The organism is Solwaraspora sp. WMMB762, assembly GCF_049179115.1.
GTDB lineage: Bacteria > Actinomycetota > Actinomycetes > Mycobacteriales > Micromonosporaceae > Micromonospora_E.
In genome coordinates this window covers 2,356,697-2,412,804 of record NZ_JBMHMD010000001.1, presented here as the reverse complement: position 1 = coordinate 2,412,804, position 56,108 = coordinate 2,356,697, and the positions used below count along the sequence as shown (strand labels likewise).

The following is a 56,108-nucleotide window of genomic DNA, read 5'->3' as shown; positions in this document are numbered from 1 at the left end:
GCCCCGGCCGTACCAGGCACGGATCGGGCTGCGGCGCTACGGCGACGCGGTGTGGCGGCGGATCGAAGGCACCCTGGCCGGCCAGGCGCTGTACAGTGCCCGGCTGCTCGCCGGCGACCTGCCGCCGGAGCTGGAGCAGGTGTTCGTCGCCGCCGGGGCACCCCTGTTCCCGGCCGGGGTCGACGAGCTGGCGATGAGCTGCAGCTGTCCCGACACGGCGGTGCCGTGCAAGCATCTGGCCGCCACCTGCTATCTGCTCGCCGAGGAGTTCGACACCGACCCGTTCCAGATCTTGCACTGGCGGGGGCGGGACCGGGCCACCCTACTGCGTCAGCTGCGGCTCGCCCGTGGTGGCGACGGGCCGTCTGCCCGTGGTGACGGTGACGGGCCATCCGCCCGTGGTGACGGCGGTGCGCCGTCCGCCGACGCTGTCCCGCCGTCCACCGACTCCGGTGCGCTGCCGGTGAGGTCCCCGGTCGGTGCCGGCCCCGCGCTGGCCGGCCTGTCCGAACCCGTCGCCACGTCGGACGCCGGATTCTGGCGTGCGCCGGTACCGCTGCCGGACCGCGAGCCGGTCCTGCCAGCCCGCGCCGACCTGCTGCTGCGCCAGCTCGGCGCGCCGTCACCGGCGATCGGCGGACCGGGCCTGGCGACGGTGCTGGGCCGGGCCTACCGGCGGTTCGCCGAACCCGCGCCGGCCGACGACTGACCCGGCTACCAGCGGCGTGCCCTGGCTACTAGCGGCGTGCCCTGGCTACTAGCGGCGTGCCCTGGCTACTAGCGGCGTGCCCTGGCTACCAGCGGCGGGCCCTGGCTACCAGCGGCGGGCTCGCAGCGCGAGCAGACCGGCGGCGGTGAGTGCCACCGTGCAGATCGACGCGGCGATCCAGCCGCCGAACAGGGCGAGCAGCGGCACCACCGCCCAGAGCAGCACACTGGCGATGATCGCCGCCCGGTTCCGCCGGTCGGCGGCCTGATCACCCAGGCGGGCGACGAAGTCCGGATCGGTCGTCCGCAGATGGCGGGCGATCTGGTCGAACCGGCGTTGATCCTCCCTGCTGAGCATGGCGTGCCTTCCCTCCGAACGTCCCGACGGCCGTGGCGTGGTGGCTTCGGTGGCGTGGTGCGGTAGCGCGCTGTGCCTACCGAACGATGCGTACCGAACGGCCATCGGGGCATTACCCAATCGCCCGCCGCTCACGCAGCCCGGTCCTGCAGCTTGCGCCTCAACCGGCAAACAGGACGGCCGCCGGCCCGGGACCGTCAGGTCTCGGGCCGGCGGCCGCCGGGAAGATCCGCCTACCCGGGTGAGCACCCGGGCCGGTGGAGTCACCCGCAGGTGACCACTGGGCAGGTCACAACGCCCGGCGCAGGGTGGACGTCTGCCGGGGGACGAAAACCGCGGCCGCCGGGACGACCGGGACGGTGAGCGGCACGGCGCCCGGCAGCGGCCCGACCGGCGCGCTGCGGGGCTGCGGCAGCCGCGGTGGCGCGGCGGCGGATTCCCGGGAGTCGACGATGATCCGCTGTACGGCGTACGAGTCAGGTAGCCGCCAGCCGACCTCGTCCGGATCGACCGCCCAGCGGACCGGCCCCTGCGGCAGTACCGTCGGTGGGGCGGGGATCCAGGAACCCGGCCCGTGCTGGATGACGTCCAGCGAATCGGCCAGCTCCGGGCGCAGCGCGTCACCCGGGCGTACCAGGAACATCCACCGCCCGGTCGGGGTGACCGCGACCGGCCCGCGCAGCTGGCCCCGGCCCGGTGCTGCGGCACCGCCACGCAGCCGCAGCGTGCACAGCGTCCGCAGGCCGAGCCGGGCCGGCACGTCGAGTACGTCGAACGCCTGTCCGGTGGTCAGCAGGACGGTGTGCGGCTGCTGGCGCCACCACGAGCCAACCTGGTAGCGCTGGTCGCTGGCGTCCCGTTCCCAGTGCTGCAACGCCGGATGGCAGCCGGTGGTGGGACAGCCGGGGCGGTCGCACCGGAAGCGCCCCTGGTGCAGGTATGCCCCTGGCGTCACCGGCCAGCCGTGCCTGGCGTAGCGCAGCGCGCCGCGGCGTAGCCGCAGGCGGACGAAAGGCGGTTGGACCGTCCACCGCATGATCGAGATTCCTCCAAGACATCTGGGTGCCGGCCGGACCACTCGTCGGGTCCGGCCGGTCGGATCAGGGCAGCCGGATCCGGCGTGGCCGGGGCGGGTACGCCCCGGCGACACGCCGGAACTTTTCGACTGCCAACCCTTTGCAAGTTGCATCGAAAACTACGACCATCTGTGATGGACCTAACGCACTGCCTGTGCGATGAGCACGGTCAGTGGTCCCGGTGTCCGGGGGGATGCCGCATCGACCAGCACGTTTGCCGGCTCCGAAGTGCCCGGCACCGCGAGGGGGAACATGAGCGTGGAAGAGTTACCCATCGGTCGACGGGTCGCCTACTGGCGTGGCCGGCGCAAAATGTCCCAACAGGTGTTCGCCGACCGGCTCGGCAAATCCAAGAGTTGGGTGGACAAGGTCGAACGGGGGGTGCGCCGACTGGACAAGTTTTCGGTGATCCACGAGATCGCCGACGTGCTACAGCTCGACGCGCAACTGCTGCTCGGCAAGGACCCGGAGCGGCGGCCGGAGAGCGTCACCTGCATAGACCAGGTGGAGGTGGAGGAGATTCGGGCCGCACTGGAACGCTACGACTCGATCAGTACGTTCTTCCGACCCACGAACAGCCTGCCGCCGCTCGCCGAGATGCACAAGGCCACCAACCACGCCTGGCTGACCTTCCAGCACGCCAAGTACGGGGTGCTGGCCCGGGCACTGCCCCGGCTGCTGCGTGACGCGCAGGCCGCCGACGCCCACTACACCGGTGACGACGACGACGCGCAGCAGGCGGCGAGTCTGCTCGGCCAGCTCTACCAGATTGCCTCGTCCACGCTGCGCAAGCTCGGTGAGCACGATCTCGCCTGGCTGGCCGCCGACCGCTCGATCGCGGTGTCGCACCGGGCCGGCGACCGGCTGCTGACCGGGGTGGCGACCTGCCGGGTCGGCAACGCGCTACTGGCCCTCGGCCGGTCCCGTGCGGCCCTTGAGGTGAACGTGAACATCGCCAACCGACTCGCCCCGGCGGACAGCCGCAGCAGCACCCCGGAGCAGCTGTCCGTCTACGGCCTGCTGCTGCTGCAGGGCGCGATGGCCGCTGCCCGGCTCGGCGACAGCGCAACCGTCCGGGACCTGGTCAACGGTGCCGACGATGCGGCCCGAGGGCTCGGCGAGAACCGCAACCACTACTGGACCTGCTTCGGCCCGACCAACGTGCAACTGCACCGGGCGGCGGCCGCCGTGGAGCTCGGCGAGGGACGGGCGGCGGTCGAGACCCACCGGGTGATCATGGAGGATCCGGGCTTCAGCGCCCTGCTGCCGGAACGGCGGGCGCACCACCTGCTCGACATCGCCCGCGGCTACGCCCAGTTCGGCGAGCTGGAGAAGGCCACCGAGATGCTGCTGGAGGGCGACCGGCTCGCCCCGGCGGAGATCCGCTGCCGACCGGTGGCCCACGCCGTCATGTCCGACGTGCTGCGCCGCACCCGGGGTACGCCGTCGGCGCCGGTCGCCGAACTCGCCGAACAGATGGGGGTCGGCGTGTGACCCGACACCCCCGCGACAGCCACGTACCCATCGACGGAGAGGTGACGGTGTGACCCCGGCCGGTGCCCGGATTCTCTACGTGATCGCTTGCGGCAGTCCAGCCTCCCGTCACGTCGGGAGGCTGGTCACGCTGGCCCGACAACGCGGCTGGTCAGTCTGCGTGGTGGTCACCCCGGATGGACGCAAGTTCGTCGACCTGCCGGCGCTGGCCGCACAGACCGGCCACCCGGTGCGGGTCGACTACAAGAACCCCGGCGACCCGGATGTGCTACCCCCCGCCGACGCGATGATCATCGCTCCGGCCACCGCCAACACGATCAACAAGTGGGCCGCCGGGATCACCGACACCCTCGCCCTCGGACTGGTCGTCGAAGCACAGGGCAAGGGCCTGCCGATCGTCACACTGCCGTTCACCAACACCGCGCTCGCCCGGCATCCGGCGTTCCAGGCAAGCGTCGCACGGCTGCGCGGCTGGGGGGTGCGGGTGCTGCTCGGTGACGACGTGCTGCCGTTACAGCCGCCCGGTGAGGGGGAGCAGATCATCGACCGGATCCCCTGGCACCTCACCCTCGAGGCCCTCGACGAGCAGTTGCCCGCCGGCACCACCCACGGCTGACCGGGACGCCGCAGCGCCCGACGGGCGCGACGCCCCACGACGTAATGGAAGCCGCCGCCCCACGACGTAATGGACGCCGCCGCGCCTGAACGTCCGGAGCGCGGCGGGCGGATGGGTAAGCTGGGCCGCCGTGGACACAACTGCAGCATCACCGGTACGGGTCGCCGACGTGACCGCCGCCGTCGAGCGGCGCTACCCGACGGCCTGGGCTGAGCAGTGGGACCGCGTCGGCCTGGTCCTCGGCGAACCGGATGCCCCGGTACGGCACGTGTGGTGCGTCGTCGACTGCGTACCGGAAACCGTCGCCGAGGCGGTCGACGCCGGCGCCGACATGATCATCGCCCACCACCCGCTGCTGCTGCGCGGCGTCTCCTCGGTCGCCCCCACCACGTACAAGGGGCGGATCGTCCACGACCTGATCCGGGCCGGCGTCGCGCTGTACGCCGCGCACACCAACGCCGACGTGGCCCGGCCCGGCGTCTCCGACGCGCTCGCCGACCGGCTCGGCCTGACCGACCTGCGGCCCCTGGTGCCGGCAGCACCCGGCAGCCCGGCCGCCGCCGTCGCCGGCCAGGGCGCCGGCCGGATCGGCACGCTGCGTCAGCCGCTCAGCCTCGCCGCGCTCACCCGGCACGCCGCGGAGGTGCTGCCGGCCACCGCCTGGGGGGTGCGGGCCGCCGGCGACCCGGGACGCCTCGTCACCACGGTGGCGGTCTGCGGCGGCGCCGGTGACGCCTACCTGGCCGCCGCGAGCGCCGCCGGAGTCGACGCCTACCTGACCGCCGACCTGCGCCACCACCCGGTCAGCGAGCAGATCGCCAGCGGCGGCCCGGCGCTGCTCGACGCCGCCCACTGGGCCACCGAACGCCCCTGGCTGGACGACCTCGCCGCGTACCTCACCGGCGAACTCGGGGTCGCCGCCACCGTCTCCGACCTCGACACCGACCCGTGGACGCTGCACACGCCGTCCGCCGGCCGCGCTCGGGTGGCGACCAGCGCCACCCCCACCCGCGCGGTACCCACCGGCCCCACGCCTCCGGTACCCACCGGCCCCACGCCTCCGGCACCCACCGGCCCCACGCCTCCGGCACCCACCCGTTCCGCGCCCGCCGTATCCACCCATGAGGAGCCCCATCCGTGAAGGCAGACCCGCAAGCCCAGCGCCGCCTGCTCGACCTGCAGGCGATCGACACCGCGCTCGCCCAGCTCGCCCACCGGCGACGGACCCTGCCCGAGCACGCTGAGCTGGACGCCCTGGCGCGGGAACTGTCGGCGTTGGAAGACGAGCGGGTCCGCGCCCAGGTCGCCGTCGACGACCTGGACCGCGACATCGCCCGGCTGGAACGCGACGTCGACCAGGTCCGCGCCCGCAAGGACAAGGACCAGGCCCGGCTCACCGCCGGCTCCGGCCCGGCCCGGGAGTTGGAGGCGCTGCAGCACGAACTCGCGTCACTGACCCGCCGGCAGACCGAGCTGGAAGACGCCGAACTGGAGCTGATGGAACAGCGGGAGACCGCCCAGGCCGCGCTCGACCAGGTCACCGGACGCATCGACAGCACCCGGCAACGGCGTGCCGAGGTCGAACAGACCCGGGAACGCACCCTCGCCGAGATCGCCAGCGAGGAACAGTTCAAGACCTCCGCCCGCGCCCCGCTGGCCGGCGACCTCCCAGCCGACCTGGTCGCCCTCTACGACAAGATCCGGGAGAACTCCGGCGGGCTGGCCGCCGCGCTGCTGCGCGCCGGCCGCTGCGGCGGCTGCCGCCTCGAACTGTCCGCCACCGAACGGGGCCGGATCAAGGCGGCCGACCCGGCCGAGGTCCTCCGCTGCGAGGACTGCCGTCGGATCATGGTGCGGACTGCCGAGTCGGGCCTGTGAGCGCCGCGATGAGGGTCGTCGTCGAAGCCGATGGGGGTGCCCGGGGCAACCCCGGGCCCGCCGGGTACGGGGCGGTGGTGCTCGACGCCGACACCGGCACGGTGCTCGCCGAACGGGGCGAGGCGCTCGGCGTCGCCACCAACAACGTCGCCGAGTACCAGGGGCTGATCGCCGGGCTGCGGGCCGCCGCCGAGATCGGCGCCACCTCGGTCGACGTACGGATGGACTCGAAGCTGGTCGTCGAGCAGATGTGCGGCCGGTGGCAGATCAAGAATCCGGGCCTGCGGCCGCTCGCCGCGCAGGCCGCCACACTGGTCCGCGAGTTCGACTTGGTCAGGTTCAGCTGGATCCCCCGGGAGCAGAACAAGCGTGCCGACACCCTGGCCAACCAGGCGATGGACCAGGCCGCCGGCAAACCGGCCAAGGCCGCCAAGGCTCCGCCGGCACCTGCTGCGCCGGCTACGTCTGCGGCTTCGGCCGCGTCGGCTGCCGCTGCGGCCCCGGCGGCCTCCGTCGGATCGGTCGTCGAGGCCCAGCCGTCGATGTTCGCCGTCGCCGGGGCCGGCGACGCCCCGGCCGCCTCCTGGGAGCCGCCGACCACCGCCACCGCCACCCGGCTCATCCTGGTCCGGCACGGCGAGACCGGGCTGAACAAGCAGAGCCGCTACTCCGGGCGCGGCGACGTACCGCTGTCCGAGCAGGGCGCGGCGCAGGCCACCGCCGCCGCCGCGCGGATCGCGGTGATCCGGGCCAAGGTCGACGTCATCGTCTGCTCGCCGCTGTCGCGCTGCGTCGACACGGCGCGGGCGATCGCCGCCGAGGTCGGCGACCCGCCGGTACGCACCGAGGCCGACCTGATCGAGTGCGACTTCGGCGAATGGGAGGGCCGCACCTTCGCTGAGGTGCGGGAACGCTGGCCGGCTGAGCTGACCGCCTGGCTTGCCTCCACCGAGTTGTCCCCGCCCGGCGGGGAGTCGTTCGCCCAGGTCGCCGGCCGGGTCCGCCGGGTGGTGCGGGAGCTGCTCACCGCGTACCGGGGAAAGACCGTGGTGGTGGTCTCGCACGTCTCCCCGCTGAAGATCATGCTGCGGGACGCGCTGGGTGCCGGGGACGCGCTGCTGCACCGGCTCTACCTCGACCCGACCGGCATCTCGGTGATCGACACCTGGCCGGACGGCGGCGTGGCGGTGCGCACCGTCAACGACACCGCCCACCTCGCCGGCATCGCCACCCCCTGACTGAGGCCGGGCTCGCCGCTGCTGGCGTTGGCCTGGCCACACCGTGACCTGGTGCGGCCGGTGCGCCGCTAGCCTCGCAGGATGGATCTTCCCGCGTTCGCGTTGCTGGTCGGGGCCGGGTTGGCGGCCGGCACCGTCAACGCGGCGGCCGGCGGCGGCTCGTTGATCACCTTCCCGGCGTTGATCGCCGTCGGCCTGCCGCCGGTGTCGGCGAACGTCACCAACGCGATCGCGGTCTGCCCCGGCTATGTGGCCAGCACCGTCGGCAGCCGCGACGACCTGCCGCGCCGACGCGGACTGTGGCGCCTCGTGCCGACCGCCGTCGCCGGGGCGGTCCTCGGCTGCGTCCTGCTGCTGATCACCCCGCCCCGGGCCTTCGAGCTGATCGTGCCGTTCCTGGTGATCAGCGCGGCGGCGGTGCTCGGCTTCCAGAACCAGCTGCGGCGCCTCGTCGGCGAACCCCACGACCTGCCAGCCGGGCGCGAACAGGTGTCCTTGCAGGCGATGACCTTCTTCTGCGCCGCGTACGGCGGATATTTCGGTGCCGCGCTCGGGGTGATGCTGGTCGCCGGCCTGGCCCTGGTGCTCGACGAGGCGCTCAACGGCGTCGTCGCGTTGAAGAACCTGCTCTCGGCGGCGGTCGGGGTGACCACCGTCGCCGTGTTCGCCATCTTCGGCCCGGTCGACTGGGTCGCGGCGCTGGCGGTCGCCCCGGCCACCATTGTCGGCGGCTACGTGGGCGCGCGGGTGGTACGCAAGCTGCCGCCGACCGTGCTGCGCTTCGGCATCGTCGTCTTCGGTGTCGGTATCGGCGTCCTGCTGCTGACTCGCGCGCTACGCTGACCCGCTCTCGGCGCGCTCACCGCCGAGCCTGCTTTCTCCTGCCCGCGCTGGCCGCCACTCCGCAGGGTCCGCGCTCGAGTTGAAGGCCAGATACCCTATCTGCCGCCGGTAAGGTCGCTGACCTTCAACTCGAGCGCCCGGGCCCACTGACGGCGACGGTTGGCCGGGATACCGTCCACCACGACCCGGCGGCGCGGGCCGTGCAGACCGCCGAGGAGATCGTCGCCCTCCTGCTCGGGGTCGCGGCGCAGCGATGCTCCGCCGACCCTGGTGAGCTTCAACGAGATCGGCCATCTGCCGCCGGGCGAGCGAGGCCAGCCGCCGGTGGAGTTGCTGACCTGAGCCGCCTGGCTGTTGCCTGGCTGTGGGCGTAGGTCATGCGGTGGATCTAGAAGGATTCGGCCGGTATATCGACCATAATCCTTCTAGATCACTGTTCTGGGCTGGTCGTGGTGGCCTGCCGGGCCTGCGGGCGGGGAATGATTGTGGGCTGCGTACGATTGATCCTCGGACGGACGAGTCGACCGGGCGGCCGCGTCAGCGGGGGGATATGTCCCCTGTTGCCGAGGAACGTCCGGACTCCACAGGGCAGGGTGGTTGCTAACGGCAACCCGGGGCGACCCGCGGGACAGTGCCACAGAAAACAGACCGCCGGGCGGTGAAACGCCCGGTAAGGGTGAAACGGTGGGGTAAGAGCCCACCAGCATCCCGGGTGACCGGGATGGCTCGGTAAACCCCACCCGGAGCAAGGCCAAGAGGGCCGGTGTCGCGAGACGCCGACCTGCGCAGGCGTTCGAGGGCTGCCCGCCCGAGTCTGCGGGTAGGCCGCTGGAGCCTGCCGGCGACGGTAGGCCTAGATGGATGGCCGCCACCGCTGCGCGATCCGGGCAACCGGCGCGTACGGGACAGAATCCGGCGTACAGGTCGACTCGTCCGTCCCACCCCAGTTCAGAGCCACGCGCGTACCTGCGGCTGCGTCAACAGGGCGGGCATCGACGTTCGCGCCTAGGTCCTATCGTCGGTGCCGTGTCCGACATCCTGCAGATCGGCTCCCTCGCCGTCCCCGTTGGTGCCCTCGTCGTCTACGCGGTCGGGTTCGTGGTCCTCTACTGGGTCATCCGCCTTGCTGGCCGGCACGCCATCCGAGACGCCGACCGGCGTCGGTCAGGCGAGCGGCGGTAGCGTCGGGACGCCTCTGGTAGGTGACAAAGGTCTGGCCAGGCAACCACACAGCCTGTCCGCCCTTTGACGGTGTCGCATGGTCAGACTCTCTGACTGGGCATCGTCCCGTCGCCAATGCCAGCGGCAATGTCCCGATGTCTCTTACATAGGGACAGCGGGCTCGCCGTGGTAGAATGTCCTTAACTTAAAGACATTGGGACATGGGTTGATCTACGAAACGCCTGAGTTGGGCGCCGACGACGCGGCCGTGCTCGCCGAGATTCACGAGATGCGCCGAGAGTTGGCCGCTGCGCTCCGTGCCCCTCGACGGTGGCAGGGCGGGCTGCGTCGGACCATGCTCGCCCGTGCCATTCAGGGCTCCAACAGCATCGAAGGCTACGTGGTCGAGGAGGACGACGCCGCCGCCGCGCTCGACGACGAGACGCCGTTGAGCGCCGACGAGCGCACCTTCGCCGAGATCCGCGGCTACCGGCACGCGCTCGGCTACGTCCTGCAGATGGCGTCCGACCCGCACTTCGTGTTCGACGCCTCCGGCCTGCGCGGCATGCACTACATGATGCTCGCCCACGATCTCGGAAAAAGCCCGGGACAATATCGGACCGGCCAAATCTTTGTCTACGACGAGCGTTCCGAGCGCCGGGTGTACCAAGGGCCGGACGCGGGCCTGGTGCCAGGACTGATGGGCGAGCTTGCCGACCGGCTCCGGAACGAGCCGGATGTCGATCCGATGGTCCGGGGTGCCATGGCGCACCTCAACCTGGTGATGATCCATCCGTTCCGGGACGGCAACGGTCGCATGGCGCGTGCCCTGCAAACGCTGGTGCTGTCGCGGGAGGCCATCGTCGAGCCTGCGTTTTCCAGCATCGAAGAGTGGCTCGGCAGCAACACCGACGACTACTACCGCGTCCTCCTCGCAACGGGTCGGGGGGCGTGGAGCCCGGAGAACGACGCTCGGCTCTGGGTCTCCTTCAACCTGCGAGCCCATCATATGCAGGGACAGACCGTTGCCCGACGGCTCGATGAGGCATCGGCGGTCTGGAAGGAACTGGACCAACTCACTGTCGAGCACCGACTGCCCGACCGGGTCACCGACCTGTTGTACGAGGCCGTACTCGGATACCGGCTCCGCCGGGGTGGCTACGTGAAACTGGCCGGGATCGAGGAACGCACCGCGTCCCGCGATTTCGCGCAACTGGTCGAGGCAGGGCTGCTTCGGGCGATCGGGGAACGGCGGGGCCGCTACTACGTCGCAGGTGAGGAACTGATCGACACGCGGCATCGCAGCCGCGAAAGCAGACGGCCGCTGTCGGACCCGTACCCCTGGTTGCCAGCACACCTCGTCTCGGCGGTGGCGGAGATCGCGCAGCCGGTGCCGAAACGAGCCGAAGGCGACGGCGGATGACTGAAAACCGCCGTGAGCGGCTGCCTGCCCTGGTGACTCCATCGGCGGACGACTACACCGCGAGGTTGCCTCGCAAGCGGATGGGTTCGGGGGTGCTCTTCCGGGACCACGTCGGACGGATCCTGATCGTCGAGCCTACGTACAAGGATTACTGGGAGCTGCCGGGTGGGGTGGTGGAGGCCGACGAGTCGCCGTACGACGCGTCGGTCCGTGAGCTGACGGAAGAACTCGGCCTGACCGTCGCTCCCGGCCGGTTGCTGGTCGTGGACTGGGTGCCGCCGCGTACCGGTCGCACCGAGGGGGTCATGTTTGTCTACGACGGCGGGGTCCTGGACACCGCGCGGACCGACGCGATCCGGCTGCCGCCGCAGGAGTTACGCAGCTGGGCGTGGTCGACCCTGGCCCAGGCGCAGCAGCGGTTGTCACCGCTGCTGGCCCGGCGGGCCACCGCCGCCGTCGAGGCAGCCGACGACGGCGGGACCCGCTATCTCGAGGACGGCAACCGGGTCTGCTGAGCCCGAGCCGATCCGGACGGATGCCAGCTTCGATCAGTGCTGGTCAGTGCGGCAGGAGGTGCCGGGTGAAGAACCGTACTGTGCTGTCCAGCTCATGATTCGGGAGCCGGTCGGCGTGCCGGCCGGGGTTGGCGTGCAGCGTCTTCTCGGTCGAGCCGAACGCGTCGAACAGGGCCAGGCCCTGCTCCCGGGGCACCCGTTCGTCGTCCCACTGGATCAGAAACTCGACCGGCACGGTGATGCTGGCCGCAGCGTCCAGCGTGGATGCGGCGGCTGCTCCGCCCAGGCCGAGGACCGCCGCGCGCACGCGCGGCTCGGCGGCGACGAACGGTACGCCGAGCCCGCAGCCCAGCGAGACTCCCCAGTAGCCGACCGGCCCGGCGTCGAGATGGTCGATGACGGCCCGCCACTCCGGGACGGTCTGCTGGGCGACCAGGGCGTGGAAGTCGGCGAGCAGCGCGGCCAGGTCGCCACCGGAGCTGGCAGCGGCCTGGATCTCGGTGGCGATGCTCTGGTAACGCTCGTCGGTTGGGCGCTCGCCGTGGTTCGGCACATCGACGCAGACGGCCGCGAATCCGCTGGACACGAAGCGGTGGGCGCGGTGCAGGACGCCGGGGGCGGTCTTGTGCTGGCCGCCGCCGTGGCCGATGACGATCAGCGGCGGTCGGTCGGCGCCGCTGCCGGCTGAGGTCCAGAGCACAGCGGGTACGCCATCGACGGCGAAGTGTTCTTCCTGGATGTTGTGCATGCGCGTACGCGCCTTTCGAGAGTGCCTTGTGCGGGCGCTCCCTAGACCATGCGGGGGAGGGAGTCCCGGCCTGTCGCAGCGTTGATTGGACTCACCTCCTCGGGCAGCAGTCATGCACGGCGCAGCGATCGTAGCGCAACCCACCCGCTATCGGCTCTCAGCTTTCGGGCGACGGCCTACTGGCACGTCAGCTCACGGCCTTCTTGACAAGGGCGGCGATGGTCTCGGCGGCCTGCCCGCTGAGCTGGGTGACGGCGAAGGACGTCGGCCACAGGCCGCTGTCGTCGGCGAGGTTGGCCGCAGCGGTGAAGCCGAAGGTGGAGTAGGGCTCCTTGTCCGCGTGTCCGCTGCGGAAGAAGCACACGACCTTGCCTTTTCTCGCGTACGCCGGCTGGCCGTACCAGAGCTTCGGGGACAGGTCGGGGACGTTGGCGGTGACGATGGCGTGTATGCGTTCGGCCAGTGCGCGGTCCGACGGTTTCCATCTGGGCGATCTTCGACAGAACGTCGAGCTCCTCGGCGGCTGCCTTGCCACCACGACCGCGGGTCGTCTCCTTCTTGAGCTCTGCGGCGCGTTCCTTCAGTGCGGCGCGCTCGCCCTCGGAGAATCCGTCTGTGCCTGCCTTGCTCACCATGTCGCTCCTGGTCGTTGTCGGGTGTGACCGAGGGTCACGCTAGCCGTGCTGCGGCGGCTGGTGCTTCTCGATTCCTGATCGGTCGAGGCGGCCCGGCGCCACGAGCCCTGACCAGCGGAAGTTGCCGTCAACTGGACATCCAGGCGGTTAACCTCCCGTGGTGAGCTCCCCGCCTGACGATTACACAGCGACGTTGCCGCGCAAGCGGATGGGTTCGGCCGTGCTGCTGCGCGACCGGGACGGACGAATCCTGCTCGTCGAGCCGACGTACAAGGACTACTGGGAGCTGCCCGGCGGGGCGGTGGAGGCCGACGAGTCGCCGTACGACGCGGCGGTCCGTGAGCTGGCCGAAGAACTCGGCCTGGCGGTCACTCCTGGCCGGTTGCTGGTCGTCGACTGGGTGCCGCCTCGCGTCGGCCGCACCGAAGGGGTCATGTTCGTGTACGACGGCGGCATCCTTGACGCGTCGCAGGCCGACGCGATCCGGCTTCCGCCGCAGGAGTTGCGCAGCTGGGCGTGGTCGACCCTGCTGCAGGCGCAGCAGCGGCTTTCGCCGCTGCTGGCCAGGCGGGCCGCCGCCGCTGTGGAAGCGGCGACGGACAGCGGGACTGTCTACCTTGAGGGCGGGAATCAGGTCGGTGGTCCGTCGGCGCGCGGAGCCAGATCGGTGATCACGCGGTGGTGTCAGGAGCTGCTTGCGGTACAAGAGCTACCCAGGTGTCGGGCGAAGAATCGGATCGAGCTTTCGATTTCGAACGACGGGACTCGAAAGTGGCTGCCTGGGTTGGCGTGCAGCGTCTTCTCTGTGGAGCCGAGTGCGTCGAACAGCTTCATGACGGAGTCCCGTGGATTGCCTTCGTCGTCCCACTGCAGCAAGAACTCGACCGGGATCGTGATCCGCGCTGCGATGCCGGTGAGCCACTCGCTTCCAACGAGGCCCAGGACCGCGGCCGTGATCCGGGGCTCGGCCGCGACCAGCCGGATGCCCATCTCACCGGCTTGGGACAGGCCGTAGTACCCGACGGGCTGGCTGTCGCCGACGGAGTCCAGGTTCTGCAGCGCGTCTAGGGTGGTCCGCCAGTCGGGTATGAGCTGCGCCGCCACGGTTTCGTTCAGGGCGGGCCACGCCGGGCCGAAGGGCTCGCCTGCGGCCTCCCGTTCCTCGATGAGCGCGACAAGCCGCCGGATCTCCGGGTGCTCCGGCCTGTCACCGGTACCCGGCGCGTCGATCGCGGCGACCGCGAAGCCGCCGGAGGTGACGTAGGGAAAGGCTCTGGAGACGACCTCCCATCCCTTCTTGTGCTGGCCGCCGCCGTGCCCGATCAAGACCAACGGACGGGGACCGGAGCCCTCGGCAGGCGTCCAGAGCACCCCGGGGATGTCCCCGACGCTGAAGAGCTGCTCGCGGACGCCGTCAGCGACGGTTTCCGAGGTGATGCGCATGGCAGGGATTACACCGGGATTCCCGGCGACGCGGCGAGGCAATTACCCGATGCGGACGCGGTCGGCAACGACGACGTAGGCCGGCAAGTCCGCTGCCGGACCCGACGGTACTCATCAGAGTGTGGTGACCCTGGCTGACTTGTCGTACTCGCTGGACCGCCTCGCGTGGCGTGTCCGGTCGATAGAGTCGCGAGCATGAGCGTCGAGATCGAGGCCGTACGAGTCGCCACCGACGAGGTCGTGAAAGCGTTCGGCCGGCTCCTCCCGCAGCTGTCCCGTTCCGCCAAGCCACTTGATCTGACGGCGCTGGACGAGTTGGTGGCGTCGGACGCAAGCACTTTGCTCATCGCTCGCCGCGAGGGCGAGATCGTCGGCGCGTTGACCCTGGTGATGTTCCCGATCCCGACCGGTAGGCGGGCGTGGATCGAGGATGTGGTGGTCGACGAGTCGGCGCGCGGTCTCGGGGTCGGGGCGGCGCTGACCCAGGAGGCCGTCAGGCTGGCTCGGGAGGCTGGCGCTCGGACCGTTGACCTGACGTCCCGCCCGTCTCGTGCTGCCGCGAACCGGCTCTACGAACGACTCGGCTTTAGTCTCCGTGACTCGCGGGTCTACCGCCTTGCACCCGGCGACCAGTGAGGGCGGTGACGACTTCGGCCATGCTGCCGATGATGGCGTCTGAGCCGCTGAGTCTGTGGTATTTGCGGGGTTTGTTGGCGTAGCCGATGGTGGGTACGCCGACCGCCTGGGCGGCCTCGATGTCGGTAGGTGAGTCGCCAATGAGCACGCAGTCCTCAGGGTGGGCGTGCAGTTCGCAGATGGCGGCGAGCACCGGTGCCGGGTTCGGTTTCATTCCGGCTGGGCCGGCGTGGGGTCGGCCGATGACGGGCTTGATGTAGGCGTCCAGCTGTTGCGCGATCAGGTACCGGTTGATGGCGTCGGCGCTGTTGTTGGAGACGATCGCGATGCCGTGCTGGGCGCGGTGGGCGGTCACGATGACTTCCCGGGCGTACGGGGTGGGTTCGGCGACGGCGACGGCGTCCAACTCGGCAGCGCGCAGGGCGTCGTCGACTTGGCGCAAGATGGTTGGCCGGTCAAGGGTGGCGCTCCAGCGCAGCACGGCGAGCGGGTCGGGATCATCGAGCAGGTCGGGCGGGACGGTGACGCCCTGGTCGACGAGCAGCCGGCGCAGGGTGGCGGCGACCTGGGGCGCGGGGTGGTTGGCGAAGACCTTGCAGACGGGTCCGTCGAAGTCGAGCAGCAGGAACCGGGCGCGGTCGATGACGGCGGCGAGTTCAGCGGTCATGAGGCGTGCTCGCGGGCGATGGCGGTCAACTTGCTGTCGAACCAGCTGGCGTGACCGCAACGCAGTCGCAACGCGGTCACTGTTCCGCTACCTCTGGTTCGCAACTTCGCCAGCGACGTGGTGAAAGACATCCACGCCGCTGGCGGTTACGCGGAGAGCTGGGACGACTTGAGCGCGGTGGTGAAGGTGGTCCAGGCGGAGGGGGCGAAGGTCAGCGCCGGGCCGGTCGGGTCCTTGCTGTCCCGGGTGGCGACGACTCCCGGCAGGTTGCGGGCGACCTCGACGCACTGGCTGTTGGCGTTGCTGCGGCTGCTCTTGATCCACATGGCGCGGGTGAGATCCATCGCGCCCCTCCTTCTGGTCTACGCCAAGTCCTTGGCGATCGCGGCGATCAGGTCCCGGGACTTCCCGGCACTGAGCGCTGCCGTCTGCAGGTGGGTGTAGGTAAGCGTAACCCGATTCATGTCCTCGGGACGCTCCAGATACACGTCGCCGGCCTGGCTCTCGATGTACGCGACCGGGCTGTGCACGTCCTCGTCGAAGTCCAGGATCGAGAACGATCCGCTGGTGCCGGGATGCCAGCCCTCGCTGAACGGCAGCACCTGCAGCATGACGTTCGGCCGGGTGCTCACCTCGGTCAGGTGGTCGAGCTGGCGACGCATCACCGCGTCGCCACCGGGCCGCCGGTGCAGCACAGCCTCGTCAACGATGGCCCAGAACTTCAGTGGTGGGTCGTCGGTGAGGCGATCCTGTCGCGCCATCCGTAGCTCGACCCGCCGGTCCACCTCGCCGGGATCGTCCGGCCACGCCGTGGAAGCGACGGCTCGGGCGTACTCCTCGGTCTGGAGCAGGCCGGGGACGATGGCCAGCTCGAAGTTCGTGCAGCGGGACGGGCTGCGCCTACTCTACCGGCGGCAGCGGTGAGCGTTGTCCGGGGCGACGACGGCCAGTTGCCGTCGTCGCCCCGGACTGTTCAGCGGGATCAGGGACTGGTGCAGGTCAGTGCGGACGGCGTCGACGGCGATCCGGAGCCGAGGAAGCCGAAGGTCGCGGTGCCGGCGGCCGGCAGCGATCCGTTGTACGACACGTTGCGTACCGAGACGCTGGAGCCGCTGGTGCTCAGGGTGCCGTTCCATATCTGGGTGATGCTCTGGCCGCTGCCGAGGCTCCACCCGACGGTCCAGCCGTTGATCGCCGAGCTGCCGGCCCGGACGGTCACCTCACCCTGGAAGCCACCCGGCCACGACCCGATGGTCTGGTAGGTGGCGGTGCAGGCACCCGTCGGCGGGGCCGTCGTGGGCGGCGCGGTGGTCGGTGGTGCAGTCGTGGGCGGCGCGGTGGTCGGTGGCGCCGTCGTCGGTGGCGCGGTGGTGGGCGGTGCCGTCGTCGGCGGGGCGGTCGTCGGGGACGGCGACGGCAGGCCCGGCGGGACGAGCGGGCATGTGTTGCGATACTGCAGCACCCCGGAGGAGTCCATCAGCGGGCAGAGGAACTGGGTGTACCGCAGGTCGTTGTCGAGGAAGATCTTGACCCAGGGGATCATCGTGCGCATCAGCAGCGTGTTCGGTCGGGTCGGGAAGCTGTGGTCGAGCCCGGCGGCCTCGATGTACGCGCCTTCGGTCGTCGACGGCAGCCCGTTGTAGAGGTTGCTGACCGACGACGGGGTGGTGACCGTGTCATTTTGTCCGGAGTAGAGCAACGCCGGAACCTGCATGTTGGTCAGGTTCTGCGACGGCGAGAACGGCGTGAAGCCGACTGCGGCCTTCAGCGCTGGCCGCCGCAGCGCCGCGCTGAACGCGCCGCCGCCGCCCATCGAGTGACCCGCGACGGCGAGCCGGTTCGGGTCGACCCGGCTGCGCACCGAGCTTTGCCCGGTGAGGTAGTCCAGCGCGGCCAGCAGCTGGGTGCCCCGGGCGGTGTCGAAGTCGTTGCGGTCGTTGGTCTCGATGCCGATGACGACGAAGCCCTGCGAGGCGAGCCGGGGCCCCATCCAGGCGAGTTCGACGGAGAACAGCGCGGTGTAGCCGGGGGAGATGGCGATCGCGCCGAAGGTGCCCTGGCTGGTGTCGGTCGGGTAGTAGATCATGCCGCCGTTGAAGCCGTACCCGGGCGGGACGCTGACCTGCGCGGTGGCGAACGGTCCGTTGGGCGCGGCGACGCTCGCGGGGGTCGGGTCCGGACCCCGTTGGTACGGGTTGTCCGCCGCGACCGCCGCCGGACCGGTTGCCACGATCCCGACAGCCAGCCCGAGAGTGGCCGCCGCTGCCGTGGCGAGCAGCTTGAGTGGTCGTCGTCGGGCCGGCCGCCGGCCGGGACGGGAGTCCGCGGGTGGTGGGTGTGTAGTCGCAGTTCCTGGCATCGGGTGTCTCCTTGCCCGTCGTGGGGTGAGCCATCGAACCGATGATCATCGATGTTATCGATCACATTACCCACCCTGCGGCCTGGCCATCAATCGATGTCCAGGAACGACATTTGCCAGTACGGGTTACCGCCGTCGGCAAAGTGGCACATATCGCCGGCCGGTCAGGACAGCCAGTTGCTCGCGGCCAGAGTGCCGAGCAGCCGCAGCGCCTCGGCGCTGCAACCATCCGATGCGCGGTAGACAATCAGCTGCTGGCCAGCGGCACCCCGCACGTCGAACGCGTGGTACGTCAACGTCAACTCGCCGACCCTGCCGTGTCGGAACGTCTTCGCCTCGTGGGTCTTGCCCCGTACGTCGTTGCGCTGCCACAGCCGGCGGAACTCCGGGCTGGCTGCGCTCACCTCCTCGACCAGCTCGTGCACCCGCCGGTCGTGTGGGTCGTGACCGAGCGCGAGCCGCAGATTCGCCACGCACGCCTGCGCGGCACGTTGCCAGTCGACGAAGAAGGTGGCACCGGCCGGGTCGAGGAACGTCATCCGGACGATGTTGTCCGGCTCGGTGAAGTCGGCGTAGAACGCGTCGGCCAGCGCGTTGCCGGCCAGCAGGTCGAGGCGGCGGTCGATCACGATCGCCGGGGTGTCCGGCCAGGCGTCGAGCAGCTCCCGCAGCGCCGGGTCGACCCGGGGGCGGGCCGGCGTCGGGGTCGACCCGGGTGCGACGTCGGCCAGCCGGAACAGGTGGTCGCGGGCGTCGGCGTCGAGATCGAGCGCCCTGGCCACGGCATCCAGCACCGACGCCGATGGGTGGCGCTCCCGGCCCTGCTCCAGCCGGGTGTAGTAGTCGACGCTCACCCCGGCCAGCACCGCGACCTCTTCGCGGCGCAGCCCGGCGACCCGCCGGGTGCCGCTGGACGTCAGCCCGACGTCGCCCGGTGTGAGCCGGGCCCGGCGGGCGACGAGGAACGCCCCGAGTGCGGTGGTGGGCATGCCGCCCACGGTAGCCAGCACCGGCACCGGCCAACCAGGGTGCGCCACACCCTGGTAACGGCCGGCCTGGTTGGCCGGAACCGCCGCGCCGACGGTGGAGGGGACCCAGCCGAAACGACCACCGGAGGTTCTCGTGACCACCCGCACACTTGACGAGGCAGTCCTCGCGGAGATCACCGCCGACACCGCAGGTGGGGACACCACAACAGATCATCGTCGGCCGCTGACGTTCGTCGACGCCACCATCCACACCCTGGACCCGGTGATCGGCGACTTCGCCACCGCCGACCTGCTGCTCGGCGGCGACGTGATCGTCGCGGTCGGCCCCGGCCTGCACACTGCGGCAGAGGACGACGGGGCGATCGTCGTCGACTGCACCGGCCTGACCATCGTGCCGGCGGTCGTCGACAGCCCGTACCTCGGCATGTGGATCGACGAGACCGGCTTCATCCACCAGGAGCTCACCGCCGACGGCCGCTACGACGAGACGCGCGGCGGCCGACCGCACGCGTACCAGGGGTCGTTCTGGATCCACGGCGACCGGATCGTCTACCGCGACGACCTGGGTTTCTGGGCGTACGGCCGGTTCAGCGACGACGTGCTGCACCACGCCGGCTACGCGTTCCACCGCAGGTGAACCCGACAGAGAGCCAGTGAACCTCGACGAAGAGTAGGAGAAGAAGATGAAGACGCTGTTCAGCGGAGGCGCGGTCGTCACCATGGACCCGACGATCGGCGACCTCGACTCCGGCGACGTGCTGGTCCGCGACGACCGGATCGTCGCCGTCGGCCCGGACCTGCGGTCGCACCCGGACGCGGCCGGCGCGACCGTCGTCGACACCACCGGCGGCATCGTCTGCCCCGGCTTCGTCGACACCCACCGGCACGCCTGGCAGGCGCAGCTGCGTCGCAGCATCCCGGATGTGAGCGACCTCGGCGAGTACGTGATGTCGACGCTGGCCGGTGTCGCGCCCGCGTACACCCCGCACGACATGTACGTCGGCACCCGGCTCGCTGCGCTCACCGCCCTCGACGCCGGCATCACCACGATGCTGGACTTTTCGCACAACTCCCGCTCGGCGGCGCACTCCGACGCGGCGGTACGGGCCCTGGTCGACACCGGGATCCGAGGCGTGCACGCCTCGATGGGTCCGCACTTCGGCGACTGGGACAAGCAGTGGCCCGGCGACCTGGTGCGGCTGCGGGAGACGTTCCACGGTGCCAACGACGGGCTGGTGACCGTACGGTTGGCGGCGCTGGCCACCGACGAGATCGCCGGACCGGCGCTGGCCTACGGGCCGGAGCTGGCGGCGCTCGCCCGCGATCTCGGCATCGGCGTCAGCGTCGACGCCGTTTTCGGCGAGTCGTCGTCGGCGGCCATCGAGAGCTGGACGACCGCCGGCCTGCTCGGCCCGGACGTGACCCTGATCCACGCCACCGGGCTCACCGGGCAGGCATGGCGGGCGATCGGCGACACCGGGACCACCGTGGCGCTGGCACCCACCTCCGAGGCGCAGATCGGGCTGGAGACGGCGGTGCCGGCGATCGACGAGGCGTTGGCCGTCGGTGTGCGACCAGGACTCAGCATCGACGTCGAAGTGGCGCTGGCCAGCGACATGTTCACCCAGATGCGGGCGCTGCACGCGATCCAACGGATGCGCGCGGTGCACGCCGCGTACGGCACGGACAAACCGGTGGGGCATCGGGTCACCACCCGCGACGTGCTGGACTTCGCCACCACACAGGGTGCGCGGACCAACGGGCTCGGCGACGTCACCGGCTCACTCAGCCCTGGCAAGCAGGCGGATCTGCTGGTGGTCCGGGCCGACGAGGTCAACACGATGCCGCTCAACGACGCGGTCGGCACGCTGGTGCTCGGCGCGGACGCCCGCAACATCGACACGGCCGTGGTCGGTGGCCGGATCCGTAAGGCGGCCGGGCGGCTGGTCGACGTCGACATCGACGAACTACGCCGTACGGTGACCGCCTCCCGTGACTCGATCCGCGCAAACGTCGACGGGTAGCGGGGACCTGAACTCGGTCTACCAGGCGACGACGCCCTGGGTGGACGGTTGGATCGAGCCGATCTGCACGTCGGCGACCGGCAGCTCGCCGACCGCCTCTTCGCCGTCCAGGCCGACGGTCCGGGCGACCACCGTCGTGCTGTCACCGGGCGCGCCGACCCGGACCGTGGTCGCCACCGCGCAGTCGGTCGACGCCGGGTCGCAGGTGGCCCACTTGACCCCGGCGAACGCCGACTCGCCCGGATCCAGGTCGGCCGCGACCGGCGGCCCCGGCTGCTCCACCTGTCGCTGGGCGACGTCGACCGGGCTGCGGTCGGCGCGCTCGAAGGCCAGCGTCACCCAACCGTCGAGCTGACACGGTGCCGCTGAGTCGTTGGTCAGCGCCAGCATCGCCACGCCGGCCTGCTGAAAGATCACGTCGACAGCCAGGTCGGTACTGGCACAGGCCGCCGTGCCACCGTCATCCGGCGCGTCGGATCCGGCACCGGACGGGTCCGCTCCGACGGTCGGCGCCGCGCTGGCGGTCGGTGACGCGTCGGCGGTCGGCTCCTCCTCGGTTGCGGCATCGCCGCAGGCGGCGAGGGTCAGCGCGGCGGGGATCAGACAGGCCGCAGCGGCGGTACGGGCAACACGCATGGAGGGCTCATTCCTGCTCACATGTCCGGGTAGCACCACGATGCCAGATGTGCCAGGTCCTTCGCTCCGCCGGTGGACACCCGCTCCGGCGCGGGCCGATCGTCGACAGGCGCAGCGATGTCGCGGGCGATCCGGCGTACCCCGGTGGTGGCGTCCAACCGCGACGTCCACATCTGCCAGCGGTCCGACCCACGGCCGCGTAGCCGCCGGTCGACGGTCCCGTCCACTTCGGCGGCGGTCGGCTGGGCGGTGAACCCTCCGTCGAGGAACTCGACCAGGCCGTAGCGGCGCCCGCCCCGGTCGTCTACCCGATGGCAGTACGCCAGCACCCAGGCGTCCTCGCGGCAGCGTACGGCGTACAGGTCGCCGGCGCGGGCCTCGCCGCGCAGCGCCACCGGCAGCGGCGCCGACCGGGCACCACGCCGCGCTGACACCGGCTTCGCCGACACCGAGGTCGGCGCCGGCGGCCGGTCGGCTGGCCTGGGCAGGTGCCCGAACAGCCGCCGTACCAGCGGCTCGGTCACTCCGTCGGCGGCCCGCCAGAACGCCAGCGGGGCGTCCACCTCGACCCGGCTGCTCGGCCGCCGATCCCGCTCACGGGCCGTGGTGAACGCGGTCAGCATCCCCGGATGGTCCGCCGTCTGCAAAACCCCGACGAAGGCAAGATCCTCCAACAGCGACCGGTACGTCCACTTGTCGGCACCGGGCAGCAGCCCGGCTGCCCGCAGCGCCTGCACCGCCCCGCCGGCCCGGGTCGTCGCCGGCAGCGAGCGGATCACGTCGAGGATCTCGTGCAGCACCCACACGTCGTACGGCTGCGGTGCCGGCAGCGGCGGGGTCGCCGACTCCAGCGTCAGCAGGTAGCCGCACACGTCGCCGGGCAGCGGTGACCCGGACCGGGCCCGCTGCCACCAGGCGAGCGTGGTGTCGAGGGTCGTCTCGGCGGTCAGGAAGCAGACGTCGCAGCATCGGTCACCGATCGGACCCGGATGCGCCGGCATGGTGGTGCCGAGCGCCCACGCCGGCAGCACCGCCCGCCAGCTGCGCGACGCGCTACCCAGCCCGGCGACGAAGGCGTCGGCGGCGACCCGTTCCGGTACGGCGGCAGCGAGCCGGCGCAGTCCGGAGACCGCGTCGTCGTGCTCGAACCGGCGGAAGGTGTTCGGGGCGAATCCGTGCGCGGCGAGTGCGGCCAGGTCGGCGGCGGGGATCGTCGACGGTACGCGGTGCACGTGTTGCCCGGCGTCGTCGACGTGGCTGTTCGCGGCGGCGTACACCCTGCCCAGCAACTCGATGATCTCGCCTTGGTCCACGCGCCCCGAGGCTACCGCCGCCCCGCCACCGACCGAACGCCGACGCTGGTGTAAAAGTGCACCATCGGTGGGGCGAGGTGAGGTGCGGTGTCTGTCAGTTGGGTCGGTATGGCGGGGCCGGTCGGCCCGGATGTGGAGTACGACGATGACCATGCATACCTTCACCCTCGTGCTCGATCGAAGTCCGACAGACGACGAGGTCGATGCCCTGTTCGCCGCCGGATGTGACGACGCGGCCTTCGGCGTCGAGGGCGGACTCCCCGTCGCGGAGTTCGACCGGCAGGCGGACACCATCGCGGACGCGATCGCGACAGCGGTCCGGGCCGTCGAGTCGGTCGGCCTCACCGCGCTGCGGCTGATCGACCAGGACCTGGTGACGCTGGCGGACATCGCGCAGCGAGTTGGCCAGAGCCGGGAGTCGATCCGTCGGTACGTCACCGGTGAGCGTGGCCCCGGCGGTTTCCCGCCGCCAGTCAATCCGGCCCGCGACGGCGCGCTGTTCTACCGGTGGAGCGAGGTCGCCCCCTGGGTCAGCCGGCACCTCGGAATCAGTGTGCCGCAGGTCGACCCGTCACTGGTCGTGGCCAACCTGGTGCTGCAGGCTCGGCAACACCGTGGCCAGGTGCCGCACATGGCGGCGCTGTCGGACCTGTTGGCGGCCTGAACCAGGGTCACTGCCCGACCTGGGTCACGGCGTGGCGGGTCGGGCGGCGGCCGGGGCGCAGGGCGCGCAGCGCGTTGAGGATCACCGCGACGTCGATACCCTCCTGGGTGAACGCGCCGGCCACCGGCGGCAGCAGGCCGAACGCGGCGACCGCCATCGCCACCACCGCCAGGCCCATGCCGACCGAGGCGCTCTGCACCGCGATCCGCCGGGACCGGTGGGCGATGTCGACCGCGTCGGCGAGCCGGTCCAGCCGGTCACCGGTCAGCACCGCGTCCGCGACCCCGGCTGCGGCGCTGGTTCCGGTGCCGCCGACCGCCACGCCCACGTGGGCGGCGGCCAACGCCGGGGCGTCGTTCACCCCGTCGCCGACCATCACTGTCACCGCGCGGGCCGACTCGTCGCGTACCCGGGCGGTCTTCTCCTGCGGTGGGCAGCGGGCCACGATGTCGTCCACCTCGACCTGCGCGGCGACCCGCTCGGCCACCTCCCGCCGGTCGCCGGTCAGCATGACCAGCCGGGTGAACCCGGCCTGCCGCAGCCGCCGCACCGTGCCGGCGGCATCGGGCCGCACCGGGTCGCGCAGCAGGATCGCCCCGGCGGGTACGCCGTCCACGCCGACCCACACCGCCGACAGCCCGTCGGCTTCGGCCCGGTCCCGGACCTGGACCGCCCAGTCCGGCAGCGGCCCGTCCGGCTGGCCGACCCGCACCGTACGGCCGTCGACCCGGCCACGGACACCTCGGCCGGGATCCTCGGTGACCTCGGCCGGGGCGGTCAACCGCAGGCCCCGGTCGCCGGCGGCCCGGACCACCGCGCCGGCCAGCACGTGCGGGGAGAGCTGTTCGACCGAGGCGGCCAGCCGCAGCAGTTCGGCCGGATCGGCTCCGTCGCCGGTGACCACGTCGGCGGTCTCCGGCCGGCCGGTGGTCAACGTCCCGGTCTTGTCGACCAGCAGGGTACGGGCGTGGCCGAGCTGCTCCAGCGCACCGCCATCGCGGACCAGCACGCCGCGGCGGGCGGCGCGGGACAGCCCGGCGACGATGGCGACCGGGGTGGCCAGCAGCAACGGGCAGGGGGTGGCGACGACCAGCACGGCGACCGCGCGGACGAACTCGCCGGAGACGATCCAGCCGGTCCCGGCCAGCACCAGGGTGAATGGGACGAACGCGGCGGCGTACCGGTCGGCGAGGCGTACCGTCGGCGCCTTGCCGGCACCGGCCTCGGTGGCCAGCCGGACGATCCCGGCGTACGTGCTGCCCTGCGCGGTCTCGACGGCACGCAGCCCGACCGCCGCCCCGGCGTTGACCACCCCGCTGGCGACGCGCTCCCCGGCGGCCCGCTCCACCGGCCGCGACTCACCGGTCACCACCGACTCGTCGAGGGTGGCCGGCTCCTCGACGACGCCGTCGACCGGCACCACGTCGCCGGGGCCGACAACCAGCCGGTCCCCGACGACGACCTCACCCACGTCGACGGCGGCGACGGTGCCGTCGGCGGCCCGCCGCCGGGCGGTACGCGGCGCGTGTGCCACCAGCGCCTGCAGGTCCCGGCTGGCTCGCCGCTGCGCGTACGTCTCCAGGGTGTGCCCGCTGGCCAGCATCAGCGCCACCACCGCGCCGGCCAGGTACTCGGCGGCCAGCAGCGCGCCGACCAGGGCGAGTACGGCGATGACGTCGACGCCGATCCGTCGCCGTCGCAGCGACTGACCCATCCAGCGCAGCGCCGGCAGCAGCGCCGCGACCGTGGCGGCCGCCCACACCCCGTCGGCGACAGGCCCGGCACCGGCGAGGCGCAGCACGCCGCCGGCCAGCACCACGGCGGTCAGCGCCGCCAGCGGCGCCCAGGTCCGCCAGCGCGGCGACCGGCGTCCGGCGGTCGGCTCGTCGTTCACCAGGACAGTCTGCCGGCCGGCGGACCCGAAGGTGGGCGGTACGCCGGGAACGAACACGCGGGTGACCGGGGTCCCGTCCGGTCACCCGCCGCCTGACCGTAGTGCGTCTTCGCTACCCGCGAACCCGCGTGGACCAGTACATCGGCCGGCATCCTCTCTGTCCGGTGTGCATTTGGTGCGTGTCCAGGGTGCGGTGTCGACCGGAGTCGGGACAGTGATCACGATCATCTCCGTACATCGGCGTACATCGACTAACATCCGCTGTGGAGCGGTTCGTCGCACGGCGGGTCGCCACAGTGACGTCTGACCGGTGAAGGTCGTGAGAGTCGCGATGGTGCACGGAGTGGACACGCGGCCGCCCGACCGGCTGGTGCGCGACGCCGCCGGGGCGCGGACAGTGGACGACCTCGCTGCGTTGCTGCGGGCGCTGCGGCGGCGGCACGCCCGCCGCGAGGGTCAGCGGGTGCTGTCCTACCGGGTGCTGGCTACCCGCGCCGGCTGGTCGCACACGGCGGTGGCGGAGTATCTCACCGGGAAGACGCTGCCGCCGACGGACCGGTTCGACGTGCTGGTCGGGTTGCTCGGCGCCAGTCCGGTCGAGCGCGGTGTGCTGGCCAGCGCCCGGGACCGGGTCGACGAGCAGCGTCGCGTCACCGTGCCGATGGACCCGGCGGTCGGGCCCGTCGAGCTGGTCGTCCGGGCGGTGCCCCGGCAGTTGCCACCGGCGCTCGGGCACTTCAGCGGCCGCCGTACCGAGTTGGCGCAGCTCGCCCGGCTCGCGCCGGCCACCGACCCGGCGCGGCAGAGCACCCCGGCCGGTACGGTCCGGATCGTGGCGGTCAGCGGCACCGCCGGGGTCGGCAAGACGACCCTCGTCGTGCAGTGGGCGCACCAGGTCGCCGACCGGTTCCCCGACGGACAGCTCTACCTGAACCTGCGCGGTTTCGACCCGGACGGTTCGGTGACCGAGCCGGCCACCGCGCTGCGGCTGCTGCTCGACGCGCTCGGCGTACCGCCGGCCCAGGTACCGACCGACCTGGACGCGCAGGCCGCGCTGTACCGCACCACATTGGCCGGTCGTCGGCTGCTGATCGTGCTGGACAACGCCCGCGACAGTGGTCACGTACGGATGCTGCTGCCCAGCTCGCCGCAGTGCCTGGTCGTGGTGACCAGCCGGAACCAGCTCACCGGGCTGGTCGCCGCGCACGGCGCCCAGCCGTTGACCCTCGACCTGCTGCATCCGTCGGATGCGGCGGAACTGCTGCGGCGCCGGGTCGGCCAGCGGCGGTGCGCCGCCGAGCCGACGGCGGTGGACGAGATCGTCGCCCGGTGCGCCGGCCTGCCGTTGGCCTTGGCGGTGGTCGCGGCGCGTGCCGTCATCGCACCGCGAATGCCGTTGGCGGCGCTCGCCACCGAGCTGCGGGTCGCCCGGCACCGCCTCGACGCGCTGGCACCGGACGACCCGCAGCTCGGGGTACGCGCCGTTTTCTCCTGGTCCTACCAGGCGCTGAGCCCGTCGGCGGCGCAGCTGTTCCGGCTGCTCGGTATCCACCCCGGTCCTACCGTGTCGGCTCCGGCGGCGGCGAGTCTCGCCGGTCTGCCGGTGGCGCGGGTACGGCCGCTGCTCGCCGAGCTGGTCCGGGCGAACCTGTTGAACGCGTACCCCGGTGGGCGGCACGGTCTGCACGACCTGCTGCGGGTCTACGCTGCGGAACGGGCCCGGGAGCTGGAGACCGGGTCGGCGCTCGACGCCGCTCTGCGCCGGTTGGTCGACCACTATGTCCGCAGCGCGTACCAGGCCGATCAGACCCTGCAGCCGAACCCGGCGCCGACGGTGCCCGGTCCGGCCCGCCCCGGTGTCGTCGCCGAGCTGCCGACGGACAGCCAGGCGGCGCTGACCTGGTTCGCCGCCGAGCACACCGTGCTGGAAGCGGTGTTCGACGCGGCTGTCGCCGCCGGGCTGAGGTCTGAAGCGCTGCATCTCACTCAGGTGACGTACACCTATCTGGACCGACGCGGGCACTGGTCGGCGTTGACCGTCATGCAGCGGTCCGCCTTGCAGCTGGCCCGGCAGGTCGGTGATGTCGCCGCGGCGGCGGTGGCGCATCGCAACATCGCCCGTGCGTACACCCGGACCAGCCGGTACGCCGAGGCCGAGGGGCATCTCGGTGCCGCGTTGAAGCTGGAGCAGGGCCGAGGTGACCTGGCACGGCAGGGGCTCACCCATCTGAACCTGTCGTTGCTGCGGGAGAGGCAGGAGCGTCATCGCGAGGCGTTGGCGCACGGGCGGACGGCGTACGAGTTCTACGCGGCGGCCGGTGACCGACGGGGGGAGGGCAAGGCACTCAACGTGGTCGGCTGGCAGCACGCCCGGCTCGGCGAGTACGCCGAGACGCTGACCTGGTGCGGTCGGGCGTTGCAGCTGTTGCGCGAGCTCGGGGACGGACCCGGGCAGGCGAGCACCTGGCACAGCCTGGGGTACGCGTACCAGCATCTCGGTGATCCGGACGAGGCCGCTGTCTGCTACCAGGAGGCGCTGGAGCTGTTCCGTCGGCTCGGTGACCGGCATCTGGAGGCGCTGGTGTTGAGCAGCCTGGGTGAGGTCGGGCACGACACCGGGGATCTGGCGGCGGCCGAGGCGTGCTGGGGCGCGGCGGTGCGCATCCTGGACAGTCTGCGGCATCCGGACGCCGAACCGGTCCGCGCCCAGCTGAACGGGTTGACCGGCCGGGGTTGACGCGGGGCCGGGCCGGTGCAAACATCGGGGACCCCGATGTTTGCGTAAACATCACCTGGCTGCGGTCGATGTTTGCGCAAACATAGGCTCTTCTGCTCTTCTGCTCCTCGGCCCCTCAGCTACCGAAGGTTGGACGTGTTGACCGCACCGCAGGCGCGACCCCGCCGGCTGCCGCGCCGGCGCTCGCTGGCCGGCTGGCAGTTCGTCGCGCCGTTCATGCTGGTCTTCGCGCTCGTCTTCATCGCACCGATCGGCTACGCGATCCACCTCAGCCTCTACCGACGGCAGCTGATCGGCGGCAACTCCTTCGTCGGGCTGGACAACTACCAGCGGGCGCTGACCGACCCCCAGTTCTGGTCGGCGCTCGGCCGGGTGGCCGTCTTCCTCGCCGTCCAGGTGCCGATCATGCTGTTCCTCGCACTGCTGGTGGCGCTGGCCATCGACAGCGGTCGGCTGTACGGCAGAAGCTTCTTCCGGGTCGCGATCTTCCTGCCGTACGCGGTCCCGGCCGTCGTCGCCACCCTGATGTGGGGCTTCATGTACGGCACCCGGTTCGGGCTGGTCGGCAACATCAACGACGCGCTCGGCGTGACGCTGCCCGACCCGCTGCACCCCGACCTGGTGCTGCTGTCCATCGGCAACATCGTCACCTGGGAGTTCGTCGGATACAACATGGTCATCTTCTATTCGGCGCTGCGCGTGGTGCCGACGTCGCTGTACGAGGCGGCCGAGGTCGACGGTGCCGGTCAGCTGCGGGTCATCCGCGCCATCAAACTGCCGGCCATCCGGGGGGCGCTGGTCATCGCCACCATCTTCTCCATCATCGGCAGCTTCCAGCTGTTCAACGAACCGAGCATCCTGCAGCACCTGGCACCCAACGCGATCACCACCTACTTCACCCCCAACCTGTACGCGTACTCGCTGTCGTTCTCCGGGCAGCAGTACAACTACTCGGCCACCGTCGCCATCGTGATGGGCCTGGTGACCATGGCGATCGCGTACCTCGTCCAGCTGCGCGGCATCCGGGAGGAGGGACGATGACGCCGGCCCTCACCCGGGTGCGTCGGCCCGGCACCACCCGGGTGCGTCGGCCCGGCCGCAGTCTGACCCTGACCGCGCTGACCGGGATCATCCTCGTCTACAGCCTCGTCCCGCTGATCTGGCTGCTGGTCAACGCCACCAAATCGCAGCAGGGTCTGTTCTCCTCGTTCGGGCTGTGGTTCGCCGACGACTTCGCGCTGTGGGACAACGTCGTCGAGACGCTGCGCTACGACGACGGGATCTTCCTGCGCTGGCTGGGCAACACCCTGCTGTACGTGCTCGCCGGTGCCGGCGGCGCCACCCTGCTCGCGACCCTCGGCGGGTACGGCCTGGCCAAGTTCGACTTCGTCGGCCGGCGGGCGGTCTTCGCGATCGTCATCGGCGCGGTCGCCGTGCCCGGCACCGCGCTGGCCGTGCCGACCTTTTTGATGTTCAGCCGTCTCGGGCTGACCAACACGCCATGGGCGGTGATCATCCCGTCGCTGATCACGCCGTTCGGGCTCTATCTGATGTGGGTCTTCGCCGCCGAGGCGATCCCCGACGAACTGCTGGAGGCGGCGCGGTGTGACGGGGCGAGTGAGCTGCGCACCCTGTTCCAGATCTGCCTGCCGCTGCTGGCTCCCGGCATCGTCACGGTGCTGCTGTTCAGCATGGTCGCCACCTGGAACAACTACTTCCTGCCGCTGATCATGCTGAAGGACCCGGACTGGTATCCGCTGACCCTCGGTCTGGACGCCTGGAACGCGCAGGCCGCCACCGCCGGCGGCCAGCCGGTGTTCCACCTGGTCATCACCGGGTCGCTGCTGACCATCCTGCCGCTGCTGGCGGCCTTCCTGCTCCTGCAGCGCTACTGGCAGTCGGGTCTGGCCGCCGGCGGCGTCAAGGAGTGACCACCCATCACCGAAAGGGACACCCCATGAACGGCACCACTGTGCGGGCGGTCGCGGTCGCCGCGGCGGCCACCCTGGCGCTGGCCGGCTGCGGCTCCGGCGACGACCCGACCGACTCCGCCGGTGACGAGCAGGTCTCCGCCGCCGACGTGCAGGCCGCCCTGGAGGCCGGCGGAGAGTTGACCGTCTGGGCCTGGGAACCGACCCTCGCCGAGGTCGTCACCGGGTTCCAGGCCGCCTACCCGAACGTCACGGTGGAACTGGTCAACGCCGGCACCGGCGACGACCAGTACACCGCCCTGCAGAACGCGATCGCCGCCGGTGACGGGCTGCCCGACGTCGCCCAGATCGAGTACTACGCGCTGCCGCAGTTCGCCCTCGCCGGGTCGGTCACCGACCTCACCGGCTACGGCGCCGGCGACCTGGCCGACACCTTCACCCCCGGACCCTGGTCGTCGGTGAACACCGGCGGCGGCGTCCACGGCCTGCCGATGGACTCCGGCCCGATGGCGCTGTTCTACAACCAGGAGGTCTTCGACGAGCACGGCATCGACGTGCCGGCCACCTGGGCGGAGTACGTCGACGCCGCCCGTGAACTGCACCGGGCCGACCCGCAGGTGTACATCACCAACGACGTCGGCGACGCCGGCTTCACCACCAGCCTGATCTGGCAGTCCGGTGGTCAGCCGTTCCAGGTCGACGGCACCGAGGTGCGCATCGACTTCACCGACGACGGCTCGGCCCGGTTCGCCGACACCTGGCAGCAGCTGATCAGCGAGGACCTGCTCGCCCCGGTCAGCTCGTGGAGCGACCAGTGGTACCAGGGGCTGGCTGACGGGACTATCGCCAGCCTCGCCACCGGCGCCTGGATGCCGGCCAACCTGATCTCCGGCGTCGCCGACGGCGCCGGCAAGTGGCGGGTCGCCCCGCTGCCGCAGTGGGACGCCGGCGGCACCGCCAGCGCCGAGAACGGCGGCAGCTCGCTGGCCGTCCCGTCGGCGGCGGCGAACAAGGCCCTCGCGTACGGCTTCATCGAGTACGCCAACGCCGGCGACGGGGTGCAGATCCGGGTCGACGGCGGTGCCTTCCCGGCCACCACCGCGCAGCTGCAGTCGCCGGAGTTCCTCGGCACCGAGTTCGCGTACTTCGGCGGGCAGCAGGCCAACGAGATCTTCGCCGAGTCGGCCGGCAACGTCGTCGACGGCTGGTCCTACCTGCCGTTCCAGGTCTACGCCAACAGCGTGTTCAACGACACTGTCGGGCAGGCGTACGTGTCGGACACCCCGCTGACCGAGGCGCTGAACGCCTGGCGGGACACCTGCGTCAGCTACGGCACCGACCAGGGCTTCACCGTCAGCTGACCCGGCGCAGCCCGGCACCGCCGCGACGGCCGGTGCCGGGCCCACGCCCACCCCCCCAGGAGCGAGGAGACGTACGTGGCGTTCGGTGGCGACTACCGCTGGCTGCGCTGGCCGGGCAACGGCGGCCCCCGGATCGGCTACGGTGCCGACTACAACCCCGAACAGTGGCCCCGGTCGGTCTGGGACGACGACGCGGCGGCGATGCGCGCCGCCGGGGTGAACATCGTCTCGCTGGCCATCTTCTCCTGGGCACGGCTGCAGCCCGGCCCGGACGAGTTCGACTTCGCCTGGCTCGACGACGTGATGGACCTGCTGCACGCCAACGGCATCGCCGTCGACCTGGCCACCGCGACCGCTTCGCCGCCGCCGTGGCTGACCGCCGCGCACCCGCAGATCCTGCCGGTCGACCGGCACGGCGCCACCGTCTGGCCCGGCGCCCGGCAACACTGGCGGCCCACCTCACCGATCTTCCGGGTGTACGCGTTGCGCCTGGTCCGGGCGATCGCCGAGCGCTACCGTGACCACCCGGCGTTGGCCGCCTGGCACGTTTCCAACGAACTCGGCTGCCACAACGTCTACGACTTCTCCGACGACGCCGCCGCCGCGTTCCGGACCTGGCTGCGGGACCGCTACGGCGACATCGACACGCTCAACCACGCCTGGGGTACGGCGTTCTGGTCGCAGCGGTACACCGACTTCGCCCAGATCCTGCCGCCCCGGCAGGCCGCCTCCTACCCGAACCCGACCCAGCAGCTGGACTTCAAGCGGTTCTCCTCCGACGCGCTGCGTGCGCATCTGCGCGCCGAACGCGACCTGCTGCGCGAGGTCACCCCGGACGTGCCGGTCACCACCAACTTCATGGTGATGGGGGAGTCGTCCGGGATGAACTACGCCGACTGGGCGAGTGAGGTCGACTTCGTCGCCAACGACCACTACGTGCACCCCGGGCCGCAGGCCCTCGACGAACTGTCCTTCTCGGCGAACCTGACCGGCAACCTGGCCGGCGGACGGCCGTGGTTCCTGATGGAGCACTCCACCAGTGCCGTCAACTGGCAGCCGGTCAACCTGCCCAAACGCGCCGGTGAGCTGGCCCGTGACTCGTTGACCCATGTGGCGCACGGTGCCGACGCGGTCTGCTTCTTCCAGTGGCGCCAGTCGGCTGCCGGGGCGGAGAAGTACCACTCGGCGATGCTGCCGCACGCCGGGGCCGACAGCGACCTGTTCCGCTCGGTCGCCGCGCTCGGCCGTACGCTGTCCGACCTGGCCGGTGTCGCCGGCACCGGGCGTACCCCGGCACCGGCGGCGATCCTGTTCGACTGGGAGTCGTGGTGGGCCTGCGAGCAGGACTCCCATCCGACGTCGCGGCTGCGCTACAAGCAGGAGGCGCTCGACTGGTACTCGGCGTTCCTCGCGCTCGGCATCCGGGCCGACGTGCTGCCGGTCGCCGCCGATTTTTCCGGGTACCGCCTGGTGGTCGCCCCGATCCTGCATCTGGTGCCGGCGGCGCTCGCCGACCGGCTGCGCGGTTACGTCGCCGCCGGCGGCCACCTGGTGACCACCTACTTCTCCGGGATCGTCGACGAGCACGACCACATCTGGCTCGGCGGCTACCCGGGGGCGCTGCGAGACCTGCTCGGGATTCGGATCGAGGAGTTCGGCCCGCTGCCCGACGGCGCCCAGGTGCTGCTGGACACCGGGGCGACCGGGCAGCTGTGGACCGACCGTGTCACGGTGACCGATCCGCAGGTCGAGGTGCTGGCGTCCTACCGCACCGGCGAGTACGCCGGCCGGCCGGCGGTCACCCGCCGTACGGTCGGTGCCGGTTCCGCCGGCTACGTCTCCACCCGGCTCGGAGTGTCCGATCTGGCCGGTGTGCTGGCCAGCTTCGCGACGGCGGCCGGGGTGACCAGCGACCTGCCGGAGCGGCTGCGGGGCCGGGTCGAGTTGGCCGTCCGGGGCGAGCACTGGTTCCTGATCAACCGGACCGACGAGCCGGTGTCGTTGGCCGACGTTGCGGGCGTACCGCTGGTCGGGCCGGCCGAGACGCTGCCGCCCCGGGGGGTCTCGGTACGGGCGGTGCCGACGGCGCACTGACCGGTCGTGGGATCCGGTCAGCGTGCCGTCGGCACCGCTGGGTCAGCGTGCCGTCGGCGGGGCGGCGGTGCTGTCGCGTATCACCAGGCGGGTCGGTACCAGGGTGGTGCCGGTCTGCGCGGTGCCGGTGCGGACCTGGTGCAGCACCGCCTCGACGCAGCGCCGTCCGACCTCGGCGAAGTCCTGGTGGACGGTGGTCAGTGGCGGGATGAACGAGCCGGCCTCGGCGATGTCGTCGAAGCCCACCACGCTGACGTCGCGGGGCACCACCCGGCCGCGTTCGTGCATGGCACGGAGCACCCCGAGCGCCATCTGGTCGTTGGCGACGAAGATCGCGGTGCAGTCCGGTTCGTCGGCCAGTTCGAGACCGGCCCGGTAGCCGGTCTCGGCCGACCAGTCGCCGCGGCGCAGCGCCGGCACCTCCCGGCCGGCCTGCGACAAGGTGGTACGCCAGGCGGTCGCCCGCCGCTCGCCGGCGTACGACTCCGACGGGCCGGCGACGTGCCACACCGTACGGTGGCCGAGGTCGAGCAGGTGTCGGACGGCCTGCCGGGCACCGTCGGCCTGGTTGGTGTCGACCACCCGGTAGCGGTCGCCGGCGTCCGAGTCGACCACGACGAGATGCACGTCGGGAGGCAGCAGCACGGTGCTGGTGTCGAGCAGGTGCACCTCCATGATCACGATGACCGCGTCGACCGCGAGTTCGCCGAGCCGGGTGAAGGCACCGAGCACCCGGTCCTGGGTGGGAGCGGCGACCGGGATCAGCGTGATCACGTAACCCTCGGCCGCGGCGTGGGTGGCGATCGCCTCCACGGTGTTGCTGTTGCCGGTGGTGGACAGGGTGAAGGTGATCACGCCGATGGTGCGGAACTCGCCGTACTTGAGTGCCCGGGCGGCGCTGTTGGGCCGGTAGCCGAGCTGCTGCATCGCGGCGACGACCTGCTCGCGGGTGCTGGGGATGACGCCTGGGTGCCCGGTGGACACCCGGGAGACGGTCTGGGTGGAGACCCCGGCCAGCCGGGCCACGTCGGCCATCGACACCCGGCGTCGGCGACGCCCCGGCGGGTCGGGTGCAGTCGAGCTCATCAGGCGTCGACACCTTCCTCTCCCGGCGTCGGCGATGCCCGGTGCCGGGGGTACGCCGGTAGCCGCGCTGACACTAGCAGTGCTCGCCGTGTTTGCGTAAACATGGCGAGTCCCAGGGGTCGCCGACGTGTCCAGCCACCGGGGATGATGGTCGGATGCTGCCCACCCCTCGCGCTCTGCTGCTCGATTTCGGCGGCGTCCTCGTCGACGCCCCGTCCATGTCACCGCGGCCGGTCCACCTGGTCGACCGGCTGTGCGGGCTGGTCGGCGACGCGTTGTCCGCCGATCGGATCACCCGGTCACTGGTCGACGGGCAACGCGAGTACGCCGCCTGGCGGGACCGGATCGGCGAGCAGGACCGCCCCAGGGAGTACGGCCACGAACAGGTCTGGCGGGAGTTCATCACGACCGGCTGGCCGGCCCCGGCCCGCGACGCGGTGCTGCGCGAGGCGACCGCGTTGAGCTACGCGTGGACCTGGCGCGCGGACTGGACGGTACGCGCCGGCATCCGTGCGGCGTTGGACGCCGCCGCTGCCGCCGGCCTGCCGCTGGCGATCGTCAGCAACACGTTGTGCGGCGCGGCGCACCGCGACTTTCTCGACTCGGTGGATCTCGGTGACCGGTTCGCCGTACAGATCTACAGCGACGAGGCCGGGGTGCGTAAACCCAACCCTGAGGTCGCCTGGCTCGCCGCGCGGGCACTCGACGTCCGGGTGGCGGACTGCTGGTTCGTCGGGGACAGCCCGGCCCGGGACATCCCGTGCGCCCGGCGGGCCGGTGCCGGTGCGGCGGTGCTGATGGTCTCGGCCCGCACCGGTCGGGAACGTGGCCAGCCCGGCGGGGTGCCGGACGTGACCGTCGATGACGGCCACGGGCTGCGGCGGCTGATCGAGACCGCGTTCGCGACCGGTTGACCTGGCTCGGTTTCCGCGGCGGCACCCGGTCCGCTCCGCCCAGGATGGACTCGACTCGACTCGACTCGCCTTGGCGCGGAGCGTTGCCGGCACTTTCGTATCGAGCCGTCAATTGCCGGCATGGGAGCCGGCCGCAATGGCGCACGTCTATTATGGAAAAGCGGCGACATTTTGGGCGAAACGGTGGCGCTTTGCCGTTTTTCCGTGCACAGTGTTCTCATGAGCGACAGCGGACCTGGTGGCGAGTACTTCTGGTGTCTTCGTCATCAGCGCGTGGAGTCCGGGGCGGACCTGTGTGCCGCCAAGTACCGGCTCGGTCCCTACACCTCGAAGGCCGAAGCTGAGCAGGCGCTGCAGCGGGTGTCGGAACGCAACGAGGAGTGGGAGACCGAGGACGCCCGCTGGACCGGGGAGCAGGGCTAGGCCGGTCCGGCCGTACCTGGGTCGGGGACCGGAGACTCCATTGTCTCCATGGGGGACAAATCCATTGAAAGTCCGCAAGGAGGAGAAAGTCATGGTTGCTGGCACCAAAGCCGCGACCCGTCCCGCCACCCGGCGGGCGTCGAGCACCGCCACCACGAAGACGGCGGCGCGCAAGACGAGTCCGGCGGCGAAGAAGACGTCCGCGCGGAAGACGTCCGCGACGGCGGCAAAGAAACCCGCTACGAAGAAGACCAGCCCGACGGCGCGCAAGACCAGCCCGACGGCGAAGAAGGCAGCGGCCAAGAAGACCAGCCCGGCGGCGCGCAGGACGACGGCCACGGCGCGCAAGACCACTCCAGCCAAGAAGGCGACGGCCACCGCCCGCAAGACCAGTCCGGCGGCGAAGACCAGCCCAGCGAGGAAGACCAGCCCGGCGAAGAAGACCGCGACCGCAGGCAAGAGCACAGCCGCGAAAACCACGGCGACGACGACCGCGACCAGGTCCACGCCGGCCAAGGGCACCACCGGCCGGGCCGGGAAGAAGGTCGCCGCCGCGACGAAACGCACCGCGGGCCGGGTGCAGCGGGCCACCTCACCGAGGAACGCCACCCCCGCCCAGCGGGGCACCGCCAAGAAGGCGGCGGCCACCCGCAAGACCGCGAAGAAGACCACCAAGAAGGCCGGGACCCAGACCGCCCGCAAGGCCGGCCGCTGACCCGGGGCGCACACCGGCCACCGCATCTGCACACCGTGTCCGGCCGGCCGTCGCCGTACCACCGACGCGTCCCGTGGCGGCCGGCTGCTAGGAATGATCCGTGCCGTTGCCACGCCTGACCGCGCCCCGGATCGACTTCGGCGCGTTGCGCCGCGAGCTGGAACTGCCCACCGCGTTCCCGCCCGCGGCGCAACGTGAGGCGGACGAGGCGGCGTCGCGCGTACCGCCGCCGGAGGCCGACCTCACCGACCTCACCGACATCCCGTTCGTCACCCTCGACCCGCCCGGGTCACGCGACCTGGACCAGGCGATGTGCCTGACCGACCGGCCCGGCGGCGGCTTCCGGATCCGGTACGCGATCGCCGACGTCGCCCGGTTCGTCACCGACGGCGGCCCGCTGCAGGCCGAGACCTGGCGCCGTGGCCAGACCATCTACCTGCCCGACGGAACCATCCCGCTGCACCCGCCCAGCCTCAGCGAGAACGCCGCCAGCCTGCTGCCCGACGCCGTCCGACCGGCCGTCGTGTGGACGCTCGACCTGGCCGCCGACGGCGCGCTGGTCGACACCCGGCTGGACCGCGCCCGGGTCCGCAGCCGGGCACAGCTCGACTACCCGACCGTGCACGCCGCACTGGCCGCCGGTCGGCTCGCCGAACTCGCCGAGCCGATCGCCCGGCTGCCACGCATCGGCGGGCTGCTGAGCGCGCGGGCGGCGGCACGGGGCGCGGTCGCGCTCCCGCTGCCCGACCAGGACGTCGAACCAGCCGGCCACGGCTGGCGACTGGTGCTGCGTCCACCGCTGCCGATCGAGGAGTACAACGCCCAGATCTCGCTGCTCACCGGGATGGCCGCCGCCGACATCATGCTGCGGGCCGGCGTCGGTCTGCTGCGTACCATGCCGGCACCGCAACCGGCGGCGGTGACCCGGCTGCGGGCAGCGGCCCGTGCCCTGGGCGTCTGGTGGCCGCCGGGCGCGGCCGTCGGTGAGGTCACCGCCGGAGTCGACGCGGCACAGCCGCGCGGTGCCGCGTTCCTGGACCACGCCGCCGAACTGCTGCGCGGTGCCCGGTACACCGCGTTCGCCGGCCAGCCGCCGGCAGAATCCGGCCACGGCGGGGTCGGTGCCCCGTACGCCCACGTCACCGCGCCGTTGCGGCGGCTGGCCGACCGGTACGCCACGGAGGTCTGCCTGGCGGTGAGCGCCGGCCGGGAGGTACCGCCGCCGGTCGCCGAGGCGCTGCCCCGGCTGCCGGAGGTGATGGCCGGTACCGACCGGACCGCCAGCGCGGCGGCCCGCGCCGCGATCGACCTGACCGAGGCGGTGCTGCTGGCGAACCGGGTCGGTGCGGAGTTCGACGTCGCGGTGCTGGACGCCGACCCGGGCACCGCGAAGCGGGCGCCGCGCGGCACCGTCGCTCTCGACGAGCCGGCGGTGATCGCCCGCTGCACCGGCGCTCCACCGGTCGGCGAACGGGTCCGGGTCCGGCTGGTCACCGCCGACCCGGCCAACCGGCGGGTGATCTTCCGGTACCCGGCCGACGAGCCAGGGCCGGTCCCCGCCGCGAACGGCGGCTGACCGTAGGTCGGAGCAGGTGGTGGCCGGTGCGGAACCGGGTGGTGGTCGACGTCACGGTCCGGTCCCGTGCGGCCGTCCGGTGGGTGAGGATGAGCGGATGGGATATGACGCCAGCACACTGCCCGACGTCTCCGGCCTGACGGTCGGCATCATCGGCGGCACCGGCGACCAGGGACGGGGCCTGGCGTACCGGCTCGCCCGCGCCGGCCAGCCGGTCCGCATCGGGTCCCGCGACGGTGCCCGGGCCGCCGCCGCCGCCGAGGAGATCGCCGCGTTGCCCGGGGTCGCGGCCGGGGTGATCAGCGGCGACGGCAACGACGAGGTGGCCGGCGGGTCCGACCTGGTGATCGTCGCGGTGCCGTGGGAGGGTCACGAGGCGACCGTCGCCGCACTGCGCGGCCCGCTCGCCGGCAAGATCGTGGTCGACTGCGTGAACCCGCTCGGCTTCGACAAGCAGGGCCCGTACCCGTTGCCGGTGGCGCAGGGCAGCGCCGCGCAGCAGGCCGCGGCGCTGCTGCCCGACTCACGGGTCTGCGCCGCCTTCAACCACCTGAGCGCGCCGTTGCTGGCCGACCCGAAGATCGAGCGGATCGACCTGGACGTACTGATCTGCGCCGAGGACCGGGAGGCGGCGGCGGTCGTCGCCGCGCTCGCCGCCCGGATCCCGGACATGCGGGGAATCTACGCCGGCCGGCTGCGCAACGCGCACCAGATCGAGGCGTTCACCGCCAACCTGATCGCCATCAACCGCCGGTACAAGGCGCATTCCGGGGTACGGGTCACCGATCTGTGAGATCGCCCGGTCCCGGGGGATCTTGCGATCCGCCGGGACCGGACGGTGACGGCGGTCGGTCAGAAGGTGTGTGCGGCGGTCGGGAACCGGCCGGCACGGACGTCGTCGGCGTACCGGCGGGTCGCGTCGGCGAGCATCCCGGCGAGGTCGGCGTAGGTCTTCACGAACCGTGGGGTCGGGCCGGACCGCATGCCGGACATGTCCTGCCAGACCAGCACCTGCGCGTCGGTCTCCGGGCCGGCGCCGATGCCGACCGTCGGCACCGGCAGGTCATGGGTGATCCGCTTGGCGACCACCCCCGGCACCATCTCCAGCACCACGGCGAACGCGCCGGCCTCGGCGACCGCGTGGGCGTCGGCGATCACCTCGTCGGCGGCGTCGCCACGGCCCTGCACCCGGTAGCCGCCGATGGTGTGCTCCCGCTGCGGAGTGAAGCCGACGTGCGCCATCACCGGGATGCCGGCCCCGGTCAGCGCGGCGATCTGGTCGGCGACCCGCCGGCCGCCCTCCAGTTTGACCGCGCCGCAGCCGCCTTCCTTCATGAACCGTACGGCGGTCCGCAGCGCCTGCGTCGGCCCCTCCTCGTAGGAGCCGAACGGCAGGTCACCGACGACCAGAGCGCCCCGGGTGGCCCGGACCACGGCCCGGACCAGCGGCAGCAGTTCGTCGACGGTGACCGGGACAGTGGTCTCGTGGCCGAACACGTTGTTCGCCGCGGAGTCGCCGACCAGCAGCACCGGTATGCCGGCCTGGTCGAAGATCGCGGCGGTGTACTGGTCGTACGAGGTGAGCATGGCCCACCGTTCGCCGCGTTCCTTGGCGGCGATCAGGTCACGGGTGCGGACCCGGCGGCTGACCGGTCCGCCGTACAGTGCGACGGCCTCGGCCGGCGTGGATCGGGACATCGTCGTCTCCTCTCACCCTCGTGGCCGCGGTCGCGGTCCCCGGGGTACGTCCCGATGGTGCCACCGGCGGCACCGGCACGCAGAGGCTTCAGTGCAGGAATTCACACCTCACCCGGTCACCCGACGGATCTCAGCCGTCGCCGGGCTCCCGCCACCGGTTCGTGATCGGCAGTCGTCGATCACGGCCGAACGCCTTGATCGATATCTTGGTGCCGGGTGCCGACTGCCGCCGCTTGTACTCGGCCAGGTCCACCATCCGCAGCACCCGGTCGACCAATTCCGGATCGTGCCCGGCGGCGACCAGGTCGTCGCGGCCGGCGTCGCCGTCGATGTAGCCGGTGAGCACCCCGTCGAGGAGCGCGTAGTCGGGCAGCGAGTCGGTGTCAAGCTGGCCGGGTCGCAGCTCCGCGCTGGGTGGCTTGGCGATCGAGTTCTCCGGGATCGGCGGCTCCTCGCCGCGCCGGACGGCGTCGTCGTTGCGCCACCGGGCCAGCGTCCACACCAGCGACTTCCAGACGTCCTTGATCGGGTTGAAGCCGCCGACCGAGTCGCCGTACAGGGTGGAGTAGCCGACCGCCAGTTCGCTCTTGTTGCCGGTGGTCAGCACCAGGTGTCCCTCCTGGTTGGACAGCGCCATCAGGATCACCCCGCGCACCCGGGCCTGCAGGTTCTCCACGGCCAGCCCGGAGAGCGAGATGTTGGCCAGGAACGGGTCGACCATCGGCTGGATCGGCTCGATCCGGTAGTCCAGGCCGGTCCGTTTGGCCAGCTCGGCGGCGTCGGCCCGGGAGTGTTCGGAGGAGAACTGACTGGGCAGTGAGACGCCGACGACCCGGTCCGGGCCGAGCGCGTCCACCGCGATCGCGGCCACCACCGCCGAGTCGATCCCGCCGGACAGCCCCAGCACCACCGAGGAGAAGCCGTTCTTGCGGACGTAGTCGCGCAGCCCGAGCACCAGCGCCGACCAGATCTCCGCCTCGGCCGGCAACGGCTCGGCGACCCCGCCGCTGACCGGCCCACCCGTCGGGTCGGCCAACCGGTCACCGACCACCACCCGGTCGACGGTCATCCGGTCCGGGCCGTCCGGGGTCTCCGGGGCGGCCGTCGCGTCGGCGGTCTCCGGGGTCGCGGCGCGGTCCTGCGCCGGGGCGTCCGCGTCCGGCAGCGTCAGGTCGTGCAGCAGCAGATGCTCGACGAACTGCGGCGCGCGGGCCAGCAGCGTGCCGTCCGCGGCGACGATCATCGAGTCGCCGTCGAAGACCAGTTCGTCCTGCCCGCCGACCAGGTTGACGTACGCCACGGTGGCGCCGGCCTCGGCGGCCCGCCGCCGCACCAGTGGCAGCCGGGCGTCGTCCTTGTCCAACTCGTACGGCGACCCGTTGACCGTGACGACCAGGCCGACACCGGCGCGGCGGGCGGCGGTGAACGGCCCGCCGGCCTGCCACAGGTCCTCGCAGATGGTCAACGCCACGTCGACCCCGCCGACGCGTACGACGGTCAACGCGGTGCCCGGCACGAAGTAGCGGTCCTCGTCGAAGACGCCGTAGTTGGGCAGGTGGTGTTTGAAGTAGGTGGCCGCCACGCTGCCGCCGTGCAACACGGCGAGGGCGTTGCGCGGACCCCGGCCCGGGTCGGCCTCGGCGCTGATCGCGGCCGGTCCGTCGGCGTCGAGGTAGCCGACCAGCACAGGTACGTCGCCGAACCCGTCGGCGGCCAGGTCGGCGGCGAGTTGCCCGACGCCGGACCGGGCGGCGGCGACGAACGACTCCCGGAACACCAGGTCCTCCACCGGGTAGCCGGTGAGCATCATCTCCGGGAACACGACCAGTTGCCCGCCGGCGTCCACCGCCGTACGGGTGTAGTCGCGGACCAGCCGGGCGTTGCCCGGTAGATCGCCAACGGTGGGGTTGACCTGGGCGAGGGCGATGCGCAGCGTCGGCATGTCGCTATCTTCCCCCAGCGCACCCCCGACCAACCCGCCGGTTGCCGGCGGTCGCGAGGTGGACCAGTCAGGTGACTGTGCGGACATGCTCCGGTATTCCCCGGTGACCGTGGTCTAATATCCCCTTCGTGGTGGTCGATAGCAAAGCGCCGGAATGGCGTGGATTGTCGGCTGGCCCCGCCAGGTGCGCGACCGGAGCGGTCCCGTAACGTCGGTGTAACGAGGTCGGTAAAGACTGGGCAGCTCAGGTGGGAGCCGACAGCACCTGGTCCTGCGCTGGAGGGCAGCAGCGCGGAGAATGGAACCGGTCCGGGCAGACCAGTGTCACGAGGGGTAGACGTGGACCGTCAGCAGGAGTTCGTGCTCCGTACTCTGGAAGAGCGCGACATCCGTTTCGTTCGGTTGTGGTTCACCGACGTGCTCGGCACGCTCAAGAGCGTCTCGGTCGCGCCGGCTGAGCTTGAGGCAGCATTCGAAGAAGGCATCGGCTTCGATGGCTCCGCCATCGAAGGGTTCGCCCGGGTCTTCGAGTCCGACATGGTCGCCATGCCGGATCCCACCACATTTCAGGTGTTCCCGTTCGAGGGTGGCGTCAGCGGCGAGAGCGCCCGGATGTTCTGCGACATCCTGCTGCCCGACGGCACGCCGTCCTGGGCCGATCCCCGGCACGTGCTGCGCCGGGCGTTGTCCCGGGCCGCCGACAAGGGCTTCACCTTCTACACCCATCCCGAGATCGAGTTCTTCCTGCTGGAGAACAGCCCGGCCGACGGGTCCACCCCGGTGCCGGTCGACTCCGGCGGCTACTTCGACCACACCACCCACGCGGTGGCCCGCGACTTCCGCCGCCAGGCCGTGCTCGCCCTGGAGCGGATCGGCATCTCGGTCGAGTTCAGCCACCACGAGGTCGCCCCCGGCCAGCAGGAGATCGACCTGCGCTACGCCGACGCGCTGACCACCGCCGACAACATCATGACCTTCCGCCACGTGGTCAAGGAGGTCGCCCTGTCGCACGGCGTCGCGGCGACCTTCATGCCCAAGCCCTTCACCGACCAGCCGGGCAGCGGGATGCACACCCACCTGTCGCTGTTCGAGGGCGAGCGCAACGCCTTCCACGACGCCGGTGACCCGATGAAGATCTCCAAGGTCGCCAAGGCGTTCATCGCCGGGCTGCTGGTGCACGCCCGCGAGTACACCGCGGTCACCAACCAGTGGGTCAACTCCTACAAACGGCTGTTCCCGCAGGCGCTGCCGGACCGGATCACCGAGTCCCCGGCGTACGTGTGCTGGGGGCACCTGAACCGGTCCGCACTGGTGCGGGTCCCCGCGTACGGCAAGCCGAACTCGGCCCGGGTCGAGGTCCGCTCGCTGGACTCGGCGACCAACCCGTACCTGGCCTTCGCGGTGATGCTCGGCGCCGGCCTCAAGGGCATCGAGGAGGGCTACGAGCTGCCGCCCGGCTCCGAGGACGACGTGTCGGCGCTGTCCGCCGCCGAGCGCAAGGCGATGGGGTACGAGTCGCTGCCGGAGAACCTCTCCGAGGCCATCGAGGTGATGGCCAGCTCGGAGCTGATCGCCGAGGTGCTCGGCGAGCACGTCTTCGACTTCTTCCTGCGCAACAAGCGCTCCGAATGGGAGCAGTACCGCCGCGAGGTCACCCCGTACGAGCGTCGCCGCTACCTCGGCGCGCTCTGAGCGGGCTGGCGCCGCCACGCTATCGTCCCTCCCGACACTCGCCGCCCCCGCGGCGACCCGATCGGGAGGAACGTGCGTGCTGGAGGATCTGCTCACCGGAGCTTGGCAGAGCATCGTCTTCGGAGCGGTCGGCGTCGCTCTGATGGCGGCCGGCTTCGTGGTGGTTGACTGGCTCACCCCTGGGAAGTTGCGCGAGCTGATCTGGGTGCAGCGCAACGGCAACGCGGCGCTGCTGCTCGCCGCCAACCAGCTCGGCGTCGCCGGCATCGTCTTCACCGCGATCCTGACGAGCTACCCGTCGTTCACCAAAGGGCTCGCCTCGACGATCCTCTTCGGATTGATCGGGCTCGGCATCATGGCGTTGGCCTTCGCCGTGCTCGACTGGCTGACCCCCGGTCGGCTCGGCGCGGTGATCTGCTCCGACGAGCCGCACCCCGCCGCCCGGGTCAGCGCCGCGTCGCACTTCGGCGCAGCCCTGATCGTCTGCGCCTGCATCGCCTGAGCCGGCATCGCCTGAGCCGGCATCGCCTGAGCCGGCTCGACGGGCCGCTGCCGGCCGGCCCGAAGACGATCCTGGCGCCGGACCAACCCCGCGGGGGGGGGGTGATCCGGCGCCAGGACCCTTTCGGGGGCGGGGTCGGGTCAGGTGCCGTCCGGCGACTGGGCGGCCTCCGGCTCGTCGTCCCTACCGCCCATCGGGCCGCCACGGCCCGGACCGCCGCCGCGTCCGGAGCCGGCGAGCACCCCTTCCTCGTGCGCCTTGAGCACCGCGTCGGCCTCGGCCCGGGTGAGCTTTCCGTCGGCGACCGCCGCGTCGAGCCGCTCCTGCAGCGCCGCCTGCCGGTCGGCCGTCCCCTCCGGCCGCTCTCCGCGTTCGGGCCGGTCGCCGGCCCTCTCCTCATGGACCTTCTCCAGGGCGGCGGTGACGTCGTCGGCGGAGACGCCGAGTTCTGCGGCCAGCGTCTCGGCCAGCTCGGTCATCTTCGCCGCCCGGCGCTCCTCGCCGGTCGATCCATCGGTGCTGGCGCTGGCACTGGCGCTCGGCTCGGCGCCCTCCTGCGCGAAGGCGATGGTCGGCGCCGCGATCCCGACGCTGAGCACGCCCGCCGCAGCCAGGCCCGCGAGCGCCCGCTTCCTGGTGATCCGTCTGGACAAGTCGACCTCCGGATGTCGTCTCGGTGTGGTGCGGTGACCTGACCGACGGTGCCCGGCGGCCCTCAACGCAACCCATGCCGAAGCTGTCAACGGGCTGAGAATCCGGCAAGCTCAGGTCAGCGCACGGCGGGGGAGACCGTGAGGGTGCCGGCAGCGGCGTCGAGGGTGGCCGGTACGCCGAGGCCGACGGTGCGTGGGGTCTGCCCGTGCCCGAGCGGCAGCCCACCGAGCACCGGTACGCCGAGGTCGCCCAGCCGTTCGGCGAGCACCTGCGCGACGTCCACCCCGTGCCGGTCGGCGCAGCCGGTGAACTGCCCGACCGCCACCCCGGCCAGGCCGGCCAGCACGCCACTGCGGCGCAGCTGGGTCAGCAGCCGGTCCACCCGGTACGGCGGCTCGCCGATCTCCTCGATCAGCAGGATCGCCCCGGTCAGGTCCGGCAGGTCGGCGGTGCCCACCGAGGCCGCGAGCACGGTCAGGTTGCCGCCGAGCAGGATGCCGTCGGCCCGACCCGGCACCAGCACCGCCGCGCCGGCCTCATCCGGCGACCGGGTGACCACCGTCGGCACCGGCTCCATCAGCGCCCGGCGCAGCGACCCGGCGGACACCGCCGGGGTCCGCTCGTCGTCCCAGGCCGCCACCGGGCCGTGCACCGTCGCCAGCTGGGCGCCCCGCCACAGCGCCAGGTGCAGGGCGGTGATGTCCGAGTAGCCGCAGACGACCTTCGGGTCCCGGCGTACCGCCGCCATGTCCAACAGGTCCACCACCCGCTGGGTGCCGTAGCCGCCCCGGGCGCAGACGATGCCGCGTACCGTCGGGTCGGCGAACGCCTCGGCGAGGTCGGCGGCCCGCTGCTCGTCGGTGCCGGCCAGGAAACCGTGCCGGCCCAGCGCGTGCCGACCCAACCGGGGCCGCAGCCCCCAGCCGGCCAGCACGGCCATCCCCCGCTCGACCGGCTCCGCTGCGACCGGCCCACCCGGGGCCACGATCCGGACCTCGTCACCGGGTCGCAGCGCGGGCGGGTGCAGCGTCAGAGCACCAGGTCGGACCGGCTCAGCGGCTGGGGAACGCGGCTCGCCACCTCGGCGGTCGGCCGGTCGCGGGTCGGTCACCGGCGCGAGACTACGCGAGGTTCCCGGTCCGAACGAGCAGATTTGGTTCTGGTCCGGGCGAGCAGATTTTACGAGTACGCAACGGTGAGCACGCAGGCACCGCCTACGGTCACCGCCCCGGCCGATTGGATAGCCTCGACACGTGGGCAGCGCTCTGGTGATCGAGAACGACCCGACCGACGACCTGCGACGGCTGGGGGAGTGGCTCGCCGAAGCCAACCTGCCGATCGAGGTGTGCCGCCCGTACGCCGACGACCCGGTCCCGGCCGACCTGGCCGACCGACCGGCGGTGATCGTCCTCGGCGGCCGTCCGTCCGCCGTCGGTCCCGACCCGGCCGCCGGCTGGCTGCCCGCCGTCGAAGGGCTGCTGCGCAAGGCCGTCCGCCACCGGATCCCGACCCTCGGCATCGGGCTCGGTGCCCACCTGCTCGCCACCGCGCACGCCGGCACCGTCGAACGCAGCGCCGCCGGCCCGGAGATCGGGCCCGCGCTGGTCGGCAAGCGCGACGCCGCTGCCACCGACCCGCTGTTCCGGTACGTGCCGCTCGCGCCCGACGTGCTGCAGTGGCACGTCGACGAGATCACCGAACTGCCCCACGGCGCGGTGCTGCTCGCCGCCTCCACGCACTACCCCCACCAGGCGTTCCGCCTCGGTGACCGGGCCTGGGGGCTGCAGTTCCACATCGAGTGCGACCGGGACATGGTCAGCACCTGGGCGGCCGGATCCACCATCCTGACCGAGCTGCGCCTGCCCGCCGACGTGGTCGTCGACGCCTGCGTCGAGGTGCTCGGTGACATCGAGGAGGTCTGGCAACCGTTCGCCGTCCGGTTCGCCGCGCTCGCCCTCGGCCAGCTGCCCGACTCGGACATCCCCCGGACCCTTCCACTGCTCGGCAGTTAGGCCCCCGATGACCAGACCGACCAGTGCCACCGGCCGGCTCGCCCGGTACGGCTTCGACGTCAGCGGTACGGACACCGTCCGGGCCGCCGACCTGCTCGGCCCCGACGGGCTCGGGCTGTGGCAGGTGCAGGCGCAGCAGCCGGTCGACCCGCCGGCCGCCGAACTGCTGACCGCGCTGTCCCGGGCCGCCGACCCCGATCTGGCGCTGCGCCAGCTGCACCGGCTCGTCGAGGCGCAGCGGCGCGACGCCGGCACCGGCTCCGGTGCCGGCGCTGGCTCTGGTGGCTCCGGCGGCAACGGTGCCGGCGGGTCGCCGGTCCTCGACGCCCTGCACGCCGACCCGGGGCTGCGCCGTCGGCTGATCGCCGTCCTCGGTGCCTCGTCCAGCCTCGGCGACCATCTGGTCGCCAACCCGGACCAGTGGTCGGTGCTCGTCACCGAGAACGGGGTGGCCCCCACCGCCGACGGTGCCCTCGACGTCGACCCGCCCCCCGTCGCCGACGCCGACGGTGCTGCCGACGCCGTGTCGCCTCCGCTGGTCGGCGCGGCGGCGATCACCGCGCTGCGCCGGGCGTACCGGCTGGCCCTGCTGCGGATCGCGGCGGCCGACCTGACCGGCGGGCGGTGTCTGGAACAGACCATGGCGGCGTTGTCCGCGCTGGCTGACGCGACCCTGTCCGCCGCGTACGACATCGCCGTCGCCGAGCTGCCCGACGGCAGCGGTCCGCCCGGCCTCGCCGTGGTGGCGATGGGCAAGTGTGGCGGCAACGAGCTGAACTATGTGTCCGACGTGGACGTCATCTTCGTCGCCGCCGACGACGCCGATCTGACGGTCGCCACCACCGTCGCCACCCGTCTGATCCACATCTGCGGGTTGGTGGCCTGGCCGGTGGACGCCGCGCTGCGCCCGGAAGGCAACCGCGGGCCGCTGGTCCGTACCCTCGCCAGTCACCTCGCCTACTACCAGCGGTGGGCCCGGACCTGGGAGTTCCAGGCGTTGCTCAAGGCGCGGCCGGCGGCCGGCGACCGCGACCTCGCGCAGGAGTGGATCCGGCTGCTGTCGCCGCTGGTCTGGCATGCCGCCGAGCGCCCGGAGGCGGTCGAGGACGTGCGCGCCATGCGGCGCCGGATCATCGAGAACGTCCCGCCCCGCGAGCTGGAACGCGAGATCAAACGCGGCCCCGGCGGGCTGCGCGACATCGAGTTCGCCGTCCAGCTGCTGCAGCTGGTGCATGGTCGGGTGGACGAGACGCTGCGAGCCCCCGGCACGCTGCCCACCCTGCGGGCCCTGGTCGCCGGCGGGTACGTCGGCCGCGCCGACGGCGAGGCGTTGCTGCGCGGCTACCGGTTCCTGCGCGGTGTCGAGCACCGGCTGCAACTGCAGGGGCTGCGCCGTACCCACACCGTGCCGGCCGACCCGGTGGCGCTGCGCTGGCTCGCCCAGGCCCTCGGCTACGCCTCGACCCCCGAAACCGATGTCGTCGAGGCGTTCCGGGCCGACTGGGTCAGCCACGCCACCGAGGTACGCCGGCTGCACGCAAAACTGCTCTACCGGCCGCTGCTCGAATCCGTCGCCCGGGTGCCGGCCGAGTCGCTGCGGATGACCCCGCAGGCCGCCCGGCGCCGGCTCGAGGTGCTGGGCTTCGCCGACCCGGCCGGGGCGCTGCGGCACCTGGAAGCCCTCACCGGCGGCGTCTCCCGGACCGCCGCCATCCAGCGCACCCTGTTGCCGGTGCTGCTGCAGGAGTTCGCCGACGCCCCCGAGCCGGACCGGGGGCTGCTGAGCTACCGGCAGGTGTCCGACAAGCTCGGCAGCACCCCCTGGTATCTGCGGCTGCTGCGCGACGAAGGTCTGGTCGCCGGCCGGCTCGCCCGGACCCTCGGGCTGTCCCGGTACGCCGCCGACCTGCTGGCCCGCGAGCCCGAGGCACTGCGGATGCTGGCCTCCGACGTCGAACTCACCCCACGCGACGCGGCGGTGCTGCGCGCCGGCTTCGACGCCGCTGCGGCCCGCCACCTCGGCAGCGGCGGCGGCGAGCCGCCGGATCCGGTCCAGGCGGTCCGCGCGGTACGGGCCCTGCGCCGGCGCGAACTGCTCCGGCTGGCCTGCGCCGACGTACTCAACCGGGCCGGCGCGCTGGCCCCGGCCCGCGAGGTCCGGGGCCGGCTGGACGTGGCCGCCGTCGGCGCCGGGCTGTCCGCGGTGGCCGACGCCACGCTCGCCGCCGCGCTGCGGGTCGCGGTCGAGACCGTGCCGCCGCCGGACGGTCTGCGGTTCGCGATCATCGGCATGGGCCGCCTCGGCGGGTACGAGATGAGCTACTCCTCCGACGCCGATGTGCTCTTCGTCTACGACCCACCGCCCGGCCTCGCCGACGACGAGGCCAGCGCCGCCGCCCGGGCGGTCGCCGAGGAGCTGCGCCGGCTGCTCGGCATGCCGGCCCCCGACCCACCGCTCGGGGTGGACGCCGACCTGCGCCCCGAAGGCCGGCAGGGGCCGCTGGTGCGCAGCCTCGCGGCGTACGCCCAGTACTACGCCCGGTGGGCGAAGGTGTGGGAGGCGCAGGCGCTGCTGCGGGCCCGGTTCGTCTGCGGCGACCCGTCGCTGGGCGAGGAGTTCGTCGCCGTCGCCGACCCGGTCCGCTACCCGGCCGGCGGGTTGAGCCGGGAGCAGATCGTCGAGATCCGCCGGATCAAGGCCCGGGTGGAGACCGAACGACTGCCGCGCGGCGCCGACCCGGCCACCCACACCAAGCTCGGCCGGGGCGGGCTCGCCGACGTCGAATGGGCGGTGCAGCTGACCCAGCTGCGGCACGGGCACGCGGTGCCGGCGCTGCGTGACACCCGTACCCTGGTCGCGCTGGCCGCGGCCCGCGACGCCGGCCTGGTCGACCGGGCCGACGCGACCGCGCTGCGCGCCGGATGGGTCCTCGCCTCCCGGGTCCGCGACGCGCTGATGCTGGTCCGGGGCCGGGCCACCGACCAACTGCCCCGGCACGGTGCCGAGCTGGCCGGCGTGGTCCGGCTGCTCGGCGGCACCGACCCCGGCCAGTTCCTGGACGACTACCTGCGGACCGCCCGCCGCTGCCGGGCCGCGGCGGAGCGGGTCCTCGGTGCCTGACCGCTCCGGCGACCCCGGAACGCGGTACCACTTCATCCGCTACGTCGGTCTGGCCGGCGCGGTCGCCCTCGCGGTCGCCGCCAGCCTGGGCGGCGCGCTGCCCGAACCACCGGCCGCCGGCTGGGCGGTCTTCACCAGCGGAACCGGCGTGCTCAGCGTGCTTGCCTGGGCCGCCGGCACCGGCGCGATGGTGTGGGCGTGGTGGTCGGCCCGGCACGGTGTGCCGTCGGTACGGTGGGCGTCGACCACCGTCGGCCTCTGGGCGCTGCCGCTGCTGGTGGCGCCGCCGCTGGGCAGCCGGGACATCTACTCGTACGCCTGCCAGGGCTGGATTCTGCGCGACGGTGGCGACCCGTACTCCGGAGTGGCCGGTCAGGGCTGTCCCTGGGTCGAGGCGGTCGCCCCGCTGTGGCGCGACACCCCGGCCCCGTACGGGCCGCTGTTCGTCTGGCTCGCCGGGCTGGCGGTCGCGGTCGGTGCCGGTCTGACCGGCACCCTGCTGGCGCTGCGGCTGACCGCCGTGGCCGGGCTGGTGCTGGTGGCGGTGGCGCTGCCCGGTCTGGCCGCCAGGTGTGGCCTGCCGGCCGGCCGGGCGCTGTGGCTGACCGTCGGCTGCCCGGTGGTGCTGATCCACCTGGTCTCGGGTGCGCACAACGACGCGTTGATGGTCGGTCTACTGGTCGCGGCGCTGTGGGTGATCACCGCCGGATCGGCCCGCCAGTCCGGCGGCGGGACCGGCCGGGCGGGTGCCGGGACCGGCGGCGTCGGTGGTGCGTCGGTGGCGGCCGTCGCCGGTGGGCTGCTGCTCGGGCTGGCCGTCGCGGTGAAGGCGACGGCCCTGGTGGTCGTACCGTTCGCGGCGGTGCTCGCGGTGGCCGGGCCGCGCCGACCGGCAGCCCTGGTCCGGGCCGGGGCGCTGGTGGTGGCGGGGGTGGTCGGCGCGGTCGCGGCCACCACCGCGCTGTCCGGGCTCGGCCTGGGCTGGGTGGCCGGGCTGGCCCGCAGCGGCGACTCGCGGCAGTGGACCTCGCCGCCGACCGCCGTCGGGCTGCTGATCGACTACCTGGGGCGGCTGGTCGGGGTGCGACTGGACGCGGTCGGGGCGGTCCGCGTGGTAGGCCTGGCGCTGCTCGCCGGTTTCCTCGTGTGGCTGTGGTGGCGGGTGTGGCGCGGCGGTGGTCCGTTGACCGGCTGGCGGGGTCCGGACGGCCGGGCGGTGCCGGCGGAACCCGCCGGCCGGGCGTCGTCGGTGGCGAAGTCCGCCGGCGCACCGGCGACCTGGGACCGGGGGACCGTGGTGTTCGGGGCAGGGCTGGCCCTGGCCGCCACGGTGCTCGCCGCGCCTGTCGTCTACCCGTGGTACCTGAGCTGGCCGTTGGCGTTGCTGGCCGCCGCCGCGTACCGCACCGGGTGGTTCCTGCTGCCGGTGGCGGTCGCCGGTTTCCTGGTCCTGCCGGACGGTTCGGGGGTCGCCGCGCTCACCAAGGCGCCGGGCACGGTGGCCATGTGTGCGCTGATCGTGGTGCTGGTGGTGCGGGCGGTCCGGTCCGCCCGGCGCCCCGACGCGAGCTGACAGACGTCGGACGAGACCGGGGCGGGCAGCGAAACGGCGGTGGGGGCGAGCCGAGGCCCGCCCCCACCGCCGTCGTCCACTGCTGGACCGGCGCGGCCGGAATCAGCAGTCGAAGTACATCGCGAACTCGTGCGGGGTCGGCCGCAGGCGGACCGGGTCGACCTCGTTGGACCGCTTCCAGTCGATCCAGGTGGAGATGAGGTCCGGCGTGAAGACCCCACCCTCGAGCAGGAAGTCGTGGTCGGCCTCCAGCGAGTCCAGTACGGCCGGCAGCGAACCCGGCACCTGCTTGACGTTGCCCCACTCCTCCGGCGGCAGGTCGTACAGGTCCTTGTCGATCGGCTCCGGCGGCTCGATCTTGCTCTTGATGCCGTCCAGACCGGCCATCAGCATGGCGGAGAAGGCCAGGTAGACGTTGGCCGACGGGTCCGGCACCCGGAACTCGACCCGCTTGGCCTTGGCGTTGCTGCCGGTGACCGGGATACGGGTGCAGGCGGACCGGTTGCGCTGCGAGTACACCAGGTTGACCGGCGCCTCGAAGCCGGGCACCAGCCGGCGGTACGAGTTGATCGTCGGGTTGGTGAAGGCCAGCAGCGACGGCGCGTGGTGCAGCAGACCGCCGATGTACCAGCGGGCGGTGTCCGACAGGCCGGCGTAGCCGGTCTCGTCGTAGAACAGCGGCTCACCGTTGAGCCACAGGCTCTGGTGGGTGTGCATGCCGGAGCCGTTGTCGCCGAACAGCGGCTTCGGCATGAAGGTCGCCGTCTTGCCGCTGGCCCAGGCGGTGTTCTTCACGATGTACTTGAACAGCTGCAGCTGGTCGCCGGCGTGCAGCAGGGTGGAGAACTTGTAGTTGATCTCGGCCTGGCCGGCGGTGCCGACCTCGTGGTGCGACCGCTCCACGGTGAAGCCGGTGTCGATCAGCTTGCGGACGATCTTGTCACGCAGGTCGGCGTAGTGGTCGACCGGCGGCACCGGGAAGTAGCCGCCCTTGTAGTTGGTCTTGTACCCGCGGTTGCCGCCCTCTTCCTCGCGACCGCTGTTCCACCAGCCCTCGATCGAGTCGATGTAGTAGTAGGCCTGGTTCGCGGAGGTCTCGTGGCGGATCGAGTCGAAGATGTAGAACTCCGCCTCGGGCCCGAAGTAGGCGGTGTCGGCGATGCCGCTCGCCGCCAGGTAGGCCTCCGCCTTCTTGGCCACGTTGCGCGGGTCCCGGGAGTACGGCTCCCGGGTGAACGGGTCGTGGATGAAGAAGTTGAGCGCCAGCGTCTTCTCGATCCGGAACGGGTCGATGAAGGCGGTGGCGACATCCGGCAGCAGCAGCATGTCCGACTCGTGGATCGCCTGGAAACCACGGATCGAAGACCCGTCGAAGGCGAGGCCGGTGGTGAAAATGTCCTCGTCGACCGACTCGACCGGCAAGTTGAAGTGCTGCATCACGCCGGGCAGGTCACAGAAGCGTACGTCGACGAATTTCACGCCCTCGTCTTTGAGGTACCGCAGTAGTTCCTCGGGATTGGCGAACACACGTCCTCCTGGCACGTCGCACTGATGGCTATGCTGGTCGCGACGCTATGGCCGCAGGGTTGCCCCACCATGTCTCTAATGTTTCCGCCGTGTTACGTCCGGTGCGGAGCGTGATCCCGACCAATCGTCCACCGCAGGATACGGCAGACGGCCCAGACTAGTCTGGCCGTTCGTGGGTATCGGGAGGGGGCAGCGTGGCGGCAAGCGCAAACGCGGCTGCGGGTGGAGCGACCGGTGGCCCGGCGGGGCCGGGTGACGAGGTGCCGAGTCTGCTACGACGAACCGGCGCTCTGGTGATTGATTGGCTACTCTGCGTGCTGATCTCCAGCCTTTTCGCCGACCCGGCCCGCTCCGGCTGGCCACCGGTGGTGGTGCTGATCGCCGAGTACGGATTCTTCCTGGGCCTGTTCGCCCAGACCCCGGGAATGTGGCTGGCCAGGATCCGGTGCGTCTCGGACGCCGACGGCGGCCGGATCGGCGTACCCCGGGCACTGCTGCGCGGACTGCTGCTGGCCCTGGTGATCCCGCCGCTGGTGATGGACGGTCGGCGGCGCGGCCTGCACGACCGGGCCGCCGGATCGGTCGTCGTCGCCGCCCCCCGCTGACCCACGACCGCACCGCCCGGCCCGCGACCCGGGCCGCAATGGCGGCGACCGGCGGTCAGCGGCCCCGGGTCTGCCGGAAAGCGCCCTTCGGCGGACGCATGTTCTTCGGAATGGCGCCCTTGGGCAACTGCGGCCGGGCCGACAACGCGGTCAGCCGCTTGTCCAACGCGTTGACGTCCTTGCCGGTCAGATTGCGCGGCAAGCGCATCAACGTCGTACGCATCTTGCGGATCGACAACTCGCCCTCGTCGGTGCCGATCACGTAGTCGTACAGCGGCGCGCTGCCGATCACCTTCGCCAGCCGCCGCTTCTCCTGACCGAGCAGGCCCCGGACCCGCTGTGGGTTGCCCTCGGCGAGCAGGATCACCCCGGGCCGCCCGATCACCAGATGGACCATGTCCATCTGGGTGGTCGAACTGACCGCCGGCGTCACCCGCCAGTCACCGCGCATGTTCTCCAGCAGCGAGGCCGCCGCACCCGGCTGGCCCTCGGCGACGTTCATCATCGCCGTGTTCGACCGCAGGTTCAGCACGATCAGTACGGCGAGCAGCGCCACCAGGATGCCGACCGGCAGCCACATCCACCCCAGCGCCAGCGACACCGGCACGGTGATCGCCAGCGGCAGCACCACGGCGGCCACCGCCAGCGGGACGAACCACTTGTCGCGCTTGGCGGTGAACGAGAACACCATGCCGATCTGCTTCAGCCGCTGGCCGAACGACACCTTCTCCTGGGGTTTCGCCATGCGAGGCAGTCTAGTTGCCGGGGGCGAAGCCGTTCACCGGGCGGTCAGCCGGCCAGCGGCTGGGCCTCGCGCTGGCGCAACGCCTGCTGGTAGAGCCGGCCGGCGCGGTACGACGAACGCACCAGCGGGCCGCTCATCACCCCGGAGAAGCCGATCTGCTCGGCCTCCTCGCGCAGCTCGACGAACTCCTCCGGCTTGACCCAGCGCTGCACCGGGTGATGCCGCGGCGACGGGCGTAGATACTGGGTGATGGTGATCAGCTCGCACCCGGCGGCGTGCAGGTCGCGCAGCGCCTGCGACACCTCGGAGCGCTCCTCGCCGAGGCCGAGGATCAGGTTGGACTTGGTCACCAGGCCGGCCGTGCGGGCCCGGGTGAGCACGTCGAGGGAGCGTTCGTACCGGAAGCCGGGGCGGATCCGCTTGAAGATCCGGGGCACCGTTTCGACGTTGTGGGCGAGCACCTCCGGTCGGGCGGCGAACACCTCGTCGAGCTGGCCGGGGTCGCCGTTGAAGTCCGGGATCAGCAACTCGACGCCGCAGCCGGGCTGCAGCGCGTGGATCTGCCGGACGGTCTCGGCGTACAGCCAGGCACCTCCGTCGGGCAGGTCGTCGCGGGCCACCCCGGTGACCGTGGCGTAGCGCAGATCCATCGCCGCGACCGACTCGCCGACCCGGCGGGGCTCGTCGGCGTCGAACTCGGCCGGTTTGCCGGTGTCGATCTGACAGAAGTCGCAGCGCCGGGTGCACTGGTCCCCACCGATGAGGAAGGTGGCCTCCCGGTCTTCCCAACACTCGTAGATGTTGGGGCAGCCGGCCTCCTGACAGACGGTGTGCAGCCCTTCCCGTTGCACCAGCCCGCGCAGCTCGGTGAACTCCGGCCCCATCCTGGCCTTGACCTTGATCCACGGGGGTTTGCGCTCGATCGGGGTCTCGGCGTTGCGGACCTCGAGGCGCAGCAGGCGTCGTCCCTCCGGAGCAATGGTCACCCTTGCCAGCCTACGCCGGCCGGTGCCCGGCCGGGCGGCCAGGCGACCGCGCGGCCGCCGCTCACTGGGTGAGTTGGCTCACCTGAGGCATCGATCGGCCGGCTGACCCGAGATCGGCCGGCTGACCCGAGATCGGCCGGCTGGCCGGCGAGCGGTCGGCTGACCCGAGAGCGGTCGGCTCAGCCGAGCGTGGGCAGGTGCCGTTCGACGACCGGCAGCACCTCGGCGACGGTCACCGGCCGGCCGAGCTCGGCGCTCAGCGAGGTGACGCCGACGTCGCGCAGACCGCACGGCACGATCCGGTCGTACGCCGTCAGGTCCGGATCGCAGTTGATCGCGAAGCCGTGCTGGGTGACCCCGCGGGCGACCCGGATGCCGATCGCCGCCACCTTGCGGGCCGGTCCACGGTCGTCGGCCGGCACCCAGACCCCGCTGTGGTTCGGCCCGTCGAGGCGGGTGGCGGCCAGCCCGAACTCGGCGCAGACGTCGATCAGCAGTTGCTCGACCCGGCGTACGTAGGCGACCACGTCGATCGGTTCCGGCAACCGGACGATGGGGTAGCCGACCAGCTGCCCCGGGCCGTGCCAGGTGATCTTGCCGCCCCGGTCGACGTCCACCACCGGGGTGCCGTCCACCGGGCGGTCCCACGGTTCGGTGCGCTTGCCGGCCGTGTACACGCTCGGGTGCTCCAGCAGGAGCACGGTGTCAGGCTCCTCACCGGCGACCACGGCGGCGTGCAGTCGACGCTGCTCCGCCCAGGCGGTCTGGTAGTCGACGACTCCGGCTCGGACCCCGCGCGCGCGGGGAAGGGTGCTGGTCACGCCGTCCAGCCTAGTCCGTTACCGGTCGGTCGGGCCGGTCCGTGGTCCGGCTCACCAGCCGCCTTCGGGCGCCGG

General features: G+C 72.0%; 52 protein-coding genes, 1 other RNA gene and 3 pseudogenes (2 of these 56 running past the window's edge). 32 read left to right on the top strand and 24 right to left on the bottom strand.

Going from position 1 to position 56,108, the window contains the following annotated elements; all coding sequences use genetic code 11:
• Positions 1-709, top strand: partial view of an SWIM zinc finger family protein gene (locus tag ACN27J_RS10625; RefSeq protein WP_421365552.1) — the 3' portion only. Its footprint begins 233 nt before the window's first position; 709 of the gene's 942 nt are visible here — the last part of the coding sequence; its start codon lies beyond the left edge, outside the window; the stop codon is at positions 707-709.
• Positions 710-814: 105 nt separating this feature from the next.
• On the opposite strand, the gene ACN27J_RS10620 is transcribed toward ACN27J_RS10625, so the two are convergent.
• Both ACN27J_RS10620 and ACN27J_RS10615 read right to left on the bottom strand, forming a co-directional pair.
• Complete coding sequence (locus ACN27J_RS10620; protein ID WP_278170454.1) at positions 815-1,066, bottom strand: DUF3040 domain-containing protein; 252 nt, start codon at positions 1,064-1,066, stop codon at positions 815-817.
• A 289-nt stretch (positions 1,067-1,355) separates the two neighbouring features.
• Positions 1,356-2,102 carry a bifunctional DNA primase/polymerase gene (locus ACN27J_RS10615; RefSeq protein ID WP_421365550.1) on the bottom strand — a complete coding sequence of 249 codons (747 nt, stop codon included), beginning with the start codon at positions 2,100-2,102 and terminating at the stop codon, positions 1,356-1,358.
• A 298-nt stretch (positions 2,103-2,400) separates the two neighbouring features.
• On the opposite strand from ACN27J_RS10615, the gene ACN27J_RS10610 reads away from it, so the two are divergent.
• The 6 genes from ACN27J_RS10610 (at position 2,401) to ACN27J_RS10585 (ending at position 8,211) form a co-directional block, all read left to right on the top strand.
• Entirely contained in the window at positions 2,401-3,636 is a 1,236-nt protein-coding gene (locus tag ACN27J_RS10610) for a helix-turn-helix domain-containing protein (protein ID WP_421365549.1), read from the top strand.
• A gap of 49 nt (positions 3,637-3,685) precedes the next feature.
• Positions 3,686-4,252, top strand: a complete 567-nt coding sequence (locus tag ACN27J_RS10605; protein WP_421365547.1) for a flavoprotein — start codon at positions 3,686-3,688, stop codon at positions 4,250-4,252.
• Between the two features lie 130 nt (positions 4,253-4,382).
• Positions 4,383-5,393, top strand: coding sequence for a Nif3-like dinuclear metal center hexameric protein (locus tag ACN27J_RS10600; RefSeq protein ID WP_421365545.1), 1,011 nt, complete (start codon positions 4,383-4,385; stop codon positions 5,391-5,393).
• Positions 5,390-6,130, top strand: coding sequence for a zinc ribbon domain-containing protein (locus tag ACN27J_RS10595; protein ID WP_416592714.1), 741 nt, complete (start codon positions 5,390-5,392; stop codon positions 6,128-6,130). Before ACN27J_RS10600 ends, ACN27J_RS10595 begins: the two co-directional genes overlap by 4 nt.
• Before the next feature lie 8 nt (positions 6,131-6,138).
• Positions 6,139-7,368 (top strand): bifunctional RNase H/acid phosphatase, encoded by a 1,230-nt coding sequence (locus tag ACN27J_RS10590; RefSeq protein ID WP_421365542.1) that lies wholly within the window; start codon positions 6,139-6,141, stop codon positions 7,366-7,368.
• Positions 7,369-7,449: 81 nt separating this feature from the next.
• The gene (locus ACN27J_RS10585; RefSeq protein ID WP_421365541.1) at positions 7,450-8,211 is read left to right on the top strand and encodes a sulfite exporter TauE/SafE family protein; all 762 of its coding nucleotides are present in this window, start codon (positions 7,450-7,452) and stop codon (positions 8,209-8,211) included.
• A gap of 95 nt (positions 8,212-8,306) precedes the next feature.
• Here ACN27J_RS10585 and ACN27J_RS10580 read toward each other — a convergent pair whose 3' ends face one another.
• A complete protein-coding gene (locus tag ACN27J_RS10580; protein ID WP_421365539.1) occupies positions 8,307-8,492 on the bottom strand; it encodes a hypothetical protein in 186 nt (61 codons plus the stop codon).
• A 235-nt stretch (positions 8,493-8,727) separates the two neighbouring features.
• Between ACN27J_RS10580 and rnpB the strand changes: the two genes are divergently transcribed.
• The 4 genes from rnpB to ACN27J_RS10560 all read left to right on the top strand — a co-directional run bounded on the left by rnpB (position 8,728) and on the right by ACN27J_RS10560 (position 11,310).
• An RNA gene (rnpB, locus tag ACN27J_RS10575) (RNase P RNA component class A) lies at positions 8,728-9,147 on the top strand.
• A gap of 90 nt (positions 9,148-9,237) precedes the next feature.
• Entirely contained in the window at positions 9,238-9,393 is a 156-nt protein-coding gene (locus tag ACN27J_RS10570) for a hypothetical protein (protein ID WP_421365537.1), read from the top strand.
• Between the two features lie 205 nt (positions 9,394-9,598).
• Positions 9,599-10,795: a Fic family protein gene (locus ACN27J_RS10565; protein ID WP_421365536.1), complete on the top strand. Its 1,197-nt coding sequence runs from the start codon at positions 9,599-9,601 to the stop codon at positions 10,793-10,795.
• The gene (locus tag ACN27J_RS10560) at positions 10,792-11,310 is read left to right on the top strand and encodes an NUDIX domain-containing protein (protein WP_421365535.1); all 519 of its coding nucleotides are present in this window, start codon (positions 10,792-10,794) and stop codon (positions 11,308-11,310) included. Before ACN27J_RS10565 ends, ACN27J_RS10560 begins: the two co-directional genes overlap by 4 nt.
• A gap of 43 nt (positions 11,311-11,353) precedes the next feature.
• On the opposite strand, the gene ACN27J_RS10555 is transcribed toward ACN27J_RS10560, so the two are convergent.
• Positions 11,354-12,058, bottom strand: a complete 705-nt coding sequence (locus ACN27J_RS10555) for a dienelactone hydrolase family protein (RefSeq protein WP_421365533.1) — start codon at positions 12,056-12,058, stop codon at positions 11,354-11,356.
• Between the two features lie 187 nt (positions 12,059-12,245).
• Positions 12,246-12,693, bottom strand: a pseudogene (locus ACN27J_RS10550) (DUF1801 domain-containing protein).
• A gap of 208 nt (positions 12,694-12,901) precedes the next feature.
• On the opposite strand from ACN27J_RS10550, the pseudogene ACN27J_RS10545 reads away from it, so the two are divergent.
• Positions 12,902-13,225: pseudogene (locus tag ACN27J_RS10545) on the top strand (NUDIX domain-containing protein); the annotation flags it as partial.
• A 152-nt stretch (positions 13,226-13,377) separates the two neighbouring features.
• Here ACN27J_RS10545 and ACN27J_RS10540 read toward each other — a convergent pair.
• Positions 13,378-14,136 carry an alpha/beta hydrolase gene (locus ACN27J_RS10540; protein WP_421365531.1) on the bottom strand — a complete coding sequence of 253 codons (759 nt, stop codon included), beginning with the start codon at positions 14,134-14,136 and terminating at the stop codon, positions 13,378-13,380.
• A 195-nt stretch (positions 14,137-14,331) separates the two neighbouring features.
• Here ACN27J_RS10540 and ACN27J_RS10535 point away from each other — a divergent pair, with 195 nt between their 5' ends.
• Positions 14,332-14,772 (top strand): GNAT family N-acetyltransferase, encoded by a 441-nt coding sequence (locus ACN27J_RS10535; protein WP_421365530.1) that lies wholly within the window; start codon positions 14,332-14,334, stop codon positions 14,770-14,772.
• Here ACN27J_RS10535 and ACN27J_RS10530 read toward each other — a convergent pair.
• From ACN27J_RS10530 to ACN27J_RS10510, 5 genes and pseudogenes are all read right to left on the bottom strand, one after another.
• Entirely contained in the window at positions 14,723-15,439 is a 717-nt protein-coding gene (locus tag ACN27J_RS10530; protein WP_421365528.1) for an HAD family hydrolase, read from the bottom strand. The genes ACN27J_RS10535 and ACN27J_RS10530 overlap by 50 nt on opposite strands.
• Positions 15,440-15,585: 146 nt before the next feature.
• Positions 15,586-15,783, bottom strand: coding sequence for a DUF397 domain-containing protein (locus ACN27J_RS10525; protein WP_278170432.1), 198 nt, complete (start codon positions 15,781-15,783; stop codon positions 15,586-15,588).
• Between the two features lie 18 nt (positions 15,784-15,801).
• A pseudogene (locus ACN27J_RS10520) lies at positions 15,802-16,314 on the bottom strand (DUF5753 domain-containing protein); the annotation flags it as partial.
• A 107-nt stretch (positions 16,315-16,421) separates the two neighbouring features.
• Positions 16,422-17,798: a cellulose binding domain-containing protein gene (locus tag ACN27J_RS10515; protein WP_421365526.1), complete on the bottom strand. Its 1,377-nt coding sequence runs from the start codon at positions 17,796-17,798 to the stop codon at positions 16,422-16,424.
• A gap of 164 nt (positions 17,799-17,962) precedes the next feature.
• Entirely contained in the window at positions 17,963-18,787 is an 825-nt protein-coding gene (locus tag ACN27J_RS10510) for a helix-turn-helix domain-containing protein (RefSeq protein ID WP_421365524.1), read from the bottom strand.
• Between the two features lie 133 nt (positions 18,788-18,920).
• On the opposite strand from ACN27J_RS10510, the gene ACN27J_RS10505 reads away from it, so the two are divergent.
• Positions 18,921-19,424, top strand: coding sequence for an Atu4866 domain-containing protein (locus ACN27J_RS10505; RefSeq protein ID WP_421365522.1), 504 nt, complete (start codon positions 18,921-18,923; stop codon positions 19,422-19,424).
• 46 nt (positions 19,425-19,470) lie between these two features.
• A complete protein-coding gene (locus ACN27J_RS10500; RefSeq protein WP_421365520.1) occupies positions 19,471-20,811 on the top strand; it encodes an amidohydrolase family protein in 1,341 nt (446 codons plus the stop codon).
• A gap of 18 nt (positions 20,812-20,829) precedes the next feature.
• On the opposite strand, the gene ACN27J_RS10495 is transcribed toward ACN27J_RS10500, so the two are convergent.
• A complete protein-coding gene (locus tag ACN27J_RS10495; protein ID WP_421365518.1) occupies positions 20,830-21,447 on the bottom strand; it encodes a DUF4232 domain-containing protein in 618 nt (205 codons plus the stop codon).
• A gap of 17 nt (positions 21,448-21,464) precedes the next feature.
• The gene (locus ACN27J_RS10490; protein WP_421365516.1) at positions 21,465-22,760 is read right to left on the bottom strand and encodes a hypothetical protein; all 1,296 of its coding nucleotides are present in this window, start codon (positions 22,758-22,760) and stop codon (positions 21,465-21,467) included.
• A gap of 145 nt (positions 22,761-22,905) precedes the next feature.
• Here ACN27J_RS10490 and ACN27J_RS10485 point away from each other — a divergent pair, with 145 nt between their 5' ends.
• Positions 22,906-23,424, top strand: coding sequence for a hypothetical protein (locus tag ACN27J_RS10485; protein WP_421365514.1), 519 nt, complete (start codon positions 22,906-22,908; stop codon positions 23,422-23,424).
• Positions 23,425-23,431: 7 nt separating this feature from the next.
• Here ACN27J_RS10485 and ACN27J_RS10480 read toward each other — a convergent pair whose 3' ends face one another.
• Positions 23,432-25,318 (bottom strand): heavy metal translocating P-type ATPase, encoded by a 1,887-nt coding sequence (locus tag ACN27J_RS10480; RefSeq protein WP_421365511.1) that lies wholly within the window; start codon positions 25,316-25,318, stop codon positions 23,432-23,434.
• Between the two features lie 319 nt (positions 25,319-25,637).
• On the opposite strand from ACN27J_RS10480, the gene ACN27J_RS10475 reads away from it, so the two are divergent.
• From ACN27J_RS10475 to ACN27J_RS10455, 5 genes are all read left to right on the top strand, one after another.
• Complete coding sequence (locus tag ACN27J_RS10475) at positions 25,638-28,055, top strand: ATP-binding protein (protein WP_421365509.1); 2,418 nt, start codon at positions 25,638-25,640, stop codon at positions 28,053-28,055.
• Between the two features lie 138 nt (positions 28,056-28,193).
• Complete coding sequence (locus ACN27J_RS10470) at positions 28,194-29,096, top strand: carbohydrate ABC transporter permease (protein ID WP_421365507.1); 903 nt, start codon at positions 28,194-28,196, stop codon at positions 29,094-29,096.
• Positions 29,093-29,986, top strand: coding sequence for a carbohydrate ABC transporter permease (locus tag ACN27J_RS10465; protein ID WP_421365505.1), 894 nt, complete (start codon positions 29,093-29,095; stop codon positions 29,984-29,986). Before ACN27J_RS10470 ends, ACN27J_RS10465 begins: the two co-directional genes overlap by 4 nt.
• A gap of 26 nt (positions 29,987-30,012) precedes the next feature.
• Complete coding sequence (locus ACN27J_RS10460; protein WP_421365504.1) at positions 30,013-31,347, top strand: ABC transporter substrate-binding protein; 1,335 nt, start codon at positions 30,013-30,015, stop codon at positions 31,345-31,347.
• A 75-nt stretch (positions 31,348-31,422) separates the two neighbouring features.
• A complete protein-coding gene (locus ACN27J_RS10455; protein WP_421365502.1) occupies positions 31,423-33,441 on the top strand; it encodes a beta-galactosidase in 2,019 nt (672 codons plus the stop codon).
• Between the two features lie 42 nt (positions 33,442-33,483).
• On the opposite strand, the gene ACN27J_RS10450 is transcribed toward ACN27J_RS10455, so the two are convergent.
• Entirely contained in the window at positions 33,484-34,527 is a 1,044-nt protein-coding gene (locus ACN27J_RS10450; RefSeq protein ID WP_421365500.1) for a LacI family DNA-binding transcriptional regulator, read from the bottom strand.
• A gap of 155 nt (positions 34,528-34,682) precedes the next feature.
• Between ACN27J_RS10450 and ACN27J_RS10445 the strand changes: the two genes are divergently transcribed.
• The 5 genes from ACN27J_RS10445 (at position 34,683) to npdG (ending at position 38,948) form a co-directional block, all read left to right on the top strand.
• Positions 34,683-35,441, top strand: a complete 759-nt coding sequence (locus ACN27J_RS10445) for an HAD family hydrolase (RefSeq protein ID WP_421365498.1) — start codon at positions 34,683-34,685, stop codon at positions 35,439-35,441.
• 219 nt (positions 35,442-35,660) lie between these two features.
• Positions 35,661-35,864: an SPOR domain-containing protein gene (locus tag ACN27J_RS10440; RefSeq protein ID WP_123604862.1), complete on the top strand. Its 204-nt coding sequence runs from the start codon at positions 35,661-35,663 to the stop codon at positions 35,862-35,864.
• A 91-nt stretch (positions 35,865-35,955) separates the two neighbouring features.
• The gene (locus tag ACN27J_RS10435) at positions 35,956-36,579 is read left to right on the top strand and encodes a histone (protein ID WP_421365496.1); all 624 of its coding nucleotides are present in this window, start codon (positions 35,956-35,958) and stop codon (positions 36,577-36,579) included.
• Between the two features lie 100 nt (positions 36,580-36,679).
• Positions 36,680-38,155, top strand: a complete 1,476-nt coding sequence (locus ACN27J_RS10430; protein ID WP_421365494.1) for an RNB domain-containing ribonuclease — start codon at positions 36,680-36,682, stop codon at positions 38,153-38,155.
• Positions 38,156-38,252: 97 nt separating this feature from the next.
• Positions 38,253-38,948, top strand: a complete 696-nt coding sequence (gene npdG / locus ACN27J_RS10425; RefSeq protein ID WP_278170406.1) for an NADPH-dependent F420 reductase — start codon at positions 38,253-38,255, stop codon at positions 38,946-38,948.
• Positions 38,949-39,007: 59 nt separating this feature from the next.
• On the opposite strand, the gene panB is transcribed toward npdG, so the two are convergent.
• Together panB and ACN27J_RS10415 are read right to left on the bottom strand one after the other, a co-directional pair.
• Complete coding sequence (gene panB / locus ACN27J_RS10420; protein WP_421365493.1) at positions 39,008-39,853, bottom strand: 3-methyl-2-oxobutanoate hydroxymethyltransferase; 846 nt, start codon at positions 39,851-39,853, stop codon at positions 39,008-39,010.
• A gap of 130 nt (positions 39,854-39,983) precedes the next feature.
• Positions 39,984-41,795, bottom strand: coding sequence for an NAD+ synthase (locus ACN27J_RS10415; protein ID WP_421365491.1), 1,812 nt, complete (start codon positions 41,793-41,795; stop codon positions 39,984-39,986).
• Positions 41,796-42,134: 339 nt separating this feature from the next.
• Between ACN27J_RS10415 and glnA (ACN27J_RS10410) the strand changes: the two genes are divergently transcribed.
• A complete protein-coding gene (glnA, locus tag ACN27J_RS10410) occupies positions 42,135-43,487 on the top strand; it encodes a type I glutamate--ammonia ligase (protein ID WP_123602782.1) in 1,353 nt (450 codons plus the stop codon).
• Positions 43,488-43,563: 76 nt separating this feature from the next.
• Positions 43,564-43,989 (top strand): DUF350 domain-containing protein, encoded by a 426-nt coding sequence (locus ACN27J_RS10405; RefSeq protein ID WP_278170402.1) that lies wholly within the window; start codon positions 43,564-43,566, stop codon positions 43,987-43,989.
• 140 nt (positions 43,990-44,129) lie between these two features.
• On the opposite strand, the gene ACN27J_RS10400 is transcribed toward ACN27J_RS10405, so the two are convergent.
• Together ACN27J_RS10400 and ACN27J_RS10395 are read right to left on the bottom strand one after the other, a co-directional pair.
• Positions 44,130-44,642: a hypothetical protein gene (locus ACN27J_RS10400; protein ID WP_421365489.1), complete on the bottom strand. Its 513-nt coding sequence runs from the start codon at positions 44,640-44,642 to the stop codon at positions 44,130-44,132.
• Positions 44,643-44,758: 116 nt separating this feature from the next.
• Entirely contained in the window at positions 44,759-45,676 is a 918-nt protein-coding gene (locus ACN27J_RS10395; protein ID WP_421372183.1) for a S66 peptidase family protein, read from the bottom strand.
• 220 nt (positions 45,677-45,896) lie between these two features.
• Between ACN27J_RS10395 and ACN27J_RS10390 the strand changes: the two genes are divergently transcribed.
• Genes ACN27J_RS10390 through mptB form a run of 3 tightly spaced genes read left to right on the top strand, consistent with a single transcriptional unit; the run spans position 45,897 to position 51,349 of the window.
• Positions 45,897-46,655: a type 1 glutamine amidotransferase gene (locus ACN27J_RS10390; protein WP_421365488.1), complete on the top strand. Its 759-nt coding sequence runs from the start codon at positions 45,897-45,899 to the stop codon at positions 46,653-46,655.
• Between the two features lie 7 nt (positions 46,656-46,662).
• Complete coding sequence (locus ACN27J_RS10385; RefSeq protein WP_421365486.1) at positions 46,663-49,776, top strand: bifunctional [glutamine synthetase] adenylyltransferase/[glutamine synthetase]-adenylyl-L-tyrosine phosphorylase; 3,114 nt, start codon at positions 46,663-46,665, stop codon at positions 49,774-49,776.
• Positions 49,769-51,349 (top strand): polyprenol phosphomannose-dependent alpha 1,6 mannosyltransferase MptB, encoded by a 1,581-nt coding sequence (mptB, locus tag ACN27J_RS10380; protein ID WP_421365484.1) that lies wholly within the window; start codon positions 49,769-49,771, stop codon positions 51,347-51,349. The genes ACN27J_RS10385 and mptB overlap by 8 nt, the downstream gene beginning before the upstream one ends.
• 102 nt (positions 51,350-51,451) lie before the next feature.
• Here the strand turns inward: mptB and glnA (ACN27J_RS10375) are convergent, their stop codons facing one another.
• Complete coding sequence (gene glnA / locus ACN27J_RS10375) at positions 51,452-52,876, bottom strand: type I glutamate--ammonia ligase (RefSeq protein ID WP_421365482.1); 1,425 nt, start codon at positions 52,874-52,876, stop codon at positions 51,452-51,454.
• 194 nt (positions 52,877-53,070) lie between these two features.
• Here glnA (ACN27J_RS10375) and ACN27J_RS10370 point away from each other — a divergent pair, with 194 nt between their 5' ends.
• Positions 53,071-53,481: an RDD family protein gene (locus ACN27J_RS10370; protein ID WP_421365481.1), complete on the top strand. Its 411-nt coding sequence runs from the start codon at positions 53,071-53,073 to the stop codon at positions 53,479-53,481.
• A gap of 55 nt (positions 53,482-53,536) precedes the next feature.
• On the opposite strand, the gene ACN27J_RS10365 is transcribed toward ACN27J_RS10370, so the two are convergent.
• From ACN27J_RS10365 to ACN27J_RS10350, 4 genes are all read right to left on the bottom strand, one after another.
• The gene (locus ACN27J_RS10365; protein WP_123602772.1) at positions 53,537-54,226 is read right to left on the bottom strand and encodes a DUF4191 domain-containing protein; all 690 of its coding nucleotides are present in this window, start codon (positions 54,224-54,226) and stop codon (positions 53,537-53,539) included.
• Between the two features lie 44 nt (positions 54,227-54,270).
• The gene (lipA, locus tag ACN27J_RS10360) at positions 54,271-55,212 is read right to left on the bottom strand and encodes a lipoyl synthase (protein WP_421365480.1); all 942 of its coding nucleotides are present in this window, start codon (positions 55,210-55,212) and stop codon (positions 54,271-54,273) included.
• A 179-nt stretch (positions 55,213-55,391) separates the two neighbouring features.
• Positions 55,392-56,033, bottom strand: coding sequence for a lipoyl(octanoyl) transferase LipB (lipB, locus tag ACN27J_RS10355; RefSeq protein WP_282231599.1), 642 nt, complete (start codon positions 56,031-56,033; stop codon positions 55,392-55,394).
• A gap of 51 nt (positions 56,034-56,084) precedes the next feature.
• Positions 56,085-56,108, bottom strand: partial view of a DUF2079 domain-containing protein gene (locus ACN27J_RS10350; RefSeq protein WP_421372182.1) — the 3' portion only. It continues 1,839 nt past the right edge of the window; 24 of the gene's 1,863 nt are visible here — the last part of the coding sequence; its start codon lies off the right edge, out of view; the stop codon is at positions 56,085-56,087.

What these genes read in the sequence shown, in the direction of transcription:
- ACN27J_RS10555 (WP_421365533.1), bottom strand. Translation starts at nt 12,058, where the DNA reads ATGCACAACATCCAGGAAGAACACTTCGCCGTCGATGGCGTACCCGCT.
- ACN27J_RS10445 (WP_421365498.1), top strand. Translation starts at nt 34,683, where the DNA reads ATGCTGCCCACCCCTCGCGCTCTGCTGCTCGATTTCGGCGGCGTCCTC.
- ACN27J_RS10560 (WP_421365535.1), top strand. Translation starts at nt 10,792, where the DNA reads ATGACTGAAAACCGCCGTGAGCGGCTGCCTGCCCTGGTGACTCCATCG.
- ACN27J_RS10415 (WP_421365491.1), bottom strand. Translation starts at nt 41,795, where the DNA reads ATGCCGACGCTGCGCATCGCCCTCGCCCAGGTCAACCCCACCGTTGGC.
- ACN27J_RS10540 (WP_421365531.1), bottom strand. Translation starts at nt 14,136, where the DNA reads ATGCGCATCACCTCGGAAACCGTCGCTGACGGCGTCCGCGAGCAGCTC.
- ACN27J_RS10450 (WP_421365500.1), bottom strand. Translation starts at nt 34,527, where the DNA reads ATGAGCTCGACTGCACCCGACCCGCCGGGGCGTCGCCGACGCCGGGTG.
- ACN27J_RS10465 (WP_421365505.1), top strand. Translation starts at nt 29,093, where the DNA reads ATGACGCCGGCCCTCACCCGGGTGCGTCGGCCCGGCACCACCCGGGTG.
- ACN27J_RS10460 (WP_421365504.1), top strand. Translation starts at nt 30,013, where the DNA reads ATGAACGGCACCACTGTGCGGGCGGTCGCGGTCGCCGCGGCGGCCACC.
- panB (WP_421365493.1), bottom strand. Translation starts at nt 39,853, where the DNA reads ATGTCCCGATCCACGCCGGCCGAGGCCGTCGCACTGTACGGCGGACCG.
- ACN27J_RS10510 (WP_421365524.1), bottom strand. Translation starts at nt 18,787, where the DNA reads ATGCCCACCACCGCACTCGGGGCGTTCCTCGTCGCCCGCCGGGCCCGG.
- ACN27J_RS10515 (WP_421365526.1), bottom strand. Translation starts at nt 17,798, where the DNA reads ATGCCAGGAACTGCGACTACACACCCACCACCCGCGGACTCCCGTCCC.
- ACN27J_RS10530 (WP_421365528.1), bottom strand. Translation starts at nt 15,439, where the DNA reads ATGACCGCTGAACTCGCCGCCGTCATCGACCGCGCCCGGTTCCTGCTG.
- ACN27J_RS10585 (WP_421365541.1), top strand. Translation starts at nt 7,450, where the DNA reads ATGGATCTTCCCGCGTTCGCGTTGCTGGTCGGGGCCGGGTTGGCGGCC.
- ACN27J_RS10385 (WP_421365486.1), top strand. Translation starts at nt 46,663, where the DNA reads ATGACCAGACCGACCAGTGCCACCGGCCGGCTCGCCCGGTACGGCTTC.
- ACN27J_RS10440 (WP_123604862.1), top strand. Translation starts at nt 35,661, where the DNA reads ATGAGCGACAGCGGACCTGGTGGCGAGTACTTCTGGTGTCTTCGTCAT.
- ACN27J_RS10435 (WP_421365496.1), top strand. Translation starts at nt 35,956, where the DNA reads ATGGTTGCTGGCACCAAAGCCGCGACCCGTCCCGCCACCCGGCGGGCG.
- ACN27J_RS10620 (WP_278170454.1), bottom strand. Translation starts at nt 1,066, where the DNA reads ATGCTCAGCAGGGAGGATCAACGCCGGTTCGACCAGATCGCCCGCCAT.
- ACN27J_RS10535 (WP_421365530.1), top strand. Translation starts at nt 14,332, where the DNA reads ATGAGCGTCGAGATCGAGGCCGTACGAGTCGCCACCGACGAGGTCGTG.
- ACN27J_RS10485 (WP_421365514.1), top strand. Translation starts at nt 22,906, where the DNA reads ATGACCATGCATACCTTCACCCTCGTGCTCGATCGAAGTCCGACAGAC.
- ACN27J_RS10495 (WP_421365518.1), bottom strand. Translation starts at nt 21,447, where the DNA reads ATGCGTGTTGCCCGTACCGCCGCTGCGGCCTGTCTGATCCCCGCCGCG.
- ACN27J_RS10365 (WP_123602772.1), bottom strand. Translation starts at nt 54,226, where the DNA reads ATGGCGAAACCCCAGGAGAAGGTGTCGTTCGGCCAGCGGCTGAAGCAG.
- ACN27J_RS10590 (WP_421365542.1), top strand. Translation starts at nt 6,139, where the DNA reads ATGAGGGTCGTCGTCGAAGCCGATGGGGGTGCCCGGGGCAACCCCGGG.
- ACN27J_RS10500 (WP_421365520.1), top strand. Translation starts at nt 19,471, where the DNA reads ATGAAGACGCTGTTCAGCGGAGGCGCGGTCGTCACCATGGACCCGACG.
- ACN27J_RS10615 (WP_421365550.1), bottom strand. Translation starts at nt 2,102, where the DNA reads ATGCGGTGGACGGTCCAACCGCCTTTCGTCCGCCTGCGGCTACGCCGC.
- ACN27J_RS10525 (WP_278170432.1), bottom strand. Translation starts at nt 15,783, where the DNA reads ATGGATCTCACCCGCGCCATGTGGATCAAGAGCAGCCGCAGCAACGCC.
- npdG (WP_278170406.1), top strand. Translation starts at nt 38,253, where the DNA reads ATGGGATATGACGCCAGCACACTGCCCGACGTCTCCGGCCTGACGGTC.